This window comes from Streptacidiphilus neutrinimicus, from assembly GCF_000787815.1.
Classification (GTDB): Bacteria; Actinomycetota; Actinomycetes; order Streptomycetales; family Streptomycetaceae; genus Streptacidiphilus; species Streptacidiphilus neutrinimicus.
Genome location: NZ_BBPO01000030.1, coordinates 29,756 through 87,426 on the forward strand (window position 1 = coordinate 29,756; position 57,671 = coordinate 87,426).

Sequence of the window (57,671 nt, forward strand, 5' to 3'; positions counted from 1 at the left end):
GGCGCGCTCGTCGGAGCGGTCATGAAGGCGACGCGCGGCCAGGCCGACGCCGCCCGCGTCAAGGAGCTGATCTTCGAGAAGCTCGGCGTCACGCCGGAGTAGGCGTCGACGCGCGCCGCGGTGAGCCGCGGTAAGGCGTCTTAGCCCGTACGGACCGCCGCCTTCGAGTACTTAGGAGTGCTCGGGGCGGCGGTCCTGCGTTTCTAAGGACCCGGGGCCCTTCAAGATCAGGCAAGCGCCCGATGCCGCGCATCCCCCTGGCAGAGGAGATTGGACGTCGTCAGGAAGAGAAACCCGGACGACCCATCCACAGGGGGAACGAAGATGTTCGAGTACCAGCTGATCGTCGCCCGCACCGACGAGCTCATCGCCAAGGCCGAGCACCAGCGCCTGGTCCGCGAGGTCCAGCGCGCGAACAAGGCCCGGAAGGCGGGTGAACGCCGGGACGCCGCGAGGAGCGGGCGGCCTGCCCGCCGCTTCCTCCACGCGACCGCCCGATGACGCCTTAATCCGTGCTGACCAGCGGGGTTGTGTGCGATGCTGCCGAACGTGGAGCGGATATCAGTCAGTCCCGTGTTCATCGGACGCGGATCCCAGATGGCCGCCCTCACTGACGCGCTGGAGCGCGCCGACGGGGGACAGCCACAGGTCCTGCTCATCGGGGGAGAGGCAGGCGTCGGTAAGTCCCGCCTGCTGGAGGAGTTCCAGGCCGCGGCCGAGGCACGGGGGTCCACGGCCGTGGTCGGGAACTGCCTCGAGGTGGGCGCGGAGGGGCTGCCCTACGCGCCCTTCGCCACGATCCTGCGGCGGCTGCACCGAGCTCTTGGGAGCGAGCTCGGCGCGGCCGCCGTCGGACGTGAGAGCAGCCTGGCCCGGCTGCTGCCGGACATGGGCGAGGCGCCGCCCGAGGCGCATGACGAGTACGCGCGAGCCCGTCTCTTCGAGCACACCGCGCAGCTCTTCGAGCAGCTGACGGCCGAGCGGACGCTCGTCCTCGCCGTCGAGGACCTGCACTGGTCGGACCGCTCCACCCGGGAGCTGTTCGCCTACCTGATCCGCACCCTGCACCGGGCCCGGCTGGTGCTGCTCGCCACCTACCGCAGCGACGACCTGCACCGCCGCCACCCCGTCCGGCCCTACCTCGCCGAACTGGAGCGGCTGCGCACCGTCCAGCGGCTGGAGCTGCCGCGGCTCGGCCGCCGCGAGGTGGGACGCCAGCTGACCGGCATCCTCAGCCCGTCCCGGCCCAGCCCGGAGCTGGTCGGCCAGATCTTCAAGCGGTCCGAGGGCAACCCGTTCTTCGTGGAGGAGCTCGCCGTCGCCTCCCAGCAGGGCTGTCGCACCGGCCTGACCGAGACGCTGCGCGACCTGCTGCTGGTGCGCATCGAGGCGCTGCCCGAGCCCACCCAGACGATGCTGCGCATCCTCGCCCAGGGCGGCTCCCGCGTCGAGCACGGCCTGCTGGCCGCCGTCGTCGAGGCGACCGGCACGCTCGACGAGGACGAGCTGATCGACGCGCTGCGCACCGCCGTCGGCGCCAACATCATCCAGCAGACCTCCGACGGCGACGGCTACCGCTTCCGGCACGCGCTGGTCCGCGAGGCCGTCTCCGACGACCTGATGCCGGGCGAGGTCACCCGCGCCAACCGCCGCTACGCCATGGTGCTGGAGTCCGACCCGTCGCTCGTCTCCAGCGACCAGCGCGCGTCCCGCCTGGCCGGGTACTGGTACTGCGCCAACGACCCCGCGCGCGCCATGCCCGCCGTCCTCAACGCCGGGCGTGAGGCCCGCCGCCGCAACGCCTTCTCCGAGCAGCTGCGGATGCTGGACCGCGCCCTGGAGCTGTGGGAGGACGTCCCCGCGGAGATCCGCGACACGCTGCGCGACTACGACCACGCCGACGAGAGCTATCCGGCGTGCGCCTGCGAGGGCGACTGCACCTGCGACGGGGACTGCGTGGCGATCCAGCTCGTCGACCTGCTCGCCGAGGCCACCGTCGCCGCCCGCCTCAGCGGCGAGACCGACCGGGGCCTGCGCTACACCAAGCGCGCGCTGCGCCTGATCGACGAGAAGAAGACCCCGGAGCGCGCCGCCTGGTTCATCCTCGCCCGCGCCCGGGCGCTGCGCTACGACGTCGGCGCGGCGACCCTCCCCGATATGGAGCACGCGCTCGCGCTCCTGGAGGGCCGCGAGCCCTCGGCGGTCCTGGCCGAGCTGTTGCACCGTCAGGCGTGCGACGGGATGCTGGGCATCCCGCGCCGCGAGGACCTCGACATCGCCCGGCGCGCCGTCACGATCGCCGAGCAGGTCGGCGCCACGTCGCTCCAACTGCACGCCCAGCTGACGCTGGGCATGCTGCACTGCGCCTACGGCGAGCTCGACGAGGGCGCGGCCCTGCTCGCGGAGATCCTCGAACGGGCGGAGGCGATCGGCGACGTGGATCTGCTCAGCCGCGTCTACACCAACCTCTCCAGCCATCACGAGCTGCAGGGCCGCTCCCGCGAGGCCGCGGAGGTGGCCCGCACGGGTCTGGCCATGATCCGTGCCAACGGGATGACCGGCTACTCGGGCACGATCATCCTCGGCAACCTCGCCGAACCGCTGATCTCGCTCGGCGAGCTGGACGAGGCCGAACGACTGCTCGCGGAGGAACCGGACTGGGCGGGTCAGCGCGCCCACCGCGACTTCATGCACCGGCTCCGTGGCGAGATCGCGCTGCTGCGCGGCGACGTCTCCGGCGCGGCGGAGTACCTCGCCGAGAGCAGACGCGTGGGGCTGGTGTGGCAGCCGCAGAAGTACGTCCCGACGGCGCTGCTGGCGATGCGGATCGCCGCCGCGCAGGGCAGGTACGCCGAGGCGCGGGCGGAGCTCGTCGCCGTCCTGGACGGCGACCGCCCCGAGGGCCACGACCGCAGTTGGTGGGCGCTGCTCGCCGCGGGCGCGGCGGTGGAGGCGGACGCCCGCTACCTGCCGACGATGGCCGCCGGCCGCGCGGAGGTCCTCGCCCGCATCCGCGGGACGGCGGCCGGCCTCACCGCCGAACTCCCCCTGTACGCCGGTTGGCGGGCCGTCCTCGACGCCGAACTCGCCCGCGCCGAGGGCACGGTGACGACGGCGCACTGGCGTCGGGCGGCCGACGCGCTCTCCGTCCTGGAGTGCCCCTTCCCGCGCGGCCTCGCGCTCTTCCGCCTCGCGGAGTCCCTCGCGGCGGCGGGCGAGCGGGCGGAGGCGGGGCAGGTCGCGGCCCAGGCCGAGGAGCTCGCCCGCCGCCAGGGCAACCAGCTCCTGCTCGACGACCTCCGCGCGCTGACGGGCCGCGCTCGCCTGACCCCGACGGCGGCCCAGCCGCCGCAGGAGGAAACCTTCCACCTCACCCCGCGCGAGCGGGACGTTCTCAAGCTTTTGGCCCTGGGGCGTACCAACCGCCAGATCGCGGAGGAGCTTTTCATCTCCCCGAAGACGGCGAGCGTGCACGTCTCCAACATCCTCGCCAAGCTCGACGTCACCGGCCGCGGCGAGGCCGCCGCGGTGGCCTACCGCCTGCGCCTGATCCCGGCGAGCTGAGCCGCACGCCGCTCAGCGGCCAGGGCCTCGCCTCGCTGCGCGGGATCCCGCACTTCGCCCGCCTGCAGGACCGGGTGCCGGTGAGTCGCGTTCCCGCCTGCCGCACCGCACCGACAGGTCCGCTGTCCGGCATGGCGGGGGGACGTGGTTAAGGTCGGGGCATGAGTGCTCGCTATCTGCTCCCCTACGCCCCCGACGCCATCGGCGGGCTGCCCGTCGGGCTCGACGTCCTCGTGTGGGACGGGGACGGGCCGGTGCCGTCCGACGAGGAGCTGCGGGGAGTGGAGTTCTTCTGCCTGCCGTACATGCGGCACCCCGTCGCGGTCACGGTGATCCCGCGCCTGCCGTCGCTGAAGGTGGTGCAGACCCTGACCGCCGGTATGGACGACGTGCTGCCGTACGTGCCGGAGGGCGTCGTGGCCTGCAACGCGCGCGGGCTGCACGACGCGAGCACCGCGGAGCTCGCGGTGACGCTGGTCCTCGCTTCGCTGCGTGGGATCCCGCACTTCACCCGGCTGCAGGACCAGGGGCGCTGGAGCCAGGAGTTCCACGAGTCGCTCGCCGACAAGACGGTGCTCATCCTCGGTTACGGCTCGATCGGCCGCGCGCTCGCCGCGCGTCTGGAGCCGTTCGAGTGCGACGTCGTGCGGGTCGCGCGTCGTGCGCGCCCCGAGGAGGAGGTGCACGGCGCGCAGGAGTTGGCGGCCCTGCTCCCGACCGCCGACGTCGTCGTCCTGTTGACGCCGCTCACCCCTGAGAGCCGTCACCTCGTCGACGCGGGGTTCCTCTCCCGGATGAAGGACGGCGCCCTGCTGGTGAACGTCGCGCGCGGCCCCGTGGTCGACACCGAGGCGCTGCTGAAGGAGCTCGGCGCGCAGCGCCTGCGCGCCGCGCTCGACGTGACGGACCCGGAGCCGCTGCCCGCCGACCACCCGCTCTGGCACGCCCCCGGCGTGCTGATCACCCCTCACGTGGGCGGACCCAGCAGCGCGTTCCTGCCCCGGGCCAAGCGCACGCTGCGCGAGCAGATCCGGCGGTACGAGAACGGGGAGCCGCTCGCCAACCGGAGCTGACGCTCGAGCGGCGCTCGTGCGCCCCCGGCGTGCGCCCAGGCCACCCCCTTCCTGCGCAGCAGCACCGCCCGGATTCCCTCGAATCGGGTACAGCTACCTCGACAGTGGCCATTACTCTGAGTTGAGTGTGCATGTCTCTGAGTGACGACTGTGGTGTAGGTTCCCGACCGGGAGACCCGGTACGGAGTTGTCCGCCCCGCTGGTCCGATCGCACCCGGGGCCGGAGGGGGATTGCCCATGCTGAGCACTGAGCTGACCACCGAGCTGAGCACCGACGCACCGCTGCTGCCCGGCCAGTCCCGCCGCGGCGGGCCCTGGGCGGCCGAGGAGCACGGCCGGTCCGCCGCCTCGCCCTTCGCCTACGGCGAGGGCGAGGGTGAGCAGGAGGAGCTGGAGCACCCCGACGACCTCGTCGGGGGGCCGTCCCAGGACGGCGCGGCCCGGGACGCGCACGCACCCGAGCCACTGCGGCTCTCGCAGGCCGCCGCCCGGCTGCCGCGGATACTCGCGATGCTGGTCTGCCTGCTCTACCTCGCGGGCGCGGCGTACGGCTGGGGCTCACCGGCGGTTGCGGACTTCATGGGCGACTTCGGCCTGGCCGGGGCCGCGCTGACCGCCTCGCTGTCCTGCTTCGGCTACGGGCGGCTCGCCGGGGGGCGACATCGCAAGGCCTGGGTCTGCTTCGGACTGAGCTCGCTCATGGTCGCTCTCGGCAACGGCATCTGGGGCTGGTACGAGTGCGTGCTCCGCCAGTCGCTGCCGTCACCCTCGATCGCCGACTACGTCTTTCTCTTCTTCGCCCCGCCCGCCATCCTCGGGCTGCTGATGCTCTCCAACCGGCCCCGCAATGCCGCCGGCTGGCTCTGCCTGGCACTCGACGGATGGCTGATCGCCGGCTCGCTGCTGACGCTGAGCTGGTCCCTCGCCCTGGGCCGGACGGCGGCGGGCGACCAGCACAGCCCGCTGCGCCTGACGGTCGGGCTCGCCTATCCGCTGCTGGACATCCTGCTCATCAGCATGGTCCTGGGCCTGCGCTTCCGCCGTCAGGACGGCAACCGGGCGGCGGCGCACACGGCGGTGGTGGGGCTGGCCGTGACGGTGGTCTGTGACGCGGTCTTCACCAGCCAGTCCTTCAAGGACGCCTACCACTCGGGCCAACTGCTCGACGCGGGCTGGTTCTGCGGCTCCATGCTGCTGGCCTGGGCCCCTTGGGCGGGGGGCGGCCGCGCGCTCACCCGTGAGTCCGTGCGGCGGCCGCGCGTGGCCTCCACCTTCAGCGCGCTGACCCCCTACGCCGCCACCGGCGTCTGCACCATCGCGCTGCTCTACAACGCGCTCGGGCAGCACCACCTGGACCGGTTCGTGCTGATCATCAGCTGCACCGTCGTCATCGCGCTGATCCTGCGTCAGGGCGTGATGCTGCTGGACAACCTGGCGCTGGCCCAGCGGCTCAGCCACCAGGAGCGGCACTTCCGCTCACTGGTGCAGGGCTCCAGCGACGTCATCATGATCGCCGACCCGGACGGCGTGCTGCGCTACGTCAGCCCGGCTGCCGCCGGCGTCTACGGGCGCCCGGCGGAGGAGCTGGTCGGCACCAGGCTGCCGGACATGGTGCACCCGGACGACCTCGGCCACGTGCTGTGGGAGGTGCAGCGCTATCTCGCCAAGGCGCCCGCCCACGGACCGGCGGCCGAGTCGACCGCCCGGATCGAGTGCCGGGTGCGCTCGGGCGCGGGGGAGTGGCTGGACGTGGAGTCCACCGTCAACCGCTACCGCGACGGGCTGATCTTCAACTGCCGCGACATCTCCGAACGCGTCCGCCTTCAGGCGCAGTTGGAGTACAACGCGTTCCACGACGCGCTGACCGGGCTGCCCAACCGGGCCCTGTTCCTCAAACGCGCCCGGGACGCGCTCACCCCCCGGGCCGAGAGGCGTCCGGACGTCGCGGTGCTCTTCGTCGACCTCGACGGCTTCAAGGCCGTCAACGACACCGCCGGGCACCAGGTCGGCGACGAACTGCTGGTGCTGGCCGCGAAACGGCTGCGCGAGTCCGTGCGCGAGGGCGACACGGTCGCCCGCCTCGGCGGCGACGAGTTCGCGGTGCTGCTCGTGGGCGAGGTCGACCGGGAGCAGGCCTTCGGCATCGCCGAGCGGCTGCGCCTCGCCGTCTCCGCGCCCTACCCCCTCGGCAACGAGGAGCACGCCGTCGCCGCCAGCATCGGCATCGCCTTCGCCGAGCCGACCGTGGGCCCCGAGGGCGCGGCCGACCTGCTGCGCAGCGCGGACCTGGCCATGTACCAGGCCAAGAAGCGCGGCAAGGACCGCGTCCACGAGTACTCGCCCGAGCTGCGCACGGAACTGCGCCGCCGCACCGAGCTGGACCAGCGGCTGCGCACCGCCGTGCGCGAGGGCGAGTTCACCCTCGTCCACCAGCCGATCGTGGACCTGCGCAGCGGCCGGGTCAGCGGCCTGGCGGCGCAGGCCAGGTGGCGCTCCGCGCAGGGGCTGCTGCTCACCCCGGCCGAGTTCCTGCACGCGGCGGGCGGCGGGGAGCGGGCGCTGCGGCTGTCCCGCTGGATGGTCGAGCAGGCCGTCGAGCAGGCCGCCGAACGCGGCGGCGGGCTGCCGGTGACGGTCCGGCTCTCGCCGCGCGCGCTGACGGCCCCGGGGGTGGTGGAGACCGCGGAGACGGTGCTCCGCCGCACCCGCCTGCCCGGTGGCCGGCTGCTCGTCGAGCTGGGCGACAGCGGCCCCGGGTCCGTGGACGGCCGCGGCCACGGCGTCGACGAGCTGGTGCAGCGGCTCGGCCGGCTCAAACAGTTGGGCGTCGGCCTCGTCCTGGACGGGCTCGGCGGCGGCGCGACCCCGCTCAGCGAGCTGCGCCGGCTGCCGGTGGACGCGCTCAAGCTGGAACGCGGCGTCGTGGACGGCCTGCTCGACTCCGCCTTCCTGCGCACCCTCGCTTCGTCCGTCCTGCGGATCGGCCACGAGCTCGGCCTGGAGACCGTCGCCGACGGCGTGGACCGCGTCGAGCAGGCCCGCATCCTGCGGGATCTCGGCTGCTCACGAGGCCAGGGCCTGCACTTCGCGCCGCCGATGCGGGAGGATGAACTGAAGGCACTGCTCCTGGCGGATACCAGGACGTCCGAGGAAGATCCCGAATGATGAGACACGGATCGAGTGGGCTTGACACCCCCCGGGGCGTCGGAGGATGGTCGTCAGCATGCGCACCCGAATTCTCGTACTTGGCGGGCGCGTCGGCTGAGCCGGGAGTCAACTCCCGAGCTGACCTGGCCGACGCGCTACCCCTCGCATGCCCACACGGGCACGAGGGGTTTTTTGTTGCCGTGAGGCAGTCAGCGCAGCGCGCTCAGCGTGAACCGCCCTAGAGATCCCCTCCGAGAAGTCCGAGCAGCCGAGAAGGAACAGCAGATGACCGAGCAGGCAGCAGCGCCCGTCCCGCACCACGCGGGCCCCGAACCGATGACCGGTGCCCAGTCGCTCATCCGCTCCCTCGAGGCGGTCGGCGCGGACACCGTCTTCGGCATCCCCGGCGGCGCGATCCTCCCGGCCTACGACCCGCTGATGGACTCGACCCGGGTGCGTCACATCCTGGTCCGCCACGAGCAGGGCGCGGGACACGCGGCGACCGGCTACGCGCAGGCCACCGGCAAGGTCGGCGTCTGTATGGCGACCTCCGGTCCGGGTGCGACCAACCTGGTGACGCCGCTGGCGGACGCGTACATGGACTCCGTCCCGGTGGTCGCGATCACCGGCCAGGTCTCCTCCAAGGCGATCGGCACCGACGCCTTCCAGGAGGCGGACATCTGCGGCATCACGATGCCGATCACCAAGCACAACTTCCTGGTCACCGACGCGGACGAGATCCCGCGCGTGATCGCGGAGGCGTTCCACATCGCGAGCACCGGACGTCCGGGCCCGGTCCTGGTCGACATCGCCAAGGACGCGCTGCAGGCGCGGACCACGTTCCGCTGGCCGGTCGAGCCCCAGCTGCCCGGCTACCGCCCGGTGACCAAGCCGCACGCCAAGCAGATCCGCGAGGCCGCGCGTCTGCTGGCCGCCTCCCGGCGTCCCGTGCTGTACGTCGGCGGCGGCGTGCTGAAGGCCGGGGCCACGGCCGAGCTGCGCATCCTGGCCGAGCTGACCGGCGCCCCGGTCGTCACCACGCTGATGGCGCTGGGCGCCTTCCCCGACAGCCACGACCAGCACCTGGGCATGCCCGGCATGCACGGCTCGGTCGCCGCGGTCACCGCGCTGCAGAAGGCGGACCTGCTGTTCGCCCTGGGCACCCGCTTCGACGACCGCGTCACCGGCAAGCTGGACACCTTCGCCCCGAACGCCAAGGTCGTCCACGCCGACATCGACCCGGCCGAGATCGGCAAGAACCGCGCGGCCGACGTCCCGATCGTGGGCGACGCCCGCGAGATCATCGCGGATCTCATCGTCGCGGTCCAGCAGGAGCAGGCCGCCGGCCAGACGGCGGGCGACCGTCGCTTCGACTACGGCCAGTGGTGGGAGCAGCTCAACGCCTGGCGCAAGACCTACCCGGTGGGCTACGAGGCAGCCCCGGAGGGCATGCTCAGCCCGCAGCAGGTCATCGAGCGGATCGGCCAGAAGGTCGGCTCCGACGCGATCTACGCCGCTGGCGTCGGTCAGCACCAGATGTGGGCTTCCCAGTTCATCTCCTTCGAGAAGCCCGCCACCTGGCTGAACTCCGGCGGCGCCGGGACCATGGGTTACGCGGTCCCGGCCGCGATGGGCGCGAAGGCCGGCTGCCCCGACACGCAGGTCTGGGCGATCGACGGCGACGGCTGCTTCCAGATGACCAACCAGGAGCTGGTCACCTGCGCGCTGAACAACATCCCGATCAAGGTCGCGATCATCAACAACGGCTCGCTGGGCATGGTCCGCCAGTGGCAGACCCTCTTCTACAACCAGCGCTACTCCAACACCGTCCTGCACGACGGCCCGGAGAACGACGGCAGGGGCCCCGCCGCGGGCACCCGCATCCCGGACTTCGTGAAGCTGTCCGAGGCCATGGGCTGCCACGCGCTGCGCTGTGAGCGCCCCGAGGACCTGGACGCGGTGATCGAGAAGGCGATGTCGCTCAACGACGCGCCGGTCGTCATCGACTTCATCGTCCACCAGGACGCGATGGTCTGGCCGATGGTCCCGGCCGGTGTCAGCAACGACGAGATCCTGGCCGCGCGCGACGTCCGTCCGGACTTCGGCGACGAGAACGACTGAGACGAAGGGGCCCTCGAAAGCCATGTCCAAGCACACCCTCTCCGTCCTGGTCGAGAACAAGCCGGGCGTCCTCGCCCGGATCGCCGCTCTGTTCTCGCGTCGCGGCTTCAACATCGACTCCCTGGCCGTCGGCCCGACCGAGCACCCGGACATCTCCCGCATGACGATCGTCGTCAACGTGGAGGACCTCCCGCTGGAGCAGGTCACCAAGCAGCTGAACAAGCTGGTCAACGTCATAAAGATCGTCGAGCTGGACCCGGTCGCGGCGGTCCGCCGCGAGCTGATGCTGGTCAAGGTCCGCGCGGACGCGGAGACCCGCGGCCAGGTCACCGAGATCGTCCAGCTCTTCCGCGCGAAGACGGTCGACGTCTCCCCGGACGCGGTGACGATCGAGGCCACGGGCAGCAGCGACAAGCTCGAGGCCATGCTGAAGATGCTGGAGCCGTACGGCATCAAGGAGCTCGTCCAGTCCGGCATGGTCGCCATCGGCAGGGGAGCACGGTCGATTACCGACAGGTCGCTCCGCGCTGTCGAGCGGTCCGCCTGAGCCGCGCGCCCCTGATTTTCCCCGCGTGAGACGCTAATCTCACGCTTTGAGACATCCACCGTCCGTGCAGGTGATCGCGCGTACGGTGTCCACAAGGAATCCATCCCGCAAGGAGAAGCCAGCGATGGCCGAGCTGTTCTACGACGACGACGCCGATCTGTCCATCATCCAGGGCCGCAAGGTCGCCATCCTCGGCTACGGCAGCCAGGGTCACGCGCACGCGCTCTCCCTGCGCGACTCCGGTGTCGACGTCCGCGTCGGCCTGCTGCCGGAGTCCAAGTCCCGTGCCAAGGCCGAGGAGCAGGGGCTGCGCGTGGTCACCCCCGCCGAGGCCGCCGCCGAAGCCGACGTGATCATGATCCTGGTGCCGGACCCGATCCAGGCCGACGTCTACAAGGAGGTCGTGGAGCCGAACCTGAAGGCCGGCGACGCCCTCTTCTTCGGTCACGGCCTGAACATCCGCTTCGGCTTCATCAAGCCCCCGGCCGACGTCGACGTCTGCATGGTCGCCCCGAAGGGCCCGGGCCACCTGGTCCGCCGCCAGTACGAGGAGGGCCGCGGCGTCCCGTGCATCGTGGCCGTCGAGCAGGACGCCACCGGCAAGGGCCTGGAGCTCGCGCTCTCCTACGCCAAGGGCATCGGCGGCACCCGCGCCGGCGTCATCAAGACCACCTTCACCGAGGAGACGGAGACCGACCTCTTCGGCGAGCAGGCCGTGCTCTGCGGTGGCACCGCCGCCCTGGTCAAGGCCGGCTTCGAGACCCTGGTCGAGGCGGGCTACCAGCCCGAGATCGCCTACTTCGAGTGCCTCCACGAGCTGAAGCTGATCGTCGACCTCATGTACGAGGGCGGCCTGGAGAAGATGCGCTGGTCCGTCTCCGAGACGGCCGAGTGGGGCGACTACGTCACCGGCCCGCGCATCATCACCGACCAGACCAAGGCCGAGATGAAGAAGGTCCTCGGCGAGATCCAGGACGGCACCTTCGCCAACACCTGGATCGCCGAGTACAAGGCGGGTCTGCCGAAGTACAACGAGTACAAGAACGCGGACAGCGAGCACCTGCTGGAGACCACCGGCAAGAAGCTGCGCAAGCTGATGAGCTGGGTGGACGAGGAGGCGTAAGCGCTCTCGTCAGCAGTGAACCGGGGGTGGCCGAGCGGTCGAGCGGCCACCCCCGCGGCATTACAGCATTCCTGTAGGGATCGTTTGTACGGTCCGTACCATCCCCGGCGGGTGATTCTTCCGCAGGGGCGCTCGGCGGAAGCACCTCCGCCGATAGACTCAATCTGCGCGTCAGGCTCACAGCGTCGTGCGTCTCCAACGCGGCATGCCACCGTCCCCTCCATGCCGTCCAAGCAACGCGGGTGCGCCCCCATTCGCACGGCTTCGGGGAGAACCGGACAGTAAGGACAAACTGTCGTGAGCAGCAAGCCTGTAGTTCTCATCGCTGAAGAGCTGTCTCCTGCCACCGTCGACGCGCTCGGGCCGGACTTCGAGATCCGCCACTGCGACGGGGCCAACCGCGCCGAGCTCCTTCCCGCCCTCGCGGACGTGGACGCGATCCTGATCCGCTCCGCCACCAAGGTGGACGCGGAGGCGATCGCCGCCGCGCGCAAGCTCAAGGTCGTCGCCCGCGCCGGCGTCGGTCTCGACAACGTGGACGTCCCCTCCGCCACCAAGGCGGGCGTGATGGTCGTCAACGCGCCGACCTCCAACATCGTCACCGCCGCCGAACTCGCCTGCGGCCTGCTGCTTTCGACGGCCCGTCACATCCCGGCCGCCAACGCCGCGCTGAAGGGCGGTGAGTGGAAGCGCAGCAAGTACACCGGGGTGGAGCTGGCCGAGAAGACCCTCGGCGTCGTCGGCCTCGGCCGCATCGGCGTGCTGGTCGCGCAGCGCATGTCCGCATTCGGCATGAAGATCGTCGCCTACGACCCCTACATCCAGGCCGCGCGCGCCGCGCAGATGGGCGTCAAGCTCGTCTCGCTGGACGAGCTGCTGGAGGTCGCCGACTTCATCACCGTCCACCTGCCGAAGACCCCGGAGACCATCGGTCTGATCGGCGACGAGGCGCTGCACAAGGTCAAGCCGACCGTCCGCATCGTCAACGCCGCGCGGGGCGGCATCGTCGACGAGGAGGCGCTGGCCGCCGCGCTCAAGGAGGGCCGGGTCGCCGGCGCGGGCCTGGACGTCTTCGTCAAGGAGCCCTGCACCGACTCGCCGCTCTTCGGCTTCGACAACGTCGTGGCCACCCCGCACCTGGGCGCCTCCACCGACGAGGCGCAGGAGAAGGCGGGCATCTCCGTCGCCCGCAGCGTCCGCCTCGCCCTCGCGGGCGAGCTGGTGCCGGACGCCGTGAACGTCCAGGGCGGCGTCATCGCCGAGGACGTCCGTCCGGGCCTGCCGCTGGCCGAGAAGCTCGGCCGCATCTTCACCGCGCTGGCCGGCGAGGTCGCCGTCCGCCTGGACGTCGAGGTGCGCGGCGAGATCACCCAGCACGACGTGAAGGTGCTGGAGCTGTCCGCCCTCAAGGGCGTCTTCGAGGACGTCGTCGCGGAGACGGTCTCCTACGTCAACGCCCCGCTGTTCGCGCAGGAGCGCGGCCTCGAGGTCCGCCTCACCACGCTGAGCGAGAGCCCCGAGTACCGCAACGTCATCACGGTCCGCGGCACCCTGACCGACGGCCGCGAGATCTCGGTGGCGGGCACGCTCACCGGTCCGAAGCGCCAGCAGAAGATCGTCGGCGTGAACGAGTTCGACGTGGACGTCGCCCTCACCGACTTCATGGGCTTCTTCCGCTACGAGGACCGCCCGGGCGTCGTCGGCACCCTCGGCAAGCTCCTCGGCGACGCCGGCATCAACATCGCCGGCATGCAGGTCTCCCGCGACGAGGAGGGCGGCGACGCGCTCGTCTCCCTGACGGTCGACAGCGAGATCCCGCAGGGCCTGCTGAACGAGATCGCCGCGGAGATCGGCGCGAAGTTCGCGCGCAGCGTCAACCTGTCCGCGTAACGCACAGGGGCGCGGGGCTGCGCGACGAGCCCAGTCCCGCGCCGCTCAGTCGTGGCCGCCGACCCACGTGTCGAGCCACTCGTTCAGCGGCTTCGTCGCCTTCAGGAAGCCGACCACGCGGGTCTTGGCCTCGGCCGTCCCCAGCCACGGCTCGACCGGCCACTGTCGCCACGCCACCATGCTCTTGTTGCGCAGCAGTTCGATCCGCGGGTGGTCCTTGGGATAGCCGCGCGGTGCGCTCCTGAGGCGGCCGTGGGACATGATCTCGATGTCCGCCTTCGTCAGTTTCGCGATGGCCGACTCCAGCGCCCTGCCCGACTTCTCCTCGGCCGCGGCCTCGCGGAAGCGCGCCAACTGGTCGGTGGACATCAGGTAGCAGCCGCTGCCCGCGCCCAGGCCGTCGGCCGAGAACTGGACGTAGCCGCCGTTCTCCAGCACCGCGCCGATGTGGGTCTTGTAGGGCGACTTGTCCGCCGAGAAACGGATGTCGCGGTTGGGGCGGAAGATCTTCGCCTCGCCGAAGCGCGGCGCGAGCTCCTCCAGCAGGGCCTCCATCGGCTCGCGCACGCAGCGCTCGTAGACGTCCTTGTGGGACGTCCAGTAGTCCCTGCTGTTCTCCGCCTCCAAGCCCTCGTAGAACTCGAGCGCCTCGGCCGGCCAACCCTGGAAGCTCATGGTCAGAGCCTAGTGGCCGCAGGGGGTCAGGGCAGCGTGCGCAGCGTGCCCGGGTGGTGTCCGTCTCGGATAGTAGGAATTCCAAGTATCCGTGCAGACAGCGCAGACGCGTTGTCGTAACGTGAAATGCATGCAGTCGGATGGTCTGCCGTATCCACGGCCATGTCCGGCTCGGCCCCAGCGCAGGAGACCCCTGTCCGGCCCGTCATATCGCATCCCGGACCGTACTCACTCCCCAGGAGTCTCCCCATGCACGCCATTAAGACGCGTACCCGTCGTACCCCCGCCACCGCCCAGACCCGCGCTCAGGCGGCCGCCGCGCTGCAGCGGGCGCTGGACCGCCGTGACAACGGCGGCTCCACCGGACACGAGCTGCACGCCGACGCCGCGGCCGCTAGCTGACGCGGTCCCTGGCCGGCGCCCCCTGGTGGGGAACACCCCGGGGGGCGGGGGCGACTTCGAGCGACCCGGGCATCCGGGCCGACCACCACTTGCGGACCGGCTCCTCGACCAGCGTGTAGAGGAGCCAGGCGCAGAAGGTGCCGATCGCGGCGGTCACCAGCATGATCCACACGTTGCCGTTGCTGGCCGGCTGCCACAGGTGCAGGTCGTACATGGCCTGGATCACCTGCTGGTGGACCAGGTAGAAGCAGTACGACCAGGCGCCGAGCAGCACCAGCGGGCGCCAGTGCAGCAGCCCCTTCCGTCCGTCGAGCTCACGCTGGACGAACGCGCAGATGAGCAGCACGGAGAAGACCGCGACCGTCTGCCGGACCGTCGCCTCCACCTGGATGCCGTAGCGGCCGTAGGGGCCCACCGCGTGGAGGTCGTACACGGGGATGTAGGCGGCGAACAGGACCAGGACCACGGCCGGGTGGAGCCGCATCCGCCAGCCGCGGCGCAGCGCGAACGCGAACGCCATGCCCAGGGCGAACTCCGGCAGGTAGACCACCGGCGTGCGCATCAGCCACGACTCCATGGACGGGCGCAGGGTGTACAGCGCCCACACGTCCAGCAGCCACATGGCCACGAAGCCGCCGAAGGCGACGAGCATGAGCGTCCTGGTGCGCAGCCGCTCGAAGAGCCGGTAGGCGAACGGGAACAGCAGGTAGAACAGCAGCTCGACGCTGAGCGTCCAGGTCACCGGGTTGCCCGGCAGGGAGGGGTTCACCCCCGGGAACCAGCTCTGCACCAGGAACAGCGAGGAGACGGTCGACCAGAGATTGGTGTGGTCCGTGCCCCAGCCGATCTTGTAGAAGAGCAGCATCGCGGGGATCGTCGCGACCAGGTGCGCGGGCCAGATGCGGCCCGCGCGGCGCCAGTAGTAGCCGCCGAGGCTCTGCCGCCCCGGCCGCCAACTCCAGGTGAGCAGGAAGCCCGACAGCACGAAGAAGAACGTGACGCCGTGCGCCCCGATCAGGGTCCAGGGGTACAGCAGCGGCACCCTGGCGACGCCTCCGTGCCGGTCGAAGCCGTTGAAGTGGTGCATGAAGACCGCGAACGCAGCGAAGAACCGCAGGCTCGTCAGGGCGTCGAGCCGCACTGCTCCGCTGTTGGGCCCTCCGGTGAAACGGACCAGGCGTCGGGAGGGGCGTGAGGTCTGCACCCGGAGACGATATCCCGGAATCTGGTGTTCACCTTGCGGTCGTTTCCACTATGAGACGATTTGCCGTTCAACTCATATGTGGACCCCACCTACGGGGTCGTGCGCACCAGCAGCTGGACCTCGACGCGCGACAGGCGGTACGTCTGCTCGACCCTGTAGTGCTGCCGCAGCGCCTCGACCTGGGCGTCGAACGGAGCGGTGGGCCGGTAGTTCGAGGTCTGCCGGACGACCCAGACCCGGTCGGGGGCGCTGGCCACGCAGGCGGTCGGACGGGCGCAGTACGTCGGTACGTAGGTGCCGTTGCGCTGGGGCGTGCGGGAGACGAAGAACTGGTCGAGCGTCTTCAGGTGCGTGCCCAGGTAGTAGTCCACCCCGAGGTCGATCATGTCGCCCCGGTAGGCCACGTACACCAGGCCGTCCCCGGGCCGGGCGTGCGCCACGACAGCCTCGGCGGCCCCCTGGTAGGAGAAGTACCGGTCCAGCGGCCTGAGCGGATAGCTGATCCACTCGTGGGACGCGTAGGTCCGCAGTTCGCGCTGGTCGTGAAGGGTGGTCGCGGCGGTGAGGGCCAGCCCGCCGGCTGTCAGCAGTGCCACCAGCGGCTTCCCCCCGCGTCCGAGCGGCGCGAACCGCGCGGGCAGCCGGCGGACGGCCGGCCGCGCGCCCGCGACCAGGCCCGCGCCGGCGAGCACCGCCCAGCAGGGCAGGGTGAAGAGCAGATAGCGGGCCAGGAAGTAGGAGGTGCCGAACTCCGACACCACCACGACGGCGAGCACCGGCAGGACGGCGCCCGCGACGGCGGTCCCCCGGGCCGGGCCACGGCCTCGTGCCAGGCACAACGCGGCCGGCACGAGGAGCCCGAGCACCAGCGCCCCGACGGACGAGCCGACCAGCGCCTCGCCCAGATCGCCGAAGGTGGACCAGGGCCGGGCGAGGTCGGGGTGGTGGACCCAGTACAGCTGCTTGCCGACCTGGGAGTGGCTGAGCAGCAGCAGCGGGGACAAGGCCGCGGCCACACAGGCCACGGTGGCGGCGAAGGCGGCCACCGGGCGCCACGACCGGTGCCGGCGTGCGTGGAGCAGCACCGCGGCCCCGTGCCCCAGCAGAGCGGTGAGCGCGACCAGGTGGGCGGCGCCGGCCAGCGCCGCAGCGACCCCGTACAGCGCCCACCGGGCTACCCCGGGCCGCTCCAGCGCGCGGAGCAGGAGCAGCAGCGCCACCGCCGCGGCCATCACGACGAGCGCGTACGCGCGCGCCTCCTGCCCGTACCGCGAGACGGTCGGCATCAGGGCGAAGAGCAGGCCACCGGCCAGGCCCGCGGCGTCGCCGAAGAGCCGGCGGCCGACGCAGGCGACGGCACCCGCGGCCACCGTCATGAACAGCGCCGAGGGCAGCCGCATCGCGACGGCGGACAGACCGAAGACCTGGGTCCAGGCGTGCAGCACCAGGTAGTACGCGCCGGTCGAGGCGTCCACGTTGCCGAGCAGGTGCAGCAGCTCCGGGAGGGGGCGGCTGACACCGCTCCACGTCGCGTTCTCGTCCCGCCACAGCTGCGGCCGGCCGATGTCCCACACGGTCAGCAGGAGCATCAGCCCGGCGGGCCACACCCACACCGGTAGGGCCCGCAGACGCCGGGCGACGCCCCGCTCCCCGGACCGCTCGGCGCGCGGGCCCGGCGCGGCGGGTGAAGCGGTGTCGACGATCTGCTCGGTCACGCCGTCCTCGTGAGGATCTTGCGCGACAGGACGAAGGTGAACGGGATCGCCGCGACCGCCGCCACCAGCGGGGCGATCTTGTCGTTCATCCCGACGCCGCTCACCAGGATCACCGTGCCGACGCTCGTGATCACGTAGTTGGTCACGTTGGTCAGCGGGAACCGGACGAACTTCCCCCAGGTGGGCCGCGTCCGGTAGGTGAAGTAGGTGTTCATGAAGAACGACCCGACCATGCTGACCACGAAGGCGAGGGTGTAGGCCAGGAAGTACGGCATGTGCGGGTGCAGCAGCAGGTAGGACGCGTAGAAGGTGGCCGTGTTCACGCCGCCGACCATGCCGAACTTGACGATCTGCCACAGGTCCTTGCGGCCGACCCGGGGTCGGGCCGCGGCGGCCTGCTCCGAGGTCTGCGGGCCCGGTGTGCTCACTTCCGTCACCGCCGGTCCAGCCGATCTCCCGCACGCTCCTTGACGAGGTAGTGCGGTCGCCGCTTGGTCTCGTAGTAGATGCGGCCGATGTACTCGCCGACCAGGCCGATCATGGCCATCTGCAGGCCGCCGAGGCCGACGATGGCCACGATCAGGGTGACGTAGCCGGGCGCGGTGATGCCGTTGACGATCGCCAGAACGGTGATCACCGCAGCGTACGCGACAGCCAGGGCGCTCAGCAGCAGGCCCATGTGGATACCGAGGCGCAGCGGGCGGTTGTTGAAGGAGATCAGACCGTCGAGCGCGTAGTTCAGCAGCGAGCTGAAGCGCCACTTGGTCTCGCCCGCCTCGCGGCTGGCGTTGCGGTAGTCGAAGGTCGCGGTGTCGAAGCCGATCCAGGAGAACAGGCCCTTGGAGAAGCGGTTGTACTCCTGCAGCGACAGCAGGGCGTCCACGGCCTGGCGCGACAGCAGCCGGAAGTCGCCCACGCCGTCGGTCAGCTCGACGTCGACCACCCGGTTGATCAGGCGGTAGTACGCCTTGCTGAACAGCGTCCGGACGAACTTGTCGCCCTCGCGGGTGCGGCGGGCGATGACCTGGTCGTGGCCGAGCTGGTAGAGCTCGAGCATCTTCGGGATCAGCTCCGGCGGGTGCTGCAGGTCGGCGTCCATCAGCACGACCGCGTCGCCGGTGGCCTCCTTGAGGCCGGCCAGCATGCCCGCCTCCTTGCCGAAGTTGCGGCTGAAGGAGACGTACTTGGTGGTCTCCGGGTTGTCCTTGGCGAGCCCGCGCAGCTGGTGCAGGGTCCCGTCGCGGCTGCCGTCGTCGACGTAGCAGAGCTCGTACTCGAGGGGGAGCTCGTCCAGGACCTCACGGATCCTGGTGTCGAAGAGCTGGAGGACAGCTTCCTCGTTGTAGCAGGGGACGACGATCGACAGTCTCATGTGGCGATTCCGGGTCTCATCAAGCGCGGGGACGGAACAGCGGGGAGCGGCGGCGGACCCAGACGGAGCCGGGCTGTGCGAGCAGTCCGATCAGGCCGATTCCGGTGCCGAGAGCACCGGCCTTGAGTCCGGGTGGAGTGTACGCGCAGGACAGCGCACTCGCACCGGAGGGGCCCAGCGGGATGCCGAACAGCCCATCGTAGTCGACCGGTCTGAGCCCAGGTCCGCCGTCGACCGTGCAGGTCCAGCCGGTGCGGACGGTGGAGGCGAGCACCGCGTAGCCGATGCTGCCGTGCGGGAGCCGGGCCGAGAAGGCGTGCCCGGAGATCTCCAGGGAGGTCGGCCCGCCCGCCTTCTGCGCGGCGACCGCCGCGTCCAGTGCGGCGAGGTCCAGGCAGCCCACCTGGCCGGGGGAGAGGGTCTGCCGGCCCGTCGCGCGGAGCCGTACGGCGATCCGGCCGTCGGCGCCGATCCGGCCGAAGTCCGTCAGCCCGTAGCTGGTCAGCGGGTAGGAGCCGAGCAGCCGCCGGGAGGTGCCGTTCACCGTGACGGTGCCGCCGACGAAGCCGCCGTCGACGTACACCTCGGAGCCCGCCGGGCAGCTCGCGGTGAACTCCGTCCCCGGGCGCGCCGCGGCCGGCCCGGGCACGACCGCCCCCGGCGCGACCCAGACGTCGCCGCCGAGCAGGTCGTTCTGCCGCTGGAAGGCCGAGGTGGCCCGCGCCCCGGCGGGGGCGGCGCGGTGCAGCGTCAGCAGCGGCGAGGCTTTCTGGTGGCGCTGGACGAAGCCGGCCGGTCGGCCGGGAGCGGCCTCCAGGTACGAGGTGACACCGAAGACGGCACGGGTGGCGGGATCGTTCGGGCCGTACACGTGCCGGCCCGCCATCGTGTACATCAGGCCGAGCCGGCCCGTCGCGGTGGCCGTCTCGGCCGGGACGTAGCTGCTGTAGTAGTCGCCGCCCTGGCCGTCGAGCAGCTCCGAGTCGTTGTCGGCGAAGCCGTGCGGGCCGGGGTCGGTCCGGGAGGCGGGCCAGTGGGCCGTCGCGGCGAGCGCGGCCACGGCCCTCCTGGTCTGCGCGTCCACGGTCACGTGGGGTGCGAAGAAGGGACGCAGGTTGCGGAGGGTGTCGAGGGCGTAGACCTGGACCACGCCGCCCGCGAAGACCGTCAGGGCCAGGGCCACGCCGACCGCGCGGACGGCCCGGGGGCGGCCGTGCGTCCGGCGCAGCGCCGCGATTGCCACGACCGACAGCGGGCCGCCCACCGCCACGGTCGGGAGCAGGTAGGAAAGGACGCCGGGCTGGCGGGAGGCGCAGAAACAGGCGCAGACGACGATCGCCACCAGCAGCCCGGCGCCGCCGAGCAGCTCCCGCAGCGCCGGTCGGCGGCTGATGGCCAGCCACGCGACCGTGACCTGCATCGCACTGAAGACGAACACCTCACGGAAGAGGCTGCCGTTCGGCAGCGCGCCGCCCTGCCACAGGATCAGCGTCGGCTCGAAGACCATGCTGGCCCAGGTCACCGCGAGCAGGAGCATCCAGGCGACCCGCTCGCGCCCCGGCACTCCGCGCATGAAGGGGAAGGTGAGACAGAGCAGCAGCGCCGTCACCCCGACCGCGCTGTCCGGCCCGGCGAACCGGTACCGGACCGCCGGGAGCAGCCAGGCGACCTGTTGGAGGAAGCCCGGCAACGGCACCGGCGCCGGGGGCATCGGCGCCGCCAGCCGGCTGGCCCGGTAGGAGACCAACAGCACCGGCGCCGCCAGGGCCACCCCGACCGCGACGACCGCCGCCGCGCGCAGCAGCGAGAGCAGCCCCCGCCGCAGGCCCTCGTCCCGCAGGCAGACGCGGACCACCGCGATCAGCCCGGCGGCGAGGGTGGCCATCGCGGCCGTGTAGAAGTCGCCGAACCAGGAGACCGCGACCAGCAACGAGCCGAGCACCCAGCGACGGCCGGTGAGGGCCCAGTCCACCGCGATCCCGATCAGTGGCAGGGAGACCAGGCCCCAGGACCACATGGGGTCCGGGGATGCCTCGTTGACGGCCCAGGAGCAGAGCCCGAAGCCGACGGCGAGCAGCGCCCGCAGCCACGGCGAACCGGGCCGTACCCGGCCCAGCCAGTGCGTCATCAGGCCGGTGCCCAGGCCGATGCCCAGCAGCGCGGTCAGGAACACCGGCAGGTTCACCGCGTCGCGCGGGAACAGCACGGTGAGCCAGGAGAAGGGGTCGGCCAGATAGGTGAGGAAGTCCCCGAGATAGGGGACGCCGAAGCCGCTGTTCCAGTTGTAGAAGAGGTCGCCCCCGCCCTTGCCGTGGGCGAGGTCCCACAGGTGTGCGTGGAAGGGGACGAACTGGTTGCCGAGGTCGTTGATGGCCCGGCCCCGCGGACCGAAGGGGTAGGTGCCGCGCAGGGCCGTCGCGACGCAGTACGCGCCCATCGCGAGCAGGGCAGCGACCAGCCCGGCCCGCAGTTCCCGCCCGGCCGGCAGGACGGTCGGTCGCGCGGTCGCGGACGCCTCGCGCGGCGACGCCGGTGCGGCGTCGTGGACGGCGCAGGACACTCTTTCCAACTCCCTACCCCTGACCCGCGGCGTTCCCGTCCGCCGTCAGTTCGTACGACTCGACTTCGCTCCCGGCCGGTCGCCGACGACCCGCCAGGAGCCCAGCGCGGCACCCGCGGTGGCCGTGGCGGCGCGCGCCACCACCAGGCGTCCGTCGGGGCCGAGCGTCAGCGCGACGACGTGTCCGGCCCCGTCCTCGACCAGGCTGGGGGAGTGCACGTGGAACGGGCCGCCGTGCTCCCACGCGGTCGGCAGCCCGGGGGCCGTCGCGGCGGCCACGCCGCCGTCGTCGTCGCGCGCGGCCAGGACCAGGCCCGGTGCGGCGGCTCCGGACTGGGCGAGGGCGGCGATCCGGCCGTAACCCCCGACGGTCTCGGGGGTTTCGTCGATCTGCCAGCTCTTCGCGCCGGGCTTCAGGTCGGTGACCAGGACCCGGCCGCTGACCGGCTCGCGGTAGACCAGGCGGACGGTGCCGTCCCGCAGCGTCACGGCCGTGACGGCGTCGCAGGAGCCGGGCAGACCGGTGGGGGTGCCGGGCCGCAGCGGCGTGCCGGGGCCCTGGGTGGACCACTGGACCAGCGCCTTGGGCGAGCCGGCGAACACGTGCACGGCGCCGTCGGGGGTCGCGGTCACGCCCAGCCCGTCCAGGACGCCGACGTAGCCCTTGGACGCCAGTCCGGCGGGGAGGGCGGCGGTGACCCAGTCGCTCCAGGCGCCGCCCGGGGGCTGTTGCCGTGAGCTGACCGATCCGGACCAGTCGCGGACCACCAGGTTCAACGCTCCGCTGTGGTCCAGCACCACCGCGGGGAAGCCCATCTCCAGCGACTTCTGCGGGTCGTCCCCGGGAGTGCCCAGGCTCTGCCACGGGCCGAAGGCCGCAGGCGCGCCCTTGGCGGGGGTTCCCTGCTGCACGCAGGTCACTACCTCGCGTCGCTGGCGCTGCAGGCCGGTGTCGAAACTCGTGCGGATGGCGAACAGGGCGACCAGGCCGTTGGCCTGCTGCACGGCCGAGATCTGTCCGGCGAGGCCGTTCCCGCTGTCCGTGGCGTCGACGGCGACCGGGCCGGTCCAGTCGCCCGAGCCGGAGTCGCGCTCCACCCACTGCACGGCCTGCCCGTTCAGGACCGCGAAGGCCGCGAGCCGCCCGTCGCCGAGCCTGACCGCCCAGTCGGTGGAGCCCGGGGCGGTGGTGCGGATGCTGCGGGACCAGCCGTTGCGCGCACCCAGCGGGCCGACCTTGAGGTCGCCGCAGCCGGCGGGGTCGCCGCAGTCGCGGTTGTCGCCCCAGGCGTACGTGTTGAGCAGCGCCTGCTTGGTGCGCAGGATGACGGGGCCGAGGTTCGCCGGAAGGTTGGCGTTGACGTACCCGCGGTAGGACTCCACGCTGCACTCGCGCGGGTTGCGAGCGGAGGCCCAGTAGGTCTGCAGCGCCTGGTGCGCGAAGAGCGCCGAGTAGGTGTGGTCCTGGTGGTCCAGGTAGAGCGGCACGCGCAGCGCGGGCGCGGGCAGCCGGTTGCCGCCGCCGAAGTTCCTGGGCTGCGTCGGGATGTGGATCGGATTCGGGTCCAGGGTCCGTACGACCGTCGGGTTCCAGCGCTGGTAGAGCGCGACCAGGGAGTCGATCACGTTCTGCCGGGTATAGGCGTAGCTGGAGCGGACCGGGCTCTCGGTCGGCACCAGGGTCGGCAGCGTGTCCTCTGCGCCCAGCCACAGGCCCCGCAGGCTGACCGGGTTGGCCATGGCCACGGAGCGGGCCTCCCGCAGCTCCATCCAGACCAGTTGGACGTGGGGATGGTCGCGCAGCGTGTTCAGCTCCACCTGGAAGCCGGGTATCAGCTCGTCGGCGGTGATGTCCCAGGGAGCGTCCCAACGGCCGGTCGCCATCTGGGCGTGGGCCGCACGCAGGCCGTTCATCCGGGCACGGACGAAGTCGGGCCGGCTGTACCGGTACTTCCCGCCGTGGTGGAACTTGGTGTGAGACAGGTTCAGGCCGTCGGACTCGCCGCCGGTGAGACAGACCGTCACGGAGTCAGCCCCGCCCGCCACCGCCTTCCTGATCGAGAGCATCAGGTCGGGGTTGTGGAAGTAGAGCCCGTCGTCGGCGTGCGCGATGACATGGACGTAGGAGAGCCCGGTGGTGACCGCGTCGACGCTGGTCGAACGGCCGACCTCGGCGTCCTGCCGACCGCCCGCTCCGGCTCCGTCGGGCAGCAGCTCCCAAACCCCGGCCGCCGCCAGGCCGGTGACGGCCACGCCGCCCCCGAGCGCGAGGACGCGGCGTCGGGTGAGCGGGACCGCGGAGCGGAAGTTCATCATCGGAGCGAGGGCTTTCTGCCTGTCGGCACATCTGACGTTCATCGCGGCGGAGGCCGCTGCGGCACGATACGGCAGCCGTGCAAGAACACACGGTAAGAGCGTGTTCCCCCGCCCCTTCCCCCGCGTTCACCCAGAGGACGCGAGGCGGGGGCGGTTCGGTTCCGCGCCGTTTCCGGCCCGGGTCGGGGGCCCCCGGCCGTTCGACCGCCGCAGTGTCAGACCCCCTGCTGGTTCGCCGTCTGGGCCGGGTTCTCGCCGCCGAGGGCGCGGTCCGCGGCCGGGGCCCAGTCGGTGAACGGCGCACCCGGAGCCGCGGAGGTCTGCCGCGAGAGGTAGAGCGCACCGTCCGCGCGCATCGCCGCCGCCACGGCCCGGCCCTTCACGTCCACGGCCAGGCCGGGCACATGAACGTGGAAGTCCGCGTTCGACTGCCAGGCGGCGGGCAGGCCCGTGCCCGCCGCGGCCGCGGCCGCGACGCCGCCCGCGTCGTTGCGGGTGACCATGGCCACACCCGTCGCCGCACCGGCGGATCCGGTCTCCCGCGCCACGACCAGGCCGTAACCGCCGGCGTCGGGGAGGTTGTCGACGACCCGCCACGCCTTCGCCTTCGGCGCGAGCTCCGCGACGACGATGGTGCTCGTCCCGGGCTCGCGGTAGCACAGGCGAATCGTTCCGTCCGCCAGCGCGAGGCCGCTCAACGGCCCCGAGGAGAGCGGCAGGCCGACGGCGGTGGCCGGACGCGGCACCGCTCCCGGCGTGGGGGAGACCCAGTAGGCCAGCGCCTTGGCGCCCGGCGCGAAGACGTGCACCCGCCCGTCCGGGGCGGCCACGGCGGCCAGGCCGTCCTGCACCCCGATCAGGCCGAAGGCCCGGACGTCGCCGCCCAGGCTCGCCCACGGCTGCCAGGCGCCTTCGGCGTTGCGGACCCGGAAGGCGACCCCGCCGGAGAAGGTGCGCACGAAGACGTAGGTGTTGCCGTTCGGGTCCACCGTGACGGTCGGAAAGCCCATCTCCATGTTCTGCACCGGGTCGCCGTCCGGAGCGCCGAGGCTCTGCCAGTCGCCGAAGACCAGTGGCTTGTCCAGACCGCTGATCTGCGTGGCGAACACCACCTCGCGGACCGACCGCTGCGGATCCTGGTCGAGCACCATCCGCACCGAGAACAGCGCGAGGCTGCCGTCGGGCTGACGCACCGCGGAGATCTGGCCCGTCAGGCCCGACCCTCCCACCTGCGTGGGCCCCGTCCAGCCGTCCTCGCCGGCGCTGCGCTGCACCCATTGCATGGCGCCGCCGTTGAGCAGCGCGAACGCGGCGAGCCTGCCGTCGCTCAGCCGGGCCACCCAGTCCGGCGCGCCGGGCGCGACGTACCGCGTGCTCCGCGCCCAGCGCTCGGTCACGTCGAACGTGCTGAGCTTGTGGTCCGCGCATCCGGCCGGGTCGGCGCAGGGGGCGAGCGGCGTCTCCATGCCGGCGTAGATCTCCAGCGCTTCCCGCTTGGGGGCGAGCAGGTCGACGCCCAGGTTCCACGGCAGGAACTCGTTGACGTAGCCGCGGTAGGTCTCGACCTGGCAGAGCCGCGACTGCCGGTCGTCGGCCCAGTACTCCTCGAGCGCCTGGTGGGCGAAGAGCGCCGAGTAGATGTGGTCCGCGTGGTCGGTGTACACGGGCAGACGCAGCTGCGGCACCGGCGGCTGCTTGCCGTTGCCGTAGTTCGGCGGCTGCTTCTGGGCGTGGATCGGGTTGGCGTCCAGCGTGCGCACGAGGGAGGGCCGGTACTTGCGGAAGACCGCCTTGAGCGAGTCGACGACGTCCTGGCGGGAGTACTGGAACGTGCCCTGGACCGGGCTCTCCTGGGGGCGCACCGTGCCCAGCGTCGCCGTGGCCCCGAGGTAGAGCCCCCGCAGGCTGTCCGGGTTCGGGCGGGCGATGGTGCGGTTCTCCTGGAGCTGCAGCCAGTACAGCTTGACGTTCGGCGCGTCCTCCAGGGTGTTGATCTCCACCTGGTGTCCGGGCACCAGCTCGCCGGCGCTGATGGTCCACGAGCTCTGGAGGTCGCCGGTGGCTGTCCAGGCCAGCGCGCGACGCAGCGCGTTCATCCGGGCCCGGACGTAGGCGGGCCGGTTGTGGGGGCCGAGCGGGTGCGGAGGCTTCTTGCCTTGGAGCTCCTGGCCCTCCAGGCCGTTGTAGCCGTCCGACTCACCGCCGGTCAGACAGACCACGACGCACGGGTGGCCGGACTTCATGGCGAGTGCCAGCTCGGGGTCGTGGAAGTAGAGGCCGTCGTCGGCATGGGCGATCACGTGGACGAAGGCGGTGCCGGTGCTCTGCCCTATCGGCGAGGCGACGCCCGGCGTCGCCACTGCGGCGGTGTCCCGGGCCGGCCGGAAGACCCCCTGGTACAGCTCCCACCCGGAGACACCGGCCAGCGTCGCGGCCGCGACGCCTCCGCCAAGCCGAAGTGCCCGACGCCTCGTCAATCCCCCCGCCAGACGGCCGGCCATGCCTTCTGCCATGTGAGGCGTGTCTCCTTCAACCCATTTCCAGATATCAACCCGCGACGCGGCAGCGAAACCCTAGCCCACCGGGAGAGGCGGCCACGGAGAGGGTCGCTGCGATCGCTCTTACGTGTGACTGGACGCGGCAGGCCGCTACACTGTTCCCTTCCGAAGGTCACAAGTTCACTGCTGGGAAGGTGCGTCGCGGAGGGCCGTCGGGCGCCTCCCGCCACAGCCCGAGAGCAGGCACCCAATTGCGGAGCATCAAGGCGGCGAGCCTGTCGGCCGTGCTGTCCATGGCGGCCTACTGCACCGGCCTGGCGATCTACGGCACCTATCCGTTCGGCAGCCACTCGCGGGCGATGAACGACCTCCGCAACCAGTACGTGCCGTTCCACGTCGGCCTGTGGGACCTGCTCCACGGCGTCGGCCACAACAGCCTGTCCTTCAACTGGAACAGCTCCTACGGCGTCGGCTTCCTCGGTGAGTACTTCACCTACCTGGCCAACCCCTTCTCGCTGCTGGTCGGCCTCTTCCCGCGGAACGAGGTCGACTTCCCGGTCTTCCTGGTCTCGGTGCTCAGCATGGGCCTGGGCGCCGCGATGATGACGGTCTTCCTGGGCCGGCTCCAGCCCGGCTCCGGCTGGCTCCGTGCACTGCTGTCGGTCGGATACGCCCTGTGCGGCTGGTCGGTGCTCGACGGCTCGATCGTGCCGATGTGGATGTTCGGCCTGGCGGCGCTGCCGATGCTCTGCATCGCCGCCGACTGGTGCCTCCAGGGCCGCCGCTGGGTCGCGGGCACCCTGGTCGTGGGCCTGTGCTGGTACGCCAACTTCTACGTCGCCGCCATGGCGATGATCGGCGCGACGCTGGTCCTGCTCCTGCGCCTGCTGCTCGCCGAGGAGCTGGACCTGCGCGACAGGCTGCGGGTGCTGTGGCGGGCCGCCACCATGTCCGGGGTCGGCCTGATGCTGGCCGCCCCCGCGATCCTGGTCTCGGGCCTGGCCTCCGGCGACGCCCAGCCCTCCGAGAGCTATGTGATCTCGGTGGCCGTGGGGCCGCTGGACTACCTGGCCAAGTTCCTGCCGGGCGTGTTCACCCCGACGGTCAACCGGCCCAACGTCTTCGTCGGCGTGCTGGTGCTGCTGCTCGTCCTGGTCCTGCCGTTCCAGCGGAGGGTCCCGGTCCGGGCGCGGATCGGCTGGCTGGCGCTGATCGTGCTCACCGCCGTCTCCTTCACCGTCCACACCACCGCGCTGGTCTGGCAGGGCTTCGCGATCCCGCACGGCGTCCCGTGGCGCGAGACCTTCGTGCTGAGCGGCTTCATGGTGATGGCGGCCTGGCTGGCTCTGGCCAACCGCCCGGACCGCCGCGCCGTCCTCGGCGGCGGTGGCCTGCTGGCCCTGCTCGCGCTGGTCACCGTCGGCACGCACACCGCCAACAGGCTCAGCTGGGCGCTGCTCGGCGTGGGCGGCGTGCTGGCGGTCGGCGCGCTCGTCGTGCTGGGCCGGGAGGGCCTCGCGCCCGCGCGGCGGCGGCTGGTCTGCGGCCTGCTGACCGTCGGCGTCTTCGCCGGCGGCACCCTCGCCGTCTACAACGCCACGGACCTTCAGGGCTACACCGGCACCCGGACGACCCTCAACAGCGTCACCTCCTCCGGCTACGCGGCGGTCAAGTCCGCCGACGCGTGGCCGCAGCAGCGCTTCGACGTCGGCTCCGACGTCTTCGTCACGGACAACGACCCGATCCTGATGGACTCCGAAGGCGGCTCCTTCTACAGCAGCTACATCCCGGCCGTGACGGCCACCGCGCTGCAGAAGCTGGGCCTCCCCTGGGCGATGGCGGGACGCCACATCAGCGCGCCGTCGGACCCGGTCTCCCAGGCGCTGCTCAGCGTGGGCCGCACGTTGACGGCCGGGGTGGCGGGCGGCCGTTCGGCGGGCACGGTCTCGGTGAAGCCGTCCGCGGTCCCGCCCGTCCCGCTGGTCACCGTCCACACCGGCGACGGCACGGATCCCCACGGGGCCCCGACCGGCACCGTGTGGGCGGACCAGCAGGCGCTGCTCGGCGCGACCGTCTACCAGGTCCCGCGGCTCGGCCAGGCCGGCCCGGCGGCCGCGGCGTCGCAGGCCGCGCTGGGCGGGGTCGGCGGCAGCCAGGCGTACCCCGTCGCGGCCGGCTCACCGGCCACGTACGGCTTCCAGTGCCGGGCAGGCAGCGCGGCGTTCCTCTACGCCCCCTACTTCCAGGGCACGGTGACCGCCTTCGGCAAGGCGCGCACCCTCAACGGCGCGTACCCGGTGCTCAGCACCGGCGTGCGCTTCCTCGGCGACGTCCCGGCCTCCGGCCGGGGGCAGGTCGCGTTCACGACGGCCCGCGCCGGTCAGCAGATCCCGGAGTACGCCGTGGGCTGCCTGAGCCTGCCGGCGCTGAAGGCCGCGACGGCGGCGTCGGCGCTGACCGCGCCGACGGCGCTGCAGGTCCAGGGCGGACACCTGCAGGCCTCGTTCCCGGCCGGCACGACCGGCACCGCGGTCGTGGCCGCGACGGACGTGAAGGGCTGGACCTGCTCGGTCAACGGGGGCGCGGCGAAGACGCCGACCTCCTACGCCGGCATGCTCGGCGTGCCGCTGGCCGGGGGCGGGGGCGCGCAGCGGATCGCCTGCGACTACACCCCGCCGGGCCTCACCCCCGGCCTGGCCGGCTCCGCCGCGGGCTGCCTCGCGGTGATGGGCGTCCTCGCCGTCACCTGGTGGCGTCGCCGCCGACGCCCGGCCGAGCCCCTGACCGCCCCCGCGGCGCCGCACCCGACCGCGTCGCTGCCCGTGACCCGATAGGTCCGAAACCGCCGGTCGCGGACCCCGAGCCCCGGAGCGCGCCGTGCTCCGGGGCTCGCCCGTGCGTCCAGAGTGCGGACGATACGTGTCACAGCATGGACGCCGGAGTATGGTCGACCGCATGTCGCTCACTCTCCGCCTCGCAGTGATCCCTGGTGACGGTATCGGCCAGGAGGTCGTGGCCGAAGGGCTCAAGGTCCTGTCCTCGGCACTTCCCGCCGACGTGAAGGTGGAGACCGCCGCGTACGACCTCGGCGCCCGCCGCTACCACGCCACCGGCGAGACCCTGCCGGACAGCGTGCTGGAGGAGCTCAAGGAAGCCGACGCGATCCTGCTGGGCGCCATCGGCGACCCGTCCGTGCCCTCCGGCGTGCTGGAGCGCGGGCTGCTGCTGAAGCTGCGCTTCGCCTTCGACCACCACGTGAACCTGCGCCCCGGCAAGCTCTTCCCGGGCGTCCGCTCGCCGCTCGCCGGCGACCCGGAGATCGACTTCGTCGTGGTGCGCGAGGGCACCGAGGGCCCCTACGTCGGCAACGGCGGTTCGCTGCGCGCCGGCACCGACCAGGAGATCGCCACCGAGGTCAGCCTGAACACCGCTTTCGGCATCGAGCGCGTCGTCCGCGACGCCTTCGCCCGCGCGCAGGCCCGCCCGCGCAAGAAGCTCACGCTGGTCCACAAGAACAACGTGCTGGTCCACGCCGGCCACCTGTGGAAGCGGATCTTCGACGCGGTGGCAGCCGAGTACCCCGAGGTCACCACCGACTACCTGCACGTCGACGCGGCGACGATCTTCTTCGTCACCCAGCCCGAGCGCTTCGACGTGATCGTCACCGACAACCTCTTCGGCGACATCCTGACCGACCTCGCCGCGGCCGTCACCGGCGGCATCGGCCTGGCCGCCTCGGGCAACATCAACCCCTCCGGCGCGTTCCCGTCTATGTTCGAGCCGGTCCACGGCTCCGCCCCGGACATCGCCGGCCAGGGCAAGGCCGACCCGACCGCCACGGTCCTGTCGGTCGCCATGCTGCTGAACCACCTCGGCTACACCGCGGAGGCCGCCGCGATCGATGCCGCCGTCGCCGCCGACCTGGCCGAGCGCGCCTCGCTCAACGCGCCGCGCACCACCTCGGAGATCGGCGACGCGCTCGCCGCCCGAGTAGCCGGCTGACCCGCCGGCTCCCGTAGCAGCTCCACCCAGCACCGGGCCGGCGACGGCCCGGTGCTGCGCGTTTGCGCTCCTCACCGACGCGGGCCCACCGCACCTGGCTGTCGCTCACGGCCCGATCAGTGCGACTATCGACCCTGGGGACTCGCCCGCCGAGGACCCGCCAAGACGACACGGTGAAGGACAAACGTCGATGACCTCCCTCTCAATCGAGCTCAAGCCCTCGGCCCATCCGCTGCCCGCCGCCGAGCGGGAGGCCCGTCTGGCCTCTCCCGGCTTCGGCCGCTTCTTCACCGACAACATGGTGACCATCCGCTGGACGGAGGGGCGCGGCTGGCACGACGCCCAGCTGGTGCCCTACGGCCCGCTGGAGATCGACCCGGCCAACATGACCATCCACTACGGTCAGTCGATCTTCGAGGGCCTGAAGGCGTACCGCACCGCGGACGGTCGCATCCAGACCTTCCGCCCGGAGGCCAACGCCGCCCGCTTCCAGGCGTCCGCCCGCCGTCTGGCCATGCCCGAGCTGCCCGAGGAGCTCTTCGTCGCCGCCGTCGAGGCCCTGGTCACTCAGGACCAGGCGTGGGTGCCGACTCAGGAGGAGGCCAGCCTCTACCTGCGTCCGTTCATGTTCGCCACCGAGGTCGGCCTGGGCGTGCGCCCGGCCAACGAGTACCTCTTCATGCTGATCGCCTCCCCGGCCGGCGCCTACTTCCCCGGCGGCGTCAAGCCGGTCTCGGTCTGGATCTCCGAGGAGTACGTCCGCGCGGCGCCCGGCGGCACCGGCGCGGCCAAGTGCGCCGGCAACTACGCCGCCTCGCTGGTCGCCCAGGCCCAGGCCGCCGCCGAGGGCTGCGACCAGGTCGTCTGGCTGGACGCCGTGGAGCGCCGCTGGATCGAGGAGATGGGCGGAATGAACCTCTACTTCGTCTTCGGCGAGGGCGAGGACGCCAAGGTCGTCACCCCCGAGCTCTCCGGCTCGCTGCTGCCCGGCATCACCCGTGACTCGCTGCTCTCCATCGCCGGCGACCTCGGCCTCGCCACGGAGGAGCGCAAGATCTCCACCGACGAGTGGCGCGAGGCGAACGCCGCCGGCGCCCTGACCGAGGTCTTCGCCTGCGGCACCGCCGCCGTGATCACCCCGGTGGGCTCGGTCAAGTCCGCCCGCGGCGACTGGCAGGTCGGCGACGGAAAGCCGGGCCCGGTCACCATGAAGCTGCGCGAGACGCTGCTGGCGCTGCAGACCGGTCAGCGCGAGGACTCCCACGGCTGGATGCACCCGATCGTCTAGAAGACCGTCGTCGCGTCAGCGAATTCGTAGGACGGCCGCGCATCTCGCATCGCAAGATGCGCGGCCCGTTTCGCGGCCGCTGTGTCAAACTGCGAACGTGCCCAAGCTCGCACTGATTATCAGCTGCAGCGCGCCGGCCTGAGTTCTCGGAAGAAGAACCAGCCAGCGTGCAGACCTCTCGCATCCGCGAGGGGTCTTTTTCGTTGAACGAGCAGCCACCGTGACAGGAGACCACCGGCCATGAGTTCCCTCTCCGACGAATTCCACGTCTTCGACACCACGCTGCGCGACGGCGCGCAGCGCGAGGGCATCAACCTCACCGTCGCGGACAAGCTCGCCATCGCCCGCTACCTGGACGAGTTCGGCGTGGGCTTCATCGAGGGCGGCTGGCCGGGCGCCAACCCGCGCGACACCGAGTTCTTCGCCCGCGCCGCCACCGAACTCAAGCTGGAGAACGCCCAGCTGGTCGCCTTCGGCGCGACCCGCCGGGCGGGCGGCACCGCGGAGGAGGACGCGCAGCTGCGCGCGCTGGTCGCCTCCGGGGCACCGGTGGTCACGCTCGTCGCCAAGGCCCACGACCGCCACGTCGACCTGGCGCTGCGCACCACGCTGGAGGAGAACCTCGCCATGGTCCGCGACAGCGTCGCGTACCTGCGCGCCCAGGGGAAGCGGGTGTTCATCGACTGCGAGCACTTCTTCGACGGCTACAAGGCCAACCGGGAGTACGCCCTGGCGGTCGTCCGGGCGGCGCACGAGGCCGGCGCGGACGTGGTCGTGCTCTGCGACACCAACGGCGGCATGCTGCCCGCGGGAGTCCGCGAGATCGTCGCCGACGTCCTCGCCGAGACCGGCGCGCGCCTCGGCATGCACGCCCAGGACGACACCGGCTGCGCCGTCGCCAACACCCTTGCCGCGGTGGACGCGGGCGCGACTCACGTCCAGTGCACCGCGAACGGCTACGGCGAGCGGGTCGGCAACGCGAACCTCTTCCCGGTCGTGGGCGCGCTGGAGCTGAAGCACGACCGGCGCGTCCTGCCCGAGGGCCGACTGGCTGAGATGACCCGGATCTCGCACGCGATCGCCGAGGTGGTCAACCTCACCCCCTCCACCCACCAGCCCTACGTCGGCGTCTCCGCGTTCGCCCACAAGGCGGGCCTGCACGCCTCCGCCATCAAGGTCGACCCGGACCTGTACCAGCACACCGATCCGGCGCTGGTGGGCAACACCATGCGGATGCTGGTCTCCGACATGGCCGGCCGCGCCTCAGTCGAGCTCAAGGGCAAGGAGCTGGGCTACGACCTCTCCACCGACCGCGACCTGGCGGGACGTGTGGTCGACCGGGTCAAGGAGAAGGAGCTCGCGGGCTACACCTTCGAGGCGGCCGACGCCTCCTTCGAACTGCTGCTCCGGGCCGAGGTCCAGGGCGTCCAGGACCGGTTCTTCACCCTCGAGTCCTGGCGTGCCATCGCCGAGCAGCGGGCCGACGGCTCCACCGCCAACGAGGCCACGGTCAAGCTCTGGGCCAAGGGCGAGCGCATCGTCGCCACGGGCGAGGGCAACGGCCCCGTCGACGCGCTCGACGCGGCCCTGCGGGCCGCGGTGGGCCGCTTCTACCCCCAGCTGGCCCGGCTGGAACTGACGGACTACAAGGTCCGCATCCTGGAGGGCCAGCACGGCACGGGCTCCAAGACCCGCGTCCTGATCGAGACCACCGACGGCGAGTCCACCTGGTCCACGGTCGGCGTCGCCGAGAACGTCATCGGCGCCTCCTGGCAGGCCCTGGACGACGCCTACACCTTCGGCCTGGTCCGCGCCGGCCTCACCCCCTGACGACACCGCCCCGCCGCCGCGTCCCGCACCGCGTGCGCGGCGGTGCGGGACGAGCGGGAGGCGTCGCGGGAATCAGTTGGCCGAGTCGAGCTTCGCCCGCTGCTCGGCGGTGAGTTCGAGGTCCGCCGCGGCGAGGCTCTCCTCCAGCTGCGCCACCGAGGAGGCGCCGACGAGCGGGAGGACCGGGATGTCGCCGCCCATCAGCCAGGCGAGTACCACCTGGTTCACCGTCGCGCCGGTCTCGGCCGCCACCTCCCGGACCGCCTTGAGCCGGGGCTCGGTGCCGGCGTGGTCGAAGCCCGGGCCGAGCGGCTTGTCGTCGCGGACGTAGGCGCCGGAGATCAGCGGCGAGTAGGAGACCTGCGTGAGCTCGGGATTGGCGCGCAGGTAGCTGAGCAGGTCCCCGCTGACCAGGCCCTGGTTGCCGTCGGGCGAGCGCAGGCTCGGGACGTCGGTGCGCTGGCGCAGGTAACTGTGGTGGTGCTGCAGTACCTCGTAGCCGGGCAGGCCCGCCGCCTTGGCGAGGGCGCGGGCGCGCTCGACCCGCCAGGCCCAGTGGTTGCTGGCGCCGAGCAGGCCGGCCACACCGTCCGCGACGACCTCGGCGAAGCCCTGGACGGTCTCCTCCAGCGGGGTGTGCTCGTCCATGATGTGCGCGTAGAGCAGGTGGATCCTCTCGATGCCGAGGCGCTCGCGGCTGCGCTCCGACGACTCGCGGATGACCTTGGCGGACAGGCCCTCCACGTCCAGGCTGAAGCCCGAGGTCGGCTGGTTGGGACGGGCGCCGAGCTTGGTGGCGATGGTGATCTCGTCGCCGACGCCGCGGGCCTTGAGCCAGCGGCCTACCAGCTCCTCGCTCTCGCCGCCCTGCGTGCCGTGCACCCAGAACGCGTAGTTGTTGGAGGTGTCGATGAACGTGCCGCCCGCCTCGACGAAGCGGTCGAGGATCGCGAAGGAGGTGGCCTCGTCCACGGTGGTGCCGAAGGTCATGGCACCCAGGCTCAGTACGCTGACCTCGCGGCGGGTCTCCGGGGAGCTTCCGATGACGCGGTACTTCATGATTTCCCTTTCGGTCAGGAGTGGGCCGGCCGGACGGCCGGCAGGTCGGCGCGCAGTTCCTGTACGACTGCGGCCAGGTGGGGGACGAGGAAGAAGTGGCCGCCCGGGTACGAACGCAGGCGGAAGGCGCCGGTGGTGTGCGTGCGCCAGGCCTGTGCCTGCGGCTCGTCGACCCGCGGGTCGACGTCGCCGATCAGCGCGGTGACCGGGCAGTCCAGGGGGGCCGCGCCGCGGAACCGGTAGGTCTCGGTGGCCACGTAGTCGCTGCGCACGGCGGGCAGGATCGCGGCCAGCAGCTCCGGGTGGTCGAGCATCCGCTCGTCCGTGCCGCCGAGCAGCTTGATGTCCGCGATGAGCCGGGCGTCGTCGGCGCGGTGGACCGCGCCCGGCGCCGGGATCGAGGGGGCGCGGCGGCCCGAGACGGCGAGGGCCGCGGGCGGGTGGCCGGCGTCACGGAGCCGGCAGGCGACCTCGAAGGCGAGGGAGGCGCCCATGCTGTGCCCGAAGACCGAGAAGGGGCGGTCCAGCAGCGGCGCCGTCCCGTCGCACAGCGCGGCGGCCACCAGGTCGGCCAGCTCGTGCAGCGACTCCACGCACGGCTCGCCGAAACGTTCCTGACGGCCCGGATACTGCACCACCAGTACGTCCGCGTGCTCGGCCAGCGCGGCCGAGAGGGGGAAGAAGTAGGAGGCGTTGCCGCCCGCGTGCGGCAGGACCAGCAGGCGCGGGGCGTCGTCCGGGGCGGTGTGGAAGCGGCGCAGCCACGGCGTGCCGGTCGGCGCGACGGGCGCCGCCCTGCGGGGCCCGGACAGGTCGGAGAGGACCGTCATACGGAGCTCCTCGCCCGGCCGTTGCCGCCGCGCGCGGGCCGGGCGGTGATCGGGATGTGCTTGTAGCCGGAGACGAAGTTGGACCGCAGACGCTCGGGGCGGCCGGCCGGCTGGAAGTCCTCGAAGCGGGTGAACAGCTCGTGGAACATGGTCTTCAGGGTGACCCGGGCGACGCTGTGGCCGATGCAGTAGTGCGGTCCGATGCCGAAGGCCAGGTGCTTGTTGGGCTTGCGGCGGATGTCGAACTCGCTGCCCCCGGCGAAGACGAGGTCGTCCCGGTTGGCGGAGCCGAGCCAGACCACGACCGGGTCCCCGGCCTTGATCAGGGTGTTGCGGATCTCCACGTCGTGGGTGGCGTAGCGCAGGAAGTGGTTGACCGGGGAGGCCCAGCGCAGCGACTCCTCCAGCGCGGTGGCGTCCACCTCGGGGTGCGCCGCCCAGTCCTGGAGCACGCCGGACCCGATGAACTCGGCCATCACGAAGTTGGGCGCGTGCGGCGTGGTGACGTTCGCGCCGAGCAGCAGGCTGTAGCAGTTGGCGACGATCTCGTCGGGCGCCATGTGGCGACCCTCGAAGCGAGTGGAGATCAGGACGCTGAGCAGGTCGTCGCCGAGGTGGTTGCGGCGGAACCTGACCAGGTCCTGGAAGTAGGCGAACAGGTCGCGGTGGGCGGCCTTCAGGGTGGCGTTGCGGCCGTCCGGCTCCTGGTACTCGGGGTCGTCGGCGGCGATGCACACGGTGGTCAGGCGGTTCAGCCAGGCCCAGTCCCCGGTGGGCAGGCCCATCATGGTGCCGGTGACCGACATCGGCATCGCGAGCATGGCCTGCGCGAAGTCGAAGGTGCCGCCGTCGCCCAGCGGTTCGAGGAGCGGTACGACCAGATCGCGGATCATCTCGCGCTGCCGGTCGACGGACTTGATGGCCAGGGCCTTCTTGAGGCGGGCCTGCATCTCGGTGTGGCGCGGCGGGTCGGTGGCGGCCAGCTGCTTGCCGCTGGCCGGGTCGTCGAGACCCAGCAGGTCGAGCATGGTGCCGCGCTCGGAGGTGAAGGTCGCCGTGTCCCGCAGCACGCGGTCGGCGTCCTCGAAGCGGACGACGTTCCAGAACCAGCGGTCCTCGTCGATGTGGTGACGGGTCAGCACGTCGAGCGAGCGCAGTCGGCGCCAGACCGGGTGCGGGTCGCCGTCGCTGTAGAGACCCGGGTCGACCAGGTCCAGCGCGTTGACGGCTCCGGTCGCGGCGGCGTGCATCGGGCAGCCGGGCGGGGGCGTGAGCGACGGTACGGCAGGGGCGGAGATGGCGTGGACGGTCAAGACCCGTCTTCCTTTCGCCTGGGCGGGCGGTGGAGACGCGCCGTGACGCGGCGCCGCGCCGTGGGAACGGCGCGGCGCACGCGACAGGAGATGGGGCTCGAAGACCGGGAATGACGACCCGGCGGACCCAGCGTGGCGCGACGGGGAACCAACCGGTCTGCGCGGTGCCGTGGCCAGGGAAGGGCCGGCACGGGATGACGCTGTGCGTACAAGCTACATGACGGCGGGGGAGACGTGAAGGACCTACTCCGACGCGTCCTCCAGGAAGCCGCTCCTGGCGATCAGGTAGGCGAGCTGGGCCCGGCTGCGGCTGCCGAACAGTTCGGCCGCCCAGCGCATGTGGTTGGCCACGCTGCGCGTGCTCATGCCGAGCCGGGCGGCGATCGCCTCGTCGGTGTACCCGTTCACCATGTGCCGCAGGATCGCCCGGCGCACCTCGTCGGTCAGCAGCGGGGGCAGCCGGTTGCTGGGGTAGGCGGGCATCGGCGAGGCGCGCTGCCAGGCGTGATCGAAGACGCTGACCAGGTACCGGACCACACCGGGGTGCTCGACGGCGAGCGCGATCTCGCTCCGCTCGGCGGCGGGGTCGGGGATGAACGCGATCCTGCGGTCGCAGACGATCAGCCGGTTGAAGACCTCGTCCAGCGTCCGGATCTCGCCGCCGGCCTGCACGATCCGTTCCGCGTAGGTGAGCGTGGGCTGGTGTGAGCGGACCATGTGCTGATAGATCGTCCGTTGGGCGACTCCCCGTTCCAGCGCGGCCAGATCGCTGGTGAGCGCCTTGTCCAGCAGCTCCTGGGGACGTTGGCCTCCCGGCTGGGCTGTCAGGAGCTCTTCCTGGCAGGCGTGCACGGCCGCGGAGAGGGTCGCGCTGATCGCGCTGGAGCCCTGCACCACGCGGATCAGCCCGGAGTCCCCCTTGCCGTAGCTGTCCAGGTAGATCTCCTGCGCCTTGGCGATGGAGGCGCGCAGGGTGCCGAGCGAGCTCCGCTTCTCCTCGATGGCGCGCTCCAGCCGGTCCATCTCCGCGCCTCCGGCCAGCCGGGGCGGGATCGGGGCCAGGCTGCCGTCCGGCAGGTGCTGAACGAGCCCCAGGTCGAGCAGACAGGAGGGGCAGTCGCCCGACCTCACCCGGCCCTGCAGGGCGTCCGAGTAGTACTGGAGCCCGTCCGCGCAGATCTCGACGGGTCTGTGTTCACCCCGACTGTCCGAACTCGCACACATATTTCCACCTTGCTGGTTGTCGCATTGCAGGATCATCCTCCTCGATCGACGAGACCTGGTGTACACGCAGCAAGCATGATTTCGAGCGGGGAACCGACCACGAATTTCCGCACCAACCAATTGCCCGAACCACGAAGAAGGCAAGGTAAGAGATGTTTCAGCACGTTTCCAAGCGCCATCTGGCCGCTCTTGCTCTCTCGCTCCTGATCGCCACCGGATTCACCGCCGCTGTCGAGAGCGGCAAGCCGGCCACCGCCGTAGCCGACTCCCAGTGGGGAGCGACCCCGGGCACCACGGCCACCACGTCCACCACGGTCCAGGCCGACTCGGCCGCGGCCCCCGTGGCCCCCGCGGGCCCGGTCGACTCCCAGTGGGGCTGAGTCTCCTCCCGAGCCCCTGCCGAGCCTGACCCCCTTCTGAGCCGGCTCGTCGTATCCGTGGCCCACGAGGCCTGACGCGAGCGGCCGCGCGACCGCCCCTGAGGATCCGGGGCCCGTCTCCCGCACCCCCTTTCCACAAACCTGTCCCAGCCTTCCGGAGGTCCTCTCGTGCTGCCCGCAGAGACGCACGCTCCGTCACCAGACGGATACACCTGGTATCCAGCCACCCGGGTGCAACAGGGCATCTGGGTCCTGGACCGCGACCAGGTGCTGCGTCCCACCCAGTTGGTCCCCACGGTCGTCGAGTTCGCCGGCCGCGTGGACCACCCGGCGCTGACTGCGGCGGTCGGACACGCGCTCCGCCGTCATCCGTCGCTGCGGGCCCGGTTCCGGCTCGACGTCAAACGGCGCCGGGTCGAGTACCACACCGACGGCCCACCGGCCGAGCCGGTCCTCCTCGACGCCGAGGTCGAGGGCTGGACCGAGGACCAGGTCGACGACCGGGTCCGGAGCCTGTGCACCGCGCCCTTCGACCTCGCCCGGGACGCGCCCGCGCGGGCCGAGGTGATCCGCCTGTCGGCGGAGCGGACCCTGCTCGTCCTGAACGTGCATCACATCATCTTCGACGGCGTCTCCCGCGGCATGCTCCTGGAGGATGTCTGCGCCCTCTACCGGGCGGCCGTCGCCGGCGTCGCCCCCGAGTTGAGCAGCCCGCCGCACCCGGCGTCGGTCGTCGCCGACCGCACCCCGGAGGTGATCGCCGAGCAGGTCGCCGAGGTCGTCGACCGGCTCCGCGGCGCCCCGACCGGGATCCACCTCCCGCTCGCCCGCACCCCGGACGTGGGGCCCGAGGAGTCCCTGCTCGGCGCCTCCGCCCAGGTCTCGATCGACCCGGAGACCACCGCCCGGGTGATGGCGGTGGCGGCCCGGGAGGGCTGCACCCCCTTCATGGTGGGGGTCGCCCTGCTCGCCGCGACGCTCGCCCGCACGGGGCCGCAGCGCGACTTCCTGATCGCCTTCGCCTGGCCGGGCCGCGACGATCCCGCCACCGCCGAGGTGATCGGGATGTTCATGACCACGGTCGTGCTCCGCGCCGCCGTCGGCCCCGAGGACACCTGGCACGACCTGCTCGCCGGCGTACGTCTCGGCGGCATGGAGGCCTTCGTCGACAGCGACGTGCCGCTCGACGCGGTGTCAGCCGCGCTCAACCCCGACCGCAACGCCCTGTGGCCACCCCTCTCCCCGGTCCTGGTCAACCTCGACGAGGCGCCGCGGACGGTGGAGCTGGCGGCCGGGGCTACCGGCCGACTCCGGCCGCTGGACCCGATGTTCATCAAGTACGACCTGGCCCTGTTCGTCCGCCTGGAGGACGCGCCCGACGGGCGTCGCCTCGCACTGTCCCTGGACTACCCGGTCCACGTGTTCGACACCGGCGACGTCCACCGCTTCCTCGACGCTCTGCGGCGCAGCGCCGCGGACCTCGCTACCTTCCCGGAGAGAATCGTGCTCGAAGAGTCCACCACCCTCACCGCCCCGGCCGTCGACCTGGACGACCCCGCCGCCCGCCTGGAGCTCGTCCGCTCCATCTGGCGCGAGGTACTGGACACCGACGACGTGGCCGACGACGTCAGCTTCTTCGAGTCCGGCGGCGACTCGCTGCTGCTGGTCCTGCTGGTGGAGCGCCTCGGCCAGGCCTCGGGCCGCGAGGTACGGACCATGGACCTGTTCCGCTCCCCGACCGTCAGCGCCCAGGCCGGTCTGATCGCGGGAGAGGCCACCCGATGACCGCCACCGTCCACTCGCTCGCCGCCCGGATCCTGGAACTCCCGGACACCCCGGACGTCTTCGGCGAAGACAGCTTCATCGCCCTCGGCGGCGACTCGCTGCGCGCGATGCGCCTCGTCGCGGTCCTCCAGGAGGACCTCGGACTGCGCGTGGCCGTCATGGACCTGCTCGGCGACGCCCCGCTCGCCCGGGTACTCGACGGCGCCACCCCCGTCGCCCCCGAGGTACCCGAGGGCACGGCCGAGCTCGACGAGCGCGCCGCCGAGCAGCCGCTCACCCCCGCCCAGCGCGGCATGTGGCTGATCGAGCGCGTCGCCGGCGGCTCCCCGTACAACCTCGTCTTCCGCTGCTTCACCCAGGGCGGCCGACTCGACCGCGAGCTGCTCGCCAAGGCCGTCGCCGAAACGGTCGCCCGTCACGAGGGGCTGCGGACCGTGGTCCGCGAGACCGCGGACGACGTGGTGCAGGAGATCCTGCCCGCCTACACCCCCGAGCTCGTCGAGTACCCCTACGACGGCCAGGCCGAGGCGTTCGAGAGCACCGTGCGCCGCCAGGGCGCCGAGCTCGGCCGGGAGCCCTTCGACCTCGCCGCCGCCCCCGCGTACCGGTTCGCCTACTGGAACGGGCCGGACGAGCGCAGCGCCCTCGTCCTCGCGGCGCACCACATGGTCCTCGACGGCCACGCGGTGGGCCAGTTGCTGCAGGAGGTCTTCGGGACGTACGCGGCGCTCAACGCCGCGGCCGACCGCGCCGCGCTGCTGGGCGCCGGCACGCCGCTGTCGGCGCTGCGCCGGTACCAGCAGGCGGCCCGCGACCGCGGCGCCTGGGACGAGCAGACCGAGTTCTGGCGCACCCGGCTCGACGGGGCGCCGACCGTCCTCGACCTCCCCGCCGACCGGCAGCGTCCCACCGTGCAGAACGGCGCGGGTGACCGCGTCGGACTCGACCTGGGCCCGGACGTCACCGACCACGTCGCCGCGCAGGCCCGCGCGTTCGGCATCACGCCGTACGCCTTCCTGCTGGGCGCCTTCGGGCTGACCCTGGCCCGCCGCACCGGCGTCCGCAGCCTGCTGGTGGGCGTACCCCTGCTCGGCCGCGGCACCTCCGAGCTGCGCGGCCTGATCGCCGTCTCGGGCAACCTGGTACCGGTCCGCGTGGACGTGGACGACGACGTCGACGTGGCGACCTACCTGCGCGGGGTGCACGCCTCGCTCGCCGCCGCAATCGACGCGGGCGACCTGCCCTTCGAGGAGCTCGTCGCCCGGCTGGGCGTCGAGCGCAGCCTGAGCTGCCACCCCTTGGTCCAGGTCTGCTTCGGCATGCACGACCAGCTGGTACCCAGGGAGCTGACCGCCGGTCGGCTGCGGGTCCAGATCGAGGAGGGCCACGGCGGCGGCTCGCAGTTCGACCTGACCATGCTGGTCGGCCAGGCCGACCCGTCCTACGCCGGGCACCTCGAGTACGCGACCAGCGTCTGGCGCCGGTCCGAGACCGAGGCCTTCGTCGCCGACTTCCGCGCCACCGTCGGCGAGCTCGCACAGGCCGGCGAGACCCGCCTCGAGGACGTACGCGGCATCTCCGGTGAGGCCAGGGCGCTGCTCGACGAGGTCAACGAGAGCGGCCTGGACTTCCCGGACACCTCGCTCGACGCGCTCTTCCGCGAGGCGGCCGCGCTCACGCCGGACGCCGTCGCGGTACGCGACGGCTCGCACACCCTGACCTACGGTCAGCTGGCCGACGCGGCGGCCGAGCAGGCCCGCCTGCTGACCGCCGCGGGCGTACGGCCGGGCGACCGGGTCGTGGTGGGCGTCGAGCGTTCGGTGGCCGAGGCCGTCGCCGTCCTCGGCGTGACCTGGGCCGGCGCCGCGTACGTGGGCCTCGACCCGGAGCTTCCCGAGAGCCACCTGGTCAAGCTGCTGGACCGGGCCCGGCCCGCCGCCGCCCTGGTCGGCGCCGTCGACGGCCCGGCGGCCGGGCGCTTCGCCGGCCTCGGCGTACCTGCCGTGGCGACCTGGCGGCCCGACTGGGAGCCGGTACCGGCCGGCACCGTGCCGACGGCGCCCGCCGACCCGGCGCGCCTGGCCTACGTGGCCTTCACGTCCGGCTCGACCGGCCAGCCCAAGGGCGTCTGCGTACCCCACCGCGCCGTCATCCGGCTGATCCACGAGGCCGGATACGTACGGCTGGGCAAGGGCGAGCGCATGCTGCGGCTCGCGCCGCTCTCCTTCGACGCCTCCACCCTGGAGCTGTGGGGCGCCCTGCTCACCGGCGCCTCCCTGGAGGTGCACCCGGCCGGTCTCGCCTCCCCGACCGAGCTGGGGGCGTTCCTTAAGGAGCGCGGGATCACCGTGGCCTGGCTGACCGCCGGACTCTTCCGGCTGGTCGAGGAGTTCGCCCCGGACTCGCTGCGCGGCCTGCACCAGCTGCTCACCGGCGGCGACGTCGTCCCGCACGAGCACACCGCCCGGGTCCTGTCCCGGCACCCCGGCATCGTCATCACCAACGGCTACGGCCCGACCGAGAACACCACGTTCACCACCACCCACTCGGTGCTTCGCGCCGAGGACGTGGACGGTCCGCTGCCGATCGGCCGCCCGGTTCCAGGCACCCGCGTGTACGTCCTGGACGCCCGCCGGCGTCTGCTCCCGCCCGGCGCGGTCGGCGAGCTCTACACCGGCGGAGCCGGGCTCGCCGACGGCTACCTCGGCGACGAGGCGGAGACGGCCCGTGTGTTCGGCCACCTCTCCCCGGACGTACCGGAGCGCCTGTACCGCACCGGGGACCTGGTGCGGATCGACGCCAAGGGTCGGCTGCACTTCCTCGGCCGGGCCGACGACCAGGTCAAACTGCGCGGCTACCGGGTCGAGTTGAGCGCGATCAGCGACGTGCTGAGCGAGCACCCCGAGGTCCAGGACGCCGTGGTGACGGTGACCGACGGGGGCGGCGCGGACAAGCGCCTGGTCGCCGCGGTGGTGCTCGTACCCGAGGCCGCTGTCGACGCGGTCGCGCTGCGGGACCTGCTGGCGGAGAAGCTGCCGTCGTACATGATCCCCAACCTGTGGGCCGTGGTGGACCGGCTGCCGGTCACCGCCAACGGCAAGGTGGACCGGCGGGCACTGGCCGCCGTGGCCGGTCCGGCCCGGCGCTCCGCCGCCGCGCCGTCCGCGCCGGAGCCGGCCCCGGCGGTCGTGGCCGTGGAGCGCGTCGCCGCGCTGTTCGCCGCCGTCATCGAGGGCGACCCGGTCGGCGACGTCGTCGAGGACACCGACTTCTTCATGATCGGCGGCAACTCCCTCGGCGCCGTGCGCCTCATGCGCAAGGTCAAGGAGGAGCTGGGCGCGAACGTACGCCTGCGGGAGTTCCTGCTGGCGCCCACCCCCGGCGGACTGATCGCGCTGATCGAGAAGGCGCTCGTCGAGAAGGCCGCCCACCGATGACCCGCACCGCCGCACCGGTCCCGCCGTCGTCCCTGGTGGACGACGTGCGGGCGCCGGAGTGGGACGAGGGCCTGGACTGCTGGGTCGTGGCCGACCCCCGGCTGGCACAGCAGGTCCTCAACCACCCCGGCTTCGCCTCGGGGACCTTCGAGCGCTCCTTCCAGCTCTACATGACGGACGTGGCGCGGGCCGAGTACCGCGAGCTCACCGAGTTCCTGCGGCTCTGGTTCGTCCAGGCCGACGCCCCCGAGCACTCCGCGCTGCGCCGCCCGGTGCAGCGCATGCTCTCCCCCTCCTACATCCGGTCGCTCGCGCCGCACATCGAACAGATCACGGACGAGTGCCTGACCGAACTCGCCGCGACCCGCCCGCAGGACGTCATGCCGACCGTGGCGGAGGGCGTCTCGGGGCGGGTGATGGCGCACATCGTCGGCGTCGACGTCCCGCCGCCCGTGCTGCACCACTGGTCCCGGACGCTGTCGCTGTTCATCGGCGCCATGTACCGCAGGGACCACGCGCAGGCCGCCCACCAGGTGATGGTGGAGATGTCCGAGGCGCTCACCGGCGCACGGGCGTTGGAGGGCTTCCCCACCGACACCCCCGCCGACCGGGCCAGGACCATCGCGACCTGGGCCATGTGTCTCTTCGGCGGGCTGGAGACCACCGCCTCGCTGCTCGGCTCGACCGTCCTGACCGCCCTCGGCGACCGGGAGGTGTGGTCGGGCGTCCGGAGCGAGACGGCCGGTGCGCGGTCCGGCGCGGTGGCCGGTCTGGTCGAGTCGGTCCTGGTCACCCGCCCGCCGCTGCGGCATCTCGGCCGCGTGGTCGCCCACGACCAGGAGTTCGCCGGGGCCCGGCTGCGCGAGGGCGACCTGGTGCTGGTGAGCCTCACCGGCCAGGGGCCTCTCGACGAGGCCGCCGAGCCGGACGCCGCCGTCTGCCCGGTGACGGGTGCGAGCGCGGCTCCGGCCGTGACGCCGGCCGTGACCTCGGGCGGCGAGCGGAACCTCGTCTTCGGCCACGGGCCGCACTACTGCGTCGGCGCTCCGCTGGCCCGGCTGGAGGCCGCCATCCTGCTCCGCCGGCTGGCCGCACGGTTCCCCGACGCCCGGCTCTCCGAGGAGGCCACGGTCTGGGGTCCCAACCTCAGCTACGTCGGTCTCGACCACCTCTACGTCGATCTGGGCGGAGAAATCTGACATGGCCCTCTCTCTTGTCGAGGGCGAACGGGCCGGGAGCGCGACTCCCGACCCGTCCGCCGACCACGCCGTCGCCGTCGTCGGCATGGCCTGCCGGCTGCCCGGCGCGCCCGACGTCCGCGCCTTCCGGGCGATGCTGCGCGACGGCCGCGACGGCATCAGCCGCCTCAGCCGTGAGGAGGTGCTGCGGCGCGGAGCGGACCCGGCGTACACGGGCCGGGAGAACTTCGTGGCGGCCATGGGCGTCATCGAGGACTCCGGGCGCTTCGACTGGTCCTTCTTCCGGTACAGCCGGGCGGAGGCCGCGGCGATGGATCCGCAGCAGCGGGTCTTCCTGGAGTGCGCGGCGACCGCGGTCGACGACGCCGGTCTCGATCCGATCCGGTTCCCCGGCCGCGTGGGCGTGTTCGCCGGCGCCGACCGCTCGGGGCCGGGCCGGGACGACTCCTCGCTGGGCGAGCTGGCGCGGTACATCGGCAGGGAGAAGGACTTCGTCGCCACCCGCGTGGCGTACAAGCTGGGCCTGCGCGGGCCCGCACTCACGGTGCAGACCGCCTGCTCCACCTCGCTGACGGCGGTTCACCTCGCGGTGCGCGCGCTGCGGTCCGGCGACTGCGACGCGGCCCTGGCGGGCGGGGTCACCGTGATGCCGGCCGGGGAGTGGGGCTACCTGTTCGAGCCCGGCGGCATCCTCGCCCCGGACGGGCACTGCCGCCCGTTCGACGCCCGGTCCGCGGGGACCGTGCCGAGCGAGGGCGTCGGCGTGGTCGTCCTCAAGCGCCTCGCCGACGCCGTGCGCGACGGCGACCGGATCGCCGCCGTCATCGCCGGCACCGCGCTCAACAACGACGGCGCGGAGAAGATGGCCTACACCGCGCCCTCCGCCGCCGGGCAGAGCGAGGTCATCCGCGCCGCCCTGGAGGACGCGGGACTGTCCGCCGCCTCCGTCGGTCACGTGGAGGCCCACGGAACGGCCACGCAACTCGGCGACCCGATCGAGGTGCAGGCCCTCACCGAGGTCTACGGCACCGTCGGCCGGCAGACCGGCTGGTGCGCGCTGGGCGCGGTCAAGGGCCAGGTCGGGCACACCGGCGCCGCCGCCGGGGTGACCGGTCTGATCAAGACGGTCCTGATGCTGGAGCATCGCGAGATCTACCCGACGGCCCACTACACCGAGCCCAACCCGTTGCTGGAGCTGGAGCGTTCGCCGTTCAAGGTGGCGCAGGCGCTGGTGCCGTGGGAGCTGCCGGAGGGCCGGTCCAGACGCGTCGGCGCGGTCAGCTCGTTCGGCGTCGGCGGCACCAACGCCCACGTGGTGCTGACCGAGGCCCCCGACGCGGCGCGGACCCGTCGTCCGGCCGCGGTCGCCCAGCCCGTCCCTCACCTGCTGCCTCTGTCGGCCCACAGCCCGGCCGCGCTGGCCCGCCTGGCCGGCACCCTGGCGGACCGCTTCGCCGAGTCCGACGCGCCGGAACTCGACGCGGCCGCCGTGACCCTGGCCGGCCGCCGGGTCCACCCGCACCGGCGGACCGCCGTCGTGCCCGACGCCGCCCGCGCCGCCGAGGCGCTGCGCGCGGCCGGCGCCGCGGCCGAACGGCTGGACGCCACAAGCCGGTTGGGCAAGGTGGCCTTCCTCTTCCCGGGGCAGGGAACGCTCAAGGACGCCGCGGGCGAGGCGGCGTACCGGCTGCTGCCCGAGTTCCGCGCGGCCTTCGACGAGATCCGTACGATCGCCCGCCACGACTGCCGCGTCGATCTGGGCCTGGTGATCACCCCGGCCGTGCCCGAGGGACCGGACGGCGGCGACGACTGGTACGCGGACACCGTGCACCAGCAGCTCGGCCTCTTCGCCCTCGGCTACGCCTTCGGCCGTCAGCTGGCCGCCTGGGGCGTCGTCCCGCACGCGATGCTCGGCAACAGCGTCGGCGAGTACGCCGCCGCGGCCCTCGCCGGGGTCTGGGAGCTGCGTGACGCCGTCGTCCTGGTCCACCGGAGAGCCGTCGCGATGCGCGACGCGGCTCCCGGGCGGATGGCCGCGGTCGAGGCCGACCCCGCCGAGATCGAGGCCCGGCTGCCTGCCGACTGCGGCGTCACGGTGGCGGTCCGCGGCAACGGGTCCGCGGTGCTCTCGGGCCCCGAGGCCGCCATGGACTCCCTCCTCGCGGGTGAGGCGCTCACCGGACTGCGCGTCACACCCGTCCACACCCGGCGAGCCTTCCACTCGCCGTCCATGAGCCCGGCAGCCGAGGCGGTGCGGGACCATCTGTCGTCGATGCCCGCCCGCCCGTCACGGCTGCCGTACATCTCCAACACCTCGGGTGACTGGGTCGACCCCGAGGCCGCGGCCACGCCCGGCCACTGGGCCGCGCACCTGCGCGAGCCGGTACGGCTGGACGCAGGCACCGCCACCCTGCTGACGGCCGGCTGCACCACGTACCTGGAGCTGGGCCCCGGCGGATCGATGGCCGGCGCGCTGCGCCGTGCCCCCGGCTGGGACCCGCGGCAGCTGACCGTCCGGCTCGCCCCCGGCGCCCGTGGTGACGTCGACGCCGAGGCCGGGCTGCTCGGCGCGCTCGGCACGCTGTGGGAACTCGGCGTCGACCCCGCGCTGGCGGCCGTCCTGACGGCCCGGCACCCCGACCCCGAGGACCGGCCCGGCCGCTGCTCGCTGCCGGCGCACCCGTTCCTCGGCGAGGAGCCGGAGGCGCTCGGCGAGAGCCGGAGCCCGCAGCCGGTCCGTGTCGCCGCGCCGCCGGAGCGCGCGGCGACCGTCCGACCCCAGGCGAGCGGCCGCCCGTCCGCCTCGGTGCGACCGGGCGGCGCGCTGCGCGCGGTTCTCGCGGAGGTCTGGTGCCAGACCCTCGGCGTCCCGGACGTCACCGACGAGGACGACTTCTTCGGCCTCGGCGGCGAGTCGCTGCTCTGCATCGCGCTCGCCACCGCAGTCCGTGAGCGCGTCGGCGCGGAGATCTCGGTCACCGACTTCACGCTGAAGGGCACCTTCGCCGGGCTCGTCCAGCTCGTCGCGGACCGGCTGCCCGGCCAGGACGGCCACGCCACGGTGACGCCCCCCGGCGTGGCCACGCTGCGGGAGGGCGCCGGGCGACCGGTCTTCCTCCTGGCGGACGCCGTCGGCACCGCCCTGCCCTACCAGGACCTGGCCGCCCGGCTCAGGCTCCCCGACGACCGCCCGCTGCTGGCCCTGGAACGGGCAGCCCACGTCGGCGGGACCCTCCGGGAGCTCGCCGCCGCGCAGGCGCGCACCCTGCTGCGGGTCCAGCCGGCCGGTCCGGTCACCCTCGGCGGCTGGTCCTTCGGCGCCGTGGTGGCCCAGCAGACCGCGCGCCTGCTGATGCGCCTGGGCCGGGAGGTGGACCTGCTGCTCCTCCTCGACGGCTACGTACCCGACAGCCGGCCGCTGCCGGTCGCCGGCGCACCGGACTTCCTGCTGGGCGGGGTGCGCGCCGGGTTCGACGCCCTGTTCGGCCGGGGACCGGTGGGCGGTGCTCTGCGCCGCGCGCCCCGGGCGCGCGGGCGGTTCCTCGGCGGCCAGGCCGCCGTGCTGACCTACCGGCCCGACCCGGTGTTCTGCCCGACCGTGCTCCTCAAGGCGGACGCGGACGAGGCGTCGGTCGCCCGGCTTGCGCACCGCCTCGCCGGGCTCTACCCCGCGGGCCTCCGGGTGGTCCCGGTGGCCGGCGACCACTGGTCGATGCTCCGGCACCCCCACGTCGACGAGCTGGCCGCCCATGTCGAAGAAGCGATCAAGGAGAGGAAGGTTTCATGACGGTCTCGCAGACGTCGCCCGACGTACAGCCGCAGACGGAACAGCTCACGGAGGCGGCGCCCCAGGAGGCGGCGCCCGAGGAGGTGGCCCAGCAGGAGAAGCCGCTGCTGAGGAACCTCGACTTCCAGTCGCTGTGGACCAGTGAGGCGTTCGCCGCGCTCGCCAAGGAGACGGCGGAGGTCGCCTACCCGCTGCTCATCCTGGCCACCACCGGCTCCGCCTTCTACGCGGGCGCGGTCGGCTCGGCGCAGCTGCTCACCGCGAGCCTGCTGTCCATACCCGGCGGCACGCTGGCCGACCGGATGGACCGCCGGCTGCTGATGCTGCTGTGCAACATGGTCAGGGTCGTCCTGCTCGGCCTGTTCAGCGTGCTGATCTTCGCCGACCGGACCAACCCGTTCCTGATCTTCGCCATCGCCGTCGGTTCGTCCGCCTGCCTCGGCATCTCCAACCCCACCGGGCTGGCCGCCATCAAGCAGCTGGTGCCGCCCTCCCAGCTCACCCAGGCGACGGCCCAGAACCAGATCCGGTACTTCGCCGCGACCATGGGCGGCCCGCCCATCGGCGGCGGGCTCTTCGGCGTGGCGCGCGCCTTCCCCTTCCTGGCCGCCTCCATCGCGTTCCTCTGCTCCAGCGTCCTGCTGCTCTTCATCCGCAAGCCGATGAAGGTGGAACAGGCCGCGCCGGGGGAGAAGCGCAACACCATCGAGGGCTTCCGGATCCTGGCCCGGCAGCCGGTGCTGCGCCTGCTCATCGTCTGGATCATGGGCTCGAACATGGCGTTCACCCACACCGGCGTCTTCCTCGCGCTGATCGCCACCGCGCAGAGCCGGGGCGCCTCCGCGAGCTACACCGGTCTGCTGCTGGCCATCGCGGGCGTGGGCGGTCTGCTCGGCTCGCTCATCGCGGGTCCGGTCATCAAGAAGGTCGCGCCGGCCAAGCTCTTCCTGACGGCCGCGTGGATCGGCCCGGTGGCGGCGATCGCGCTCGCCAACGTCTCCGGGGTCATCCCGCTCGGGATCATCGTCGCCTGTGTCTTCCTGCGCGGTCCCATCACCAGCGCCCTGTTCCTCGCCTACCTCGCCGCCATGGTCCCCGACAAGGCGCAGGGCCGGGTCCTCGGCGCGGTGATGTTCATGTCGATGATCGCCGCCCCGGTCGGCGTCTTCCTGATCGGCGCGATCTTCGACCAGGCAGGTCCGGTCTGGGTGTTCACCGTCATGGCCGTGCTCTCCGGCCTGGCCGCCCTGCCCACGCTCAGCCCGCGCATCCGCAAGCTCGCACCCCCGGAGGCGTACACGGACGCGGTGTCCGCGGACACCGCGCCTGCCGCTCAGGAAGGAGAATCCCGATGACCACCGAGCTGCCCCGCACCACGGACCAGCTGCCCCCCGAGTTCTTCACCGCTCCCGAGGGCGGCGACCTGCACGCCGGCAACGCCAGGCTGCGCGCCTCCGGCTGCCCGGTCCAGGCCATCAACTACCCCGTGGGCGGCGAGGGCTACGTGGTCGCCGACTACGCCACCGTGGCCAGGGCGTTCAGCGACCCGCGGCTGTCCAAGCGCGTCGACAGCGCCCCCGCCTGGTTCCGCGACCTGGTGAAGGACGCCAGCCCCGTCCTGGTCCGCAACATGCTGACCGCCGACCCGCCGGAGCACACCCGGCTGCGCAAGCTCGTCAGCCGCGCCTTCGTCCCGCGTCGGATGGAGCTGCTGCGCCCGCGCATCCAGGAGATCACCGACGAGTTGATCGACGCCTTCCCCGAGCAGGGCGACGTGAACCTGATGGAGTTCGCCTTCGCGCTGCCGATGCGCGTCATCTGCGAGTTCCTCGGCGTCCCGGTCGCGGACCGGCCGCAGCTGCACACCTGGGGCACCTGGCTCAGCGGCGCGCCCTACCCCGACGCCGAGTCGAACGAGAAGCTCAAGGACGCCAGCGAGAGCATCGAGCGCTACCTGGTGGACCTGCTCGCCGACCGCCGCGCTCACCTGGGCGAGGACCTGGTCAGCATCCTGGTACGGGCCGCCGACGAGGAGGACCGCTTCACCAACGACGAGCTGGTCTCCACCCTGGTGCTGCTGATCATCGCCGGGCACAAGACCACCGCCAACCTGATCGGCAGCGGCTCGCACGCCCTGCTCACCCACCCCGACCAGCTGGAACTGCTGCGGAACGAACCCGAGTTGGCCCCGTCCGCAGTCGAGGAGTTCCTGCGCTTCGAGTCCCCGGTCTACCGCGGCACGCTCCGCGTCGCCGCCGAGGACATGGAGCTCGGCGGCTGCCCGATCCCCAAGGAGAGCTTCGTCCACCTGCTGATGGGCTCCGCCAACCGCGACCCGGAGGCCTTCGAGAACCCGGATGAGCTGGACATCACCCGCACGGCCAACCGGCACCTCGCCTTCGGCCAGGGCCCGCACTTCTGCGTCGGCGCCCCGCTCTCCCGGGTCGAGGGACAGATCGCCTTCACCACCCTGCTGCGCCGCCTGCCCGGCCTGCGCCTGGCGGTACCGGCCGACGAGGTCGAGTGGCTCTTCGACAACTCCACCAGCCGCGGCCTGGTCCGGCTGCCCGTCACCTACGACGCCCGCCTCGCCGCCGACGCCCCCGAGGAGCGCTGACATGTCCGACCGCACCACCCTGGTCTGCCTGCCGTTCGCCGGCGCGGGCGCCTCGTTCTACCGTCCCTGGCAGCGCCAGGCCGAGCCGCTCGGGCTCGACGTGCTCCCGCTCCAGCTCCCCGGCCGCGAGCGGCGGATCGACGAGGAGCCCTACCGGGACGCGACCGTGGCGGCCGGCGCCCTCCACGCGGAGCTGCTCGCCGCGCTGGGCGGCCCCGGCGAGGGCCGGGGCGCGCACCGGGTCGCCCTGTTCGGCCACAGCCTGGGCGCGGTCCTCGCCTACGAGCTGGCCCGCCGACTCGTGGCGACGCCCGGGGTACGGCTGGTCGGGCTCTTCGCCAGCGGCTCCCCGCACCCGGCCGAGCCCCGCTCCCGGCAGGCCACCGGCCTGGACGACGACGCCTTCCTGGCCCGTGTCAACGAGTTCGCCGGCTACACCCACGAGGCCCTGCAGGACCCGGAGATGCGCGAGCTGATCCTGCCCACGCTCCGCGCCGACGTGGAGATGCACGAGTCCTACCGCCCGGCCGACGAGACCGCGCTGCCGGTACCCGTCACGGCCCTGCGCGGCTCCGCCGACACCCTCGTCACCCGTGACGAGCTCGCGGCCTGGGCCCGCACCACCGACGTCGCCTTCCGCGCCGTGGAGTTGGACGGCGGCCACATGTACCTGACCGAGTCGGCTCCGGAGCTGCTCCGGATCGTCGCCGAGCACCTGAGCCCGAATCCGATCCCGAGCCGCGTCGCGGAGGAACTGTGCGTCTGACCGGCAAGACCGTGCTGATCACCGGCGCCGCCCGCGGACTGGGCCGGGCCACCGCGCTCGCCTGCGCCGCGGAGGGCGCCGACCTGGTCCTGCTCGACCTGTGCGAGGACCTCGACGGCGTCCCCTACCCGCTGGGCACCAGGGGGCAGTTGGAGCACACCGCGACGCTCTGCCGCAAGCAGGGCGTCACGGTCCTCCCCGTCGCCTGCGACGTGCGCGACCTGGACGCGGTCGAGCGGGCCGTCGCCCTCGCCGAGGACCGGTTCGGCCGCGTCGACGGAGTCGTCAACAACGCCGGGATCGCGGCGCCCTCGGGCAAGCCGGTGCACGAGATCGGCGAGGCCGAGTGGGCGCTGATGATCGATGTGGACCTCTCCGGCGCCTGGCGGGTGACCCGCGCCGTCGCCGGGGCGATGAGCGCCCGGCGCTCCGGCTCGATCGTCAACGTCTCCTCCACCGCCGGACTGGTCGGTTACCGGCACTTCGCCGGCTACGTCGCCGCCAAGCACGGCCTGATCGGACTGACGAAGGCCGCGGCGCTCGACTACGCGCCCACCAAGGTGCGCGTCAACGCCGTCTGCCCCGGCTCGGTCCGCGACGACGCGACGGCCGAGGGCCGGATGCTCGCCGAGATCGCCCGCGCCCTGGAGGTCCAGGTCGGCGAGCACGAGCAGACGTTCACCGAGGCGCAGCCGATGAACAGCCTGATCGAGCCCGAGGACGTGGCCGCCGCGGTGGTCTACCTGCTCTCGGACGACGCCCGCCAGGTGACCGGCTCCGTGCTCACCGTGGACGGCGGGTTCACCGCGCGCTGACCCGCAGACGCGACCCCCGGAATGTGACCGCTGGAATGAAAGGGAGGACACCCCATGGTGGGTGAGCAGTGCCACGCCCTACGGCTACGGCTGAGCCGACCGGCGACCGACGCCGAGCTGACCGCGCGCCTCGCCACGGCGGGCCCTTGGCAGCTGTGGGTGGAGCACGTCGCCGCCCCGGCGGACAGCCCCGAGGCCCGCCGCCTGGGGGACGCCGAACTGTCCCGGCCGACCTCCGCCGTCCGCTGCGTCGTCCTGCGCCACGGGGACGGCGTCGTGGATCTGGTCCTGGTGGCGGACCGGGCGGTCCTGGACCAGGAAGGGCTCCACGACCTGGCCGCGACCCTGGCCGCCGGAGCCGACGGCGCAGCCGGGGTCGGCAGGGCACCCACGGCCGGCTCGCGAAGCGCAGTCGGCGAAGCCGGGACCCGGGACGTTCCCGCCCCCGCGCCGAGCGGCGTTGCCGCCGCCCCCGCGCCGGACTGGGGCGGTGGGCGCCGGGGCGCCGTCGGCGGGGAGACGCTTTCCCTCGACCTGGCGGACCCGGTCGACCCGTCCGCCCTGCTGCCCGCGCTCGCGCTCGTCCTGAACCGCTACGCGGGCCACGGTGCGACCGGGGACGTCACCCTCGCCACGGACCGGCGCGGCGCCCTCGCCCACGCGATTCCCGCGCAGAGCACCCTCGCCGGGCTGCGCGACCTCGTAGCGACGCCGACTCGGCAGCCCGTGACCGTCGGCGTCGTCGAGCCCGGGGCCCCGGTGACCGGCGCGGCGGCCGGCGCGGAGTACCGGCCGTGCCTCGCGCCGCCGTTCCCGCTCACGCTGTGGGTGCGTCCGGAGGCGAGCCGGATCACGGCCGTCTACCGCCGCAGCCACTTCGCCCCCGAGGTCGTCGACGGCTTCCTGCGCCATCTGGCGCACGTGCTGGGCCAGTTCGTCGAGCACCCCGACCGGCCGGTCGACGAGGTCGAGCTGCTCGACGCCGACGAGCGCCGCCGCGTCGCCGCACTGGGCCGCCCGGCCACCGCACCGACCGGCGAGCCCGCACGGCTCACCGACGCCTTCGCCGAGGTGGTCGCCGCGCGCCCGGACGCCCCCGCCGTCGGTGACGGCCGCACCTCGCTCACCTACGCGGAGCTCGACGCGCGCGCCGACCTGCTGGCCCGCGGCCTGGTCGCGCGCGGGGTCGCCCCCGGCGACCGCGTCGGCGTCTGCCTGGAGCGCACCACCGAGCTCGTGGTGAGCATGCTCGGCGTCCTCAAGGCGGGCGCCGCCTACGTGCCGACCGACCCCGCCTACCCCGCCGACCGGCTCGCCCACACCACCCGAGACGCGGCCCTGCGGCTGGTGGTCACCCGCAACCCCGAGCACCCGACCGAGGACTGCACCACCGTCACCCCGGACGAGCTCGTCGACACCTCCGCCACGCTCGGTCCCGTCGAGCTCCCGGGTGCGCAGGGCCCCGACGCCCCCGCCTACGTCATCTACACCTCCGGCTCCACGGGGCGTCCCAAGGGCGTCGTCGTACCGCACCGCAACGTCGTCGCGCTGGTCGACGCGACCCGTGACGAGTACGGCCTCGGACCGGCCGACGTGTGGACCTTCTTCCACTCCGGCGCGTTCGACTTCTCCGTCTGGGAGATCTGGGGCTCCCTGCTGACCGGCGGCCGGCTCGTGGTCGTTCCCTACCTCGTGTCGCGCGAGCCCGACGAGTTCCGCGAGCTACTGGAGCGGGAACGGGTCACGGTGCTGAGCCAGACGCCGTCGGCCTTCTCCCAGCTGCTGGAGACCGACCACGCGGCGCTCGCCGTACGCCTCGTCGTCTTCGGCGGTGAGCCGCTGGACGCCCGGATGCTGCTGCGGTGGTTCGACCGGCACCCCGAGCCGGAGTGCCGCATGGTCAACATGTTCGGCATCACCGAGACCACCGTGCACGTCACCGCGCAGACACTGACCCGGGAACTGGCCCTGGCCGGTTCCAAGTCCGTCGGCCCGGCCCTTCCGGGCTGGCACCTGTACGTCGCCGACGAGCGCGGCCGACTCGTCCCGCCGGGCGTCACCGGCGAGATCCGGGTGGGCGGCGCCGGGGTGGCCCTCGGCTATCTCGGCCAACCCGAGCTCACCGCCGCCCGGTTCACGCCCGACCCGTACGCGGACGGGGTGCAGTACCACAGCGGCGACCTGGGCCGGCTGCGCCCGGACGGGACGCTGGAGCACCTGGGGCGCATCGACAGCCAGGTGAAGATCCGCGGCTTCCGCATCGAGCTGGACGAGATCCGGTCCGTGCTGCTGGAGGATCCCGACGTCCGCGCGGCGGCCGTGGTGGTCCGCCGCGACGACCCGGCCGACCCCGCGACCGCCCGACTCGACGCCTACGTCGTCCCGGCGGCGGTGGACACCGTCGGGGTGCGCAAGCGCGCGGCGACGGTGCTGCCCGGCTACATGCTCCCGGCGACCGTCACCGCGCTCGACACCCTGCCGCTGACCTCCAACGGCAAGCTCGACGCCGCCCGCCTGCCGGAGCCGGTCCGGGCCGCCGTCGTTCCGTCGGCCGCCGACGGCGCGGGCCAGGACACGGCGTCGGTCCTGCGGGAGATCTGGTCGACGGTTCTGGGCCAGGCCGTGGGGCTCGACGACGACTTCTTCGAGCTCGGTGGCAACTCCCTGCTGGCGGTGCGGATCAGCGCCGCGCTGCGCGGACGCGGTCTGCCGCCGGTACCGCTGCGGGACCTGTTCCGCACGCCGACCATCCGCGAACTCGCCGGGGCGGGCAGCGGTGCCTGAACGCGTACGGACCCGATTCGCCGTCCGCACCCTGGACGGCGCCTTCCCCGAGCCCGGGCCGCCGCCGCTCGGTGACGAGGTGGTGCTGTGGTGGCTGGACACCGACCGCGAGGTCGTGGGCGGCTACCCGGTGGCGTCGCAGGAGGCGCCGCTGAGCCCCGCCGAGCGCGAGCGGTCCGCCCGGCTGCGCCGTCCCGCCGACCGTCACCGCTACCGGGCGGCCCACGTCGGTCTCCGGCTGATCCTGGGCGGGTACACCGGGCTCGCCGCCGAGGCGGTGCGTCTGGCCCGCGAGGGCTGCCCGTGCTGCGGCGAGCCGCACGGGCGGCCCGCCCTGGCGGACGCCGGACCGCACTTCTCGCTCTCGCACAGCTGCGGGCGCGCCCTGATCGCCGTGTCCGGAGTCCGGGTGGGCGCCGACGTCGAGGGGGTGCCCCAACCCGCCATCGCCGAGGAGTTGCTGCCCGCGCTGCACCCGCGCGAGCAGCGCGCCCTGCGCGCCCTGCCGGATGCGGACCGCCCCGCGGTCCTGGCCCGGATCTGGACGCGCAAGGAGGCGTACCTGAAGGCGACGGGGGTGGGCCTCGCCTACGGGGTCGCCGACCCGTACGTGGGCGCCTCGGCCGTACCGGCCGCGCAGCGGAAGTTCACCGTCCACGACGTCGCCGCGCCGTCGTCCTTCGCCGCCGCGATCGCCCTCGCCACGGCCGGCTGACCGGATCACCGGTCGTCCCGGCTCTGTCTTCCCGACTGTCACTTCCCAGTAAGGACCAGATTCCATGTCGCTTCTCACCCCGGTGGACATCGGTGACGTCGCCGAGCCGAGCCCGCCCGCCCCCGCCCGCTCGGTGGTCCGCCGCCGGGACCGCGTGGTCATCCGCTTCGCGGGCGACTCCGGCGACGGCATGCAGCTGACGGGCGACCGGTTCACCTCCGAGACGGCGTCGTTCGGCAACGACCTGTCCACGCTGCCCAACTACCCCGCCGAGATCCGCGCCCCCGCGGGCACCCTGCCGGGTGTCTCCTCCTTCCAGGTGCACTTCGCCGACCACGACATCCTCACGCCGGGCGACGAGCCGGACGTCCTGGTCGCGATGAACCCGGCCGCCCTGAAGGCGAACATGGCGGACCTCCCGCGCGGCGCGGAGATCATCGTCGACTCGGACGAGTTCTCCGCGCGGGCGCTGCAGAAGGTCGGCTACGACGCCTCCCCGCTGGAGGACGGCTCGCTCGACGCCTACCGCCTGCACCCGGTGCCGCTGACCACGCTGACGGTCGAGGCGCTGAAGGCCTTCGACCTCACCAGGAAGGAGGCCGAGCGCAGCAAGAACATGTTCGCGCTGGGCCTGCTGTCGTGGATGTACCACCGGCCCACCGAGGGCACGGAGAAGTTCCTCGCGTCGAAGTTCGCGAAGAAGCCCGAGGTCGCCCGGGCGAACATCGCGGCGTTCCGTGCGGGCTGGAACTTCGGGGAGACCACGGAGGAGTTCGCGGCCTCCTACGAGGTGGCGCCGGCGGTGAAGGCCTTCCGGCCGGGGCGCTACCGCAACATCTCCGGCAACCTGGCCCTGGCCTACGGCCTGATCGCCGCGTCCCGGCAGGCGGAGCTGCCGCTGTACCTGGGCTCGTACCCGATCACCCCCGCCACGGACATCCTGCACGAGCTGTCCAGGCACAAGAACTTCGGCGTACGGACCTTCCAGGCGGAGGACGAGATCGCCGGCATCGGCGCGGCCCTCGGCGCGGCCTTCGGCGGCTCCCTCGCGGTGACCACCACCTCGGGGCCGGGCGTGGCACTGAAGTCGGAGACGATCGGGCTGGCGGTCTCCCTCGAACTTCCCCTCGTGGTCGTCGACATCCAGCGCGGCGGGCCCTCCACCGGCCTGCCCACCAAGACCGAGCAGGCGGACCTGTTGCAGGCCATGTACGGGCGCAACGGCGAGGCGCCGGTGCCGGTGGTGGCCCCGCGCACCCCCGCGGACTGCTTCGACGCGGCCGTCGAGGCGGCCCGGATCGCGCTGACGTACCGCACGCCCGTCATGCTCCTCTCCGACGGCTACCTCGCCAACGGCGCCGAGCCGTGGCGCATCCCGGAGCAGGACGAACTCCCGGACCTGCGCGTGCCGTTCACCACCGCCCCGAACCACGTGCTGGAGGACGGGAGCGAGGTCTTCTGGCCCTACAAGCGGGACCCGGAGACGCTGGCCCGTCCGTGGGCGGTCCCCGGCACGCCCGGGCTGGAGCACCGTATCGGCGGCATCGAGAAGCAGGACGGCACGGGCAACATCTCCTACGACCCGGCCAACCACGAGTTCATGGTCCGCACCCGCCAGGCCAAGATCGACGGC

At 72.6% G+C, this 57,671-nt stretch carries 38 protein-coding genes (1 of these 38 cut by a window edge); 26 read left to right on the forward strand and 12 right to left on the reverse strand.

Annotation, left to right across the window (positions count from 1 at the left end; genetic code table 11):
* The 9 genes from TR48_RS46610 to serA all read left to right on the forward strand — a co-directional run.
* Nucleotides 1-102: hypothetical protein (locus TR48_RS46610; RefSeq protein WP_152628060.1), on the forward strand; the 102-nt coding region annotated here is incomplete at its 5' end.
* A 222-nt stretch (nt 103-324) separates the two neighbouring features.
* A complete protein-coding gene (locus TR48_RS44400) occupies nt 325-501 on the forward strand; it encodes a hypothetical protein (RefSeq protein WP_170183545.1) in 177 nt (58 codons plus the stop codon).
* A gap of 36 nt (nt 502-537) precedes the next feature.
* A complete protein-coding gene (locus TR48_RS19995) occupies nt 538-3,564 on the forward strand; it encodes a helix-turn-helix transcriptional regulator (protein ID WP_084729574.1) in 3,027 nt (1,008 codons plus the stop codon).
* Between the two features lie 161 nt (nt 3,565-3,725).
* Nucleotides 3,726-4,637, forward strand: a complete 912-nt coding sequence (locus tag TR48_RS20000; protein WP_042369288.1) for a 2-hydroxyacid dehydrogenase — start codon at nt 3,726-3,728, stop codon at nt 4,635-4,637.
* A 237-nt stretch (nt 4,638-4,874) separates the two neighbouring features.
* Nucleotides 4,875-7,802, forward strand: coding sequence for a putative bifunctional diguanylate cyclase/phosphodiesterase (locus tag TR48_RS20005; RefSeq protein ID WP_052442805.1), 2,928 nt, complete (start codon nt 4,875-4,877; stop codon nt 7,800-7,802).
* Between the two features lie 210 nt (nt 7,803-8,012).
* Nucleotides 8,013-9,905, forward strand: coding sequence for an acetolactate synthase large subunit (locus tag TR48_RS20010; protein WP_268873587.1), 1,893 nt, complete (start codon nt 8,013-8,015; stop codon nt 9,903-9,905).
* Nucleotides 9,906-9,927: 22 nt separating this feature from the next.
* The gene (ilvN, locus tag TR48_RS20015; protein ID WP_042369292.1) at nt 9,928-10,452 is read left to right on the forward strand and encodes an acetolactate synthase small subunit; all 525 of its coding nucleotides are present in this window, start codon (nt 9,928-9,930) and stop codon (nt 10,450-10,452) included.
* Between the two features lie 124 nt (nt 10,453-10,576).
* Nucleotides 10,577-11,575, forward strand: coding sequence for a ketol-acid reductoisomerase (ilvC, locus tag TR48_RS20020; RefSeq protein WP_042369294.1), 999 nt, complete (start codon nt 10,577-10,579; stop codon nt 11,573-11,575).
* 297 nt (nt 11,576-11,872) lie between these two features.
* Nucleotides 11,873-13,465, forward strand: a complete 1,593-nt coding sequence (serA, locus tag TR48_RS20025) for a phosphoglycerate dehydrogenase (protein WP_042369296.1) — start codon at nt 11,873-11,875, stop codon at nt 13,463-13,465.
* 45 nt (nt 13,466-13,510) lie between these two features.
* Here serA and TR48_RS20030 read toward each other — a convergent pair whose 3' ends face one another.
* A complete protein-coding gene (locus tag TR48_RS20030; protein ID WP_042369298.1) occupies nt 13,511-14,140 on the reverse strand; it encodes a DUF2461 domain-containing protein in 630 nt (209 codons plus the stop codon).
* A 249-nt stretch (nt 14,141-14,389) separates the two neighbouring features.
* Between TR48_RS20030 and TR48_RS44405 the strand changes: the two genes are divergently transcribed.
* Complete coding sequence (locus TR48_RS44405; RefSeq protein WP_170183546.1) at nt 14,390-14,542, forward strand: hypothetical protein; 153 nt, start codon at nt 14,390-14,392, stop codon at nt 14,540-14,542.
* Here the strand turns inward: TR48_RS44405 and TR48_RS20035 are convergent.
* From TR48_RS20035 to TR48_RS20065, 7 genes are all read right to left on the reverse strand, one after another.
* Nucleotides 14,535-15,746, reverse strand: a complete 1,212-nt coding sequence (locus TR48_RS20035; RefSeq protein WP_152628058.1) for an acyltransferase family protein — start codon at nt 15,744-15,746, stop codon at nt 14,535-14,537. The genes TR48_RS44405 and TR48_RS20035 overlap by 8 nt on opposite strands.
* Before the next feature lie 89 nt (nt 15,747-15,835).
* On the reverse strand, nt 15,836-17,461 hold the full coding sequence (locus tag TR48_RS20040) for a glycosyltransferase family 39 protein (protein WP_052442807.1): 1,626 nt from the start codon (nt 17,459-17,461) through the stop codon (nt 15,836-15,838).
* On the reverse strand, nt 17,458-17,796 hold the full coding sequence (locus TR48_RS20045; protein WP_042369343.1) for a GtrA family protein: 339 nt from the start codon (nt 17,794-17,796) through the stop codon (nt 17,458-17,460). Before TR48_RS20045 ends, TR48_RS20040 begins: the two co-directional genes overlap by 4 nt.
* A 98-nt stretch (nt 17,797-17,894) precedes the next feature.
* Nucleotides 17,895-18,833, reverse strand: coding sequence for a glycosyltransferase family 2 protein (locus TR48_RS20050; protein WP_042369300.1), 939 nt, complete (start codon nt 18,831-18,833; stop codon nt 17,895-17,897).
* A 19-nt stretch (nt 18,834-18,852) separates the two neighbouring features.
* Nucleotides 18,853-21,393 (reverse strand): YfhO family protein, encoded by a 2,541-nt coding sequence (locus tag TR48_RS20055; protein ID WP_052442808.1) that lies wholly within the window; start codon nt 21,391-21,393, stop codon nt 18,853-18,855.
* Between the two features lie 45 nt (nt 21,394-21,438).
* Nucleotides 21,439-23,706 (reverse strand): PLL family lectin, encoded by a 2,268-nt coding sequence (locus TR48_RS20060; protein WP_042369346.1) that lies wholly within the window; start codon nt 23,704-23,706, stop codon nt 21,439-21,441.
* 218 nt (nt 23,707-23,924) lie between these two features.
* Nucleotides 23,925-26,222 (reverse strand): PLL family lectin, encoded by a 2,298-nt coding sequence (locus TR48_RS20065; RefSeq protein ID WP_084729576.1) that lies wholly within the window; start codon nt 26,220-26,222, stop codon nt 23,925-23,927.
* Nucleotides 26,223-26,458: 236 nt separating this feature from the next.
* Between TR48_RS20065 and TR48_RS20070 the strand changes: the two genes are divergently transcribed.
* The 4 genes from TR48_RS20070 to cimA all read left to right on the forward strand — a co-directional run bounded on the left by TR48_RS20070 (nt 26,459) and on the right by cimA (nt 33,327).
* Complete coding sequence (locus tag TR48_RS20070; RefSeq protein ID WP_052442810.1) at nt 26,459-29,041, forward strand: YfhO family protein; 2,583 nt, start codon at nt 26,459-26,461, stop codon at nt 29,039-29,041.
* 121 nt (nt 29,042-29,162) lie between these two features.
* Nucleotides 29,163-30,209, forward strand: a complete 1,047-nt coding sequence (locus tag TR48_RS20075; RefSeq protein WP_042369355.1) for a 3-isopropylmalate dehydrogenase — start codon at nt 29,163-29,165, stop codon at nt 30,207-30,209.
* Nucleotides 30,210-30,399: 190 nt separating this feature from the next.
* Nucleotides 30,400-31,497, forward strand: coding sequence for a branched-chain amino acid aminotransferase (locus TR48_RS20080; RefSeq protein WP_042369301.1), 1,098 nt, complete (start codon nt 30,400-30,402; stop codon nt 31,495-31,497).
* 240 nt (nt 31,498-31,737) lie between these two features.
* Nucleotides 31,738-33,327: a citramalate synthase gene (cimA, locus tag TR48_RS20085; protein WP_042369302.1), complete on the forward strand. Its 1,590-nt coding sequence runs from the start codon at nt 31,738-31,740 to the stop codon at nt 33,325-33,327.
* 72 nt (nt 33,328-33,399) lie between these two features.
* Here cimA and TR48_RS20090 read toward each other — a convergent pair whose 3' ends face one another.
* From TR48_RS20090 to TR48_RS20105, 4 genes are all read right to left on the reverse strand, one after another.
* Nucleotides 33,400-34,386, reverse strand: a complete 987-nt coding sequence (locus TR48_RS20090) for an aldo/keto reductase (protein WP_042369303.1) — start codon at nt 34,384-34,386, stop codon at nt 33,400-33,402.
* 14 nt (nt 34,387-34,400) lie between these two features.
* Complete coding sequence (locus tag TR48_RS20095) at nt 34,401-35,216, reverse strand: thioesterase II family protein (RefSeq protein ID WP_042369305.1); 816 nt, start codon at nt 35,214-35,216, stop codon at nt 34,401-34,403.
* A complete protein-coding gene (locus TR48_RS20100) occupies nt 35,213-36,529 on the reverse strand; it encodes a cytochrome P450 (protein WP_236652235.1) in 1,317 nt (438 codons plus the stop codon). The genes TR48_RS20095 and TR48_RS20100 overlap by 4 nt, the downstream gene beginning before the upstream one ends.
* Nucleotides 36,530-36,772: 243 nt before the next feature.
* Nucleotides 36,773-37,753, reverse strand: coding sequence for a LuxR C-terminal-related transcriptional regulator (locus TR48_RS20105; protein ID WP_042369307.1), 981 nt, complete (start codon nt 37,751-37,753; stop codon nt 36,773-36,775).
* A 152-nt stretch (nt 37,754-37,905) separates the two neighbouring features.
* On the opposite strand from TR48_RS20105, the gene TR48_RS20110 reads away from it, so the two are divergent.
* From TR48_RS20110 to TR48_RS20165, 12 genes are all read left to right on the forward strand, one after another.
* Entirely contained in the window at nt 37,906-38,133 is a 228-nt protein-coding gene (locus TR48_RS20110) for a hypothetical protein (protein WP_042369308.1), read from the forward strand.
* A gap of 168 nt (nt 38,134-38,301) precedes the next feature.
* Complete coding sequence (locus tag TR48_RS20115) at nt 38,302-39,918, forward strand: condensation domain-containing protein (protein ID WP_084729577.1); 1,617 nt, start codon at nt 38,302-38,304, stop codon at nt 39,916-39,918.
* Nucleotides 39,915-43,355 (forward strand): non-ribosomal peptide synthetase, encoded by a 3,441-nt coding sequence (locus TR48_RS20120; protein ID WP_063771018.1) that lies wholly within the window; start codon nt 39,915-39,917, stop codon nt 43,353-43,355. Before TR48_RS20115 ends, TR48_RS20120 begins: the two co-directional genes overlap by 4 nt.
* Nucleotides 43,352-44,554, forward strand: coding sequence for a cytochrome P450 family protein (locus TR48_RS20125; RefSeq protein ID WP_042369310.1), 1,203 nt, complete (start codon nt 43,352-43,354; stop codon nt 44,552-44,554). Before TR48_RS20120 ends, TR48_RS20125 begins: the two co-directional genes overlap by 4 nt.
* 1 nt (nt 44,555) lies before the next feature.
* On the forward strand, nt 44,556-48,341 hold the full coding sequence (locus TR48_RS20130; protein ID WP_084729578.1) for a type I polyketide synthase: 3,786 nt from the start codon (nt 44,556-44,558) through the stop codon (nt 48,339-48,341).
* A complete protein-coding gene (locus tag TR48_RS20135) occupies nt 48,338-49,696 on the forward strand; it encodes an MFS transporter (protein ID WP_042369311.1) in 1,359 nt (452 codons plus the stop codon). Before TR48_RS20130 ends, TR48_RS20135 begins: the two co-directional genes overlap by 4 nt.
* Nucleotides 49,693-50,958, forward strand: a complete 1,266-nt coding sequence (locus TR48_RS20140; RefSeq protein ID WP_042369314.1) for a cytochrome P450 family protein — start codon at nt 49,693-49,695, stop codon at nt 50,956-50,958. Before TR48_RS20135 ends, TR48_RS20140 begins: the two co-directional genes overlap by 4 nt.
* 1 nt (nt 50,959) lies before the next feature.
* Entirely contained in the window at nt 50,960-51,724 is a 765-nt protein-coding gene (locus TR48_RS20145; protein ID WP_042369316.1) for a thioesterase II family protein, read from the forward strand.
* Nucleotides 51,715-52,539 (forward strand): SDR family oxidoreductase, encoded by an 825-nt coding sequence (locus TR48_RS20150; protein WP_042369317.1) that lies wholly within the window; start codon nt 51,715-51,717, stop codon nt 52,537-52,539. Before TR48_RS20145 ends, TR48_RS20150 begins: the two co-directional genes overlap by 10 nt.
* Nucleotides 52,540-52,593: 54 nt before the next feature.
* Nucleotides 52,594-55,323 (forward strand): non-ribosomal peptide synthetase, encoded by a 2,730-nt coding sequence (locus TR48_RS20155; protein WP_042369319.1) that lies wholly within the window; start codon nt 52,594-52,596, stop codon nt 55,321-55,323.
* The gene (locus tag TR48_RS20160; RefSeq protein WP_063771019.1) at nt 55,316-56,038 is read left to right on the forward strand and encodes a 4'-phosphopantetheinyl transferase family protein; all 723 of its coding nucleotides are present in this window, start codon (nt 55,316-55,318) and stop codon (nt 56,036-56,038) included. Before TR48_RS20155 ends, TR48_RS20160 begins: the two co-directional genes overlap by 8 nt.
* Before the next feature lie 64 nt (nt 56,039-56,102).
* A protein-coding gene (locus tag TR48_RS20165) for a 2-oxoacid:acceptor oxidoreductase subunit alpha (RefSeq protein WP_042369321.1) crosses the window boundary here: on the forward strand, nt 56,103-57,671 show its 5' portion. Its footprint extends 351 nt past the window's final position; the window shows 1,569 of its 1,920 coding nt (coding positions 1-1,569); its start codon is at nt 56,103-56,105; the stop codon falls past the right edge of the window.

Coding starts and splice junctions, on each gene's coding strand:
- TR48_RS20145 (WP_042369316.1), top strand. CDS start 50,960: ATGTCCGACCGCACCACCCTGGTCTGCCTGCCGTTCGCCGGCGCGGGC.
- TR48_RS20030 (WP_042369298.1), bottom strand. CDS start 14,140: ATGAGCTTCCAGGGTTGGCCGGCCGAGGCGCTCGAGTTCTACGAGGGC.
- TR48_RS20090 (WP_042369303.1), bottom strand. CDS start 34,386: ATGAAGTACCGCGTCATCGGAAGCTCCCCGGAGACCCGCCGCGAGGTC.
- ilvN (WP_042369292.1), top strand. CDS start 9,928: ATGTCCAAGCACACCCTCTCCGTCCTGGTCGAGAACAAGCCGGGCGTC.
- TR48_RS20095 (WP_042369305.1), bottom strand. CDS start 35,216: ATGACGGTCCTCTCCGACCTGTCCGGGCCCCGCAGGGCGGCGCCCGTC.
- TR48_RS20105 (WP_042369307.1), bottom strand. CDS start 37,753: ATGTGTGCGAGTTCGGACAGTCGGGGTGAACACAGACCCGTCGAGATC.
- TR48_RS44405 (WP_170183546.1), top strand. CDS start 14,390: ATGCACGCCATTAAGACGCGTACCCGTCGTACCCCCGCCACCGCCCAG.
- TR48_RS44400 (WP_170183545.1), top strand. CDS start 325: ATGTTCGAGTACCAGCTGATCGTCGCCCGCACCGACGAGCTCATCGCC.
- ilvC (WP_042369294.1), top strand. CDS start 10,577: ATGGCCGAGCTGTTCTACGACGACGACGCCGATCTGTCCATCATCCAG.
- TR48_RS20120 (WP_063771018.1), top strand. CDS start 39,915: ATGACCGCCACCGTCCACTCGCTCGCCGCCCGGATCCTGGAACTCCCG.
- TR48_RS20125 (WP_042369310.1), top strand. CDS start 43,352: ATGACCCGCACCGCCGCACCGGTCCCGCCGTCGTCCCTGGTGGACGAC.
- TR48_RS20065 (WP_084729576.1), bottom strand. CDS start 26,222: ATGGCAGAAGGCATGGCCGGCCGTCTGGCGGGGGGATTGACGAGGCGT.
- TR48_RS19995 (WP_084729574.1), top strand. CDS start 538: ATGCTGCCGAACGTGGAGCGGATATCAGTCAGTCCCGTGTTCATCGGA.
- TR48_RS20110 (WP_042369308.1), top strand. CDS start 37,906: ATGTTTCAGCACGTTTCCAAGCGCCATCTGGCCGCTCTTGCTCTCTCG.
- TR48_RS20080 (WP_042369301.1), top strand. CDS start 30,400: ATGACCTCCCTCTCAATCGAGCTCAAGCCCTCGGCCCATCCGCTGCCC.
- TR48_RS20135 (WP_042369311.1), top strand. CDS start 48,338: ATGACGGTCTCGCAGACGTCGCCCGACGTACAGCCGCAGACGGAACAG.
- TR48_RS20000 (WP_042369288.1), top strand. CDS start 3,726: ATGAGTGCTCGCTATCTGCTCCCCTACGCCCCCGACGCCATCGGCGGG.
- TR48_RS20140 (WP_042369314.1), top strand. CDS start 49,693: ATGACCACCGAGCTGCCCCGCACCACGGACCAGCTGCCCCCCGAGTTC.
- TR48_RS20155 (WP_042369319.1), top strand. CDS start 52,594: ATGGTGGGTGAGCAGTGCCACGCCCTACGGCTACGGCTGAGCCGACCG.
- TR48_RS20060 (WP_042369346.1), bottom strand. CDS start 23,706: ATGAACTTCCGCTCCGCGGTCCCGCTCACCCGACGCCGCGTCCTCGCG.
- TR48_RS20075 (WP_042369355.1), top strand. CDS start 29,163: ATGTCGCTCACTCTCCGCCTCGCAGTGATCCCTGGTGACGGTATCGGC.
- TR48_RS20130 (WP_084729578.1), top strand. CDS start 44,556: ATGGCCCTCTCTCTTGTCGAGGGCGAACGGGCCGGGAGCGCGACTCCC.
- TR48_RS20050 (WP_042369300.1), bottom strand. CDS start 18,833: ATGAGACTGTCGATCGTCGTCCCCTGCTACAACGAGGAAGCTGTCCTC.
- TR48_RS20005 (WP_052442805.1), top strand. CDS start 4,875: ATGCTGAGCACTGAGCTGACCACCGAGCTGAGCACCGACGCACCGCTG.
- cimA (WP_042369302.1), top strand. CDS start 31,738: ATGAGTTCCCTCTCCGACGAATTCCACGTCTTCGACACCACGCTGCGC.
- TR48_RS20045 (WP_042369343.1), bottom strand. CDS start 17,796: ATGGTCGGCGGCGTGAACACGGCCACCTTCTACGCGTCCTACCTGCTG.